This window comes from Variovorax boronicumulans NBRC 103145 (genome assembly GCF_001591345.1).
Classification (GTDB): Bacteria; Pseudomonadota; Gammaproteobacteria; order Burkholderiales; family Burkholderiaceae_C; genus Variovorax; species Variovorax boronicumulans.
The window spans coordinates 1-54,486 of sequence record NZ_BCUS01000034.1 but is presented as its reverse complement, the minus strand read 5'-3'; the positions used below and the strand labels follow the sequence as shown (position 1 = coordinate 54,486).

General features: G+C 69.2%; 56 protein-coding genes and 2 riboswitches (1 of these 58 only partly in view). Of the genes, 29 read left to right on the top strand and 27 right to left on the bottom strand.

Annotation, left to right across the window (positions count from 1 at the left end; translation table 11 throughout):
* Positions 1-173, top strand: the final stretch of a protein-coding gene (locus tag VBO01S_RS12500; protein WP_062474463.1) for an RNA methyltransferase. 871 nt of this gene lie to the left of the window's left edge; the window shows 173 of its 1,044 coding nt (coding positions 872-1,044); its start codon lies beyond the left edge, outside the window; its stop codon occupies positions 171-173.
* Here VBO01S_RS12500 and VBO01S_RS12495 read toward each other — a convergent pair.
* Positions 166-918: an alpha/beta fold hydrolase gene (locus VBO01S_RS12495; RefSeq protein WP_062474461.1), complete on the bottom strand. Its 753-nt coding sequence runs from the start codon at positions 916-918 to the stop codon at positions 166-168. The genes VBO01S_RS12500 and VBO01S_RS12495 overlap by 8 nt on opposite strands.
* 239 nt (positions 919-1,157) lie before the next feature.
* On the opposite strand from VBO01S_RS12495, the gene VBO01S_RS12490 reads away from it, so the two are divergent.
* Entirely contained in the window at positions 1,158-2,756 is a 1,599-nt protein-coding gene (locus tag VBO01S_RS12490) for an OpgD/OpgG family glucan biosynthesis protein (RefSeq protein WP_062474459.1), read from the top strand.
* 168 nt (positions 2,757-2,924) lie between these two features.
* Here VBO01S_RS12490 and VBO01S_RS32390 read toward each other — a convergent pair whose 3' ends face one another.
* The 3 genes from VBO01S_RS32390 to VBO01S_RS12480 form a co-directional block, all read right to left on the bottom strand.
* Positions 2,925-3,392 (bottom strand): hypothetical protein, encoded by a 468-nt coding sequence (locus VBO01S_RS32390; RefSeq protein WP_157627356.1) that lies wholly within the window; start codon positions 3,390-3,392, stop codon positions 2,925-2,927.
* A gap of 9 nt (positions 3,393-3,401) precedes the next feature.
* Positions 3,402-3,896: a pentapeptide repeat-containing protein gene (locus VBO01S_RS12485; RefSeq protein ID WP_062474457.1), complete on the bottom strand. Its 495-nt coding sequence runs from the start codon at positions 3,894-3,896 to the stop codon at positions 3,402-3,404.
* 285 nt (positions 3,897-4,181) lie between these two features.
* Positions 4,182-4,595, bottom strand: a complete 414-nt coding sequence (locus VBO01S_RS12480; protein WP_062474455.1) for an FKBP-type peptidyl-prolyl cis-trans isomerase — start codon at positions 4,593-4,595, stop codon at positions 4,182-4,184.
* Between the two features lie 136 nt (positions 4,596-4,731).
* Here VBO01S_RS12480 and eat point away from each other — a divergent pair, with 136 nt between their 5' ends.
* From eat to VBO01S_RS12460, 4 genes are read left to right on the top strand one after another with little or no spacing between them, the layout of a single operon-like run.
* Entirely contained in the window at positions 4,732-6,138 is a 1,407-nt protein-coding gene (gene eat, locus VBO01S_RS12475; protein WP_062474453.1) for an ethanolamine permease, read from the top strand.
* 8 nt (positions 6,139-6,146) lie between these two features.
* Positions 6,147-7,541 (top strand): ethanolamine ammonia-lyase subunit EutB, encoded by a 1,395-nt coding sequence (locus VBO01S_RS12470; protein ID WP_062474451.1) that lies wholly within the window; start codon positions 6,147-6,149, stop codon positions 7,539-7,541.
* The gene (eutC, locus tag VBO01S_RS12465) at positions 7,538-8,353 is read left to right on the top strand and encodes an ethanolamine ammonia-lyase subunit EutC (protein ID WP_062474449.1); all 816 of its coding nucleotides are present in this window, start codon (positions 7,538-7,540) and stop codon (positions 8,351-8,353) included. The genes VBO01S_RS12470 and eutC overlap by 4 nt, the downstream gene beginning before the upstream one ends.
* Positions 8,350-8,931 (top strand): peroxidase-related enzyme, encoded by a 582-nt coding sequence (locus VBO01S_RS12460; protein ID WP_062474448.1) that lies wholly within the window; start codon positions 8,350-8,352, stop codon positions 8,929-8,931. The genes eutC and VBO01S_RS12460 overlap by 4 nt, the downstream gene beginning before the upstream one ends.
* 22 nt (positions 8,932-8,953) lie before the next feature.
* On the opposite strand, the gene VBO01S_RS12455 is transcribed toward VBO01S_RS12460, so the two are convergent.
* From VBO01S_RS12455 to VBO01S_RS12445, 3 genes are read right to left on the bottom strand one after another with little or no spacing between them, the layout of a single operon-like run.
* Complete coding sequence (locus VBO01S_RS12455) at positions 8,954-10,717, bottom strand: phosphoethanolamine transferase (protein ID WP_062474446.1); 1,764 nt, start codon at positions 10,715-10,717, stop codon at positions 8,954-8,956.
* Between the two features lie 57 nt (positions 10,718-10,774).
* Entirely contained in the window at positions 10,775-11,350 is a 576-nt protein-coding gene (locus tag VBO01S_RS12450; RefSeq protein WP_062474441.1) for a phosphatase PAP2 family protein, read from the bottom strand.
* A complete protein-coding gene (locus tag VBO01S_RS12445) occupies positions 11,337-12,047 on the bottom strand; it encodes a phosphatase PAP2 family protein (protein WP_062474439.1) in 711 nt (236 codons plus the stop codon). Before VBO01S_RS12445 ends, VBO01S_RS12450 begins: the two co-directional genes overlap by 14 nt.
* A 138-nt stretch (positions 12,048-12,185) precedes the next feature.
* Between VBO01S_RS12445 and VBO01S_RS12440 the strand changes: the two genes are divergently transcribed.
* Positions 12,186-12,860 (top strand): response regulator, encoded by a 675-nt coding sequence (locus tag VBO01S_RS12440; RefSeq protein WP_062474437.1) that lies wholly within the window; start codon positions 12,186-12,188, stop codon positions 12,858-12,860.
* A complete protein-coding gene (locus VBO01S_RS12435; protein WP_062474435.1) occupies positions 12,857-14,215 on the top strand; it encodes a sensor histidine kinase in 1,359 nt (452 codons plus the stop codon). Before VBO01S_RS12440 ends, VBO01S_RS12435 begins: the two co-directional genes overlap by 4 nt.
* Before the next feature lie 29 nt (positions 14,216-14,244).
* On the opposite strand, the gene VBO01S_RS12430 is transcribed toward VBO01S_RS12435, so the two are convergent.
* From VBO01S_RS12430 to VBO01S_RS12420, 3 genes are all read right to left on the bottom strand, one after another.
* Positions 14,245-14,667: an acyl-CoA thioesterase gene (locus tag VBO01S_RS12430; RefSeq protein ID WP_062474433.1), complete on the bottom strand. Its 423-nt coding sequence runs from the start codon at positions 14,665-14,667 to the stop codon at positions 14,245-14,247.
* Positions 14,664-15,497, bottom strand: coding sequence for a DMT family transporter (locus VBO01S_RS12425; RefSeq protein WP_442267803.1), 834 nt, complete (start codon positions 15,495-15,497; stop codon positions 14,664-14,666). The genes VBO01S_RS12430 and VBO01S_RS12425 overlap by 4 nt, the downstream gene beginning before the upstream one ends.
* 77 nt (positions 15,498-15,574) lie before the next feature.
* On the bottom strand, positions 15,575-16,357 hold the full coding sequence (locus tag VBO01S_RS12420; protein ID WP_062474430.1) for an SDR family oxidoreductase: 783 nt from the start codon (positions 16,355-16,357) through the stop codon (positions 15,575-15,577).
* Between the two features lie 140 nt (positions 16,358-16,497).
* On the opposite strand from VBO01S_RS12420, the gene VBO01S_RS12415 reads away from it, so the two are divergent.
* Positions 16,498-18,201, top strand: coding sequence for an electron transfer flavoprotein-ubiquinone oxidoreductase (locus tag VBO01S_RS12415; RefSeq protein ID WP_062474428.1), 1,704 nt, complete (start codon positions 16,498-16,500; stop codon positions 18,199-18,201).
* Between the two features lie 55 nt (positions 18,202-18,256).
* Here VBO01S_RS12415 and VBO01S_RS12410 read toward each other — a convergent pair whose 3' ends face one another.
* Entirely contained in the window at positions 18,257-19,318 is a 1,062-nt protein-coding gene (locus VBO01S_RS12410; RefSeq protein ID WP_062474426.1) for a hypothetical protein, read from the bottom strand.
* A 65-nt stretch (positions 19,319-19,383) separates the two neighbouring features.
* Here VBO01S_RS12410 and denD point away from each other — a divergent pair, with 65 nt between their 5' ends.
* From denD to VBO01S_RS12390, 4 genes are all read left to right on the top strand, one after another.
* Entirely contained in the window at positions 19,384-20,400 is a 1,017-nt protein-coding gene (gene denD / locus VBO01S_RS12405) for a D-erythronate dehydrogenase (protein ID WP_062474424.1), read from the top strand.
* 54 nt (positions 20,401-20,454) lie between these two features.
* Entirely contained in the window at positions 20,455-21,429 is a 975-nt protein-coding gene (locus VBO01S_RS12400; RefSeq protein WP_062474422.1) for a TRAP transporter substrate-binding protein, read from the top strand.
* Between the two features lie 80 nt (positions 21,430-21,509).
* Positions 21,510-22,022 carry a TRAP transporter small permease gene (locus tag VBO01S_RS12395; RefSeq protein WP_062474469.1) on the top strand — a complete coding sequence of 171 codons (513 nt, stop codon included), beginning with the start codon at positions 21,510-21,512 and terminating at the stop codon, positions 22,020-22,022.
* A gap of 10 nt (positions 22,023-22,032) precedes the next feature.
* Positions 22,033-23,325, top strand: coding sequence for a TRAP transporter large permease (locus tag VBO01S_RS12390; RefSeq protein WP_062474420.1), 1,293 nt, complete (start codon positions 22,033-22,035; stop codon positions 23,323-23,325).
* 36 nt (positions 23,326-23,361) lie between these two features.
* On the opposite strand, the gene VBO01S_RS12385 is transcribed toward VBO01S_RS12390, so the two are convergent.
* Entirely contained in the window at positions 23,362-24,141 is a 780-nt protein-coding gene (locus tag VBO01S_RS12385) for an AraC family transcriptional regulator (RefSeq protein WP_062474418.1), read from the bottom strand.
* A gap of 108 nt (positions 24,142-24,249) precedes the next feature.
* Between VBO01S_RS12385 and VBO01S_RS12380 the strand changes: the two genes are divergently transcribed.
* The 6 genes from VBO01S_RS12380 (at position 24,250) to gcvP (ending at position 31,678) form a co-directional block, all read left to right on the top strand.
* A complete protein-coding gene (locus VBO01S_RS12380) occupies positions 24,250-25,440 on the top strand; it encodes an MFS transporter (RefSeq protein ID WP_062474416.1) in 1,191 nt (396 codons plus the stop codon).
* A gap of 243 nt (positions 25,441-25,683) precedes the next feature.
* Positions 25,684-26,166 (top strand): L,D-transpeptidase Cds6 family protein, encoded by a 483-nt coding sequence (locus VBO01S_RS12375; protein ID WP_062474414.1) that lies wholly within the window; start codon positions 25,684-25,686, stop codon positions 26,164-26,166.
* Between the two features lie 96 nt (positions 26,167-26,262).
* On the top strand, positions 26,263-26,799 hold the full coding sequence (locus VBO01S_RS12370) for a hypothetical protein (RefSeq protein WP_062474467.1): 537 nt from the start codon (positions 26,263-26,265) through the stop codon (positions 26,797-26,799).
* A 31-nt stretch (positions 26,800-26,830) separates the two neighbouring features.
* Positions 26,831-26,921: riboswitch (glycine riboswitch) on the top strand.
* 12 nt (positions 26,922-26,933) lie between these two features.
* Positions 26,934-27,038: riboswitch (glycine riboswitch) on the top strand.
* Positions 27,039-27,085: 47 nt separating this feature from the next.
* Positions 27,086-28,267 (top strand): glycine cleavage system aminomethyltransferase GcvT, encoded by a 1,182-nt coding sequence (gene gcvT, locus VBO01S_RS12365; protein ID WP_442267802.1) that lies wholly within the window; start codon positions 27,086-27,088, stop codon positions 28,265-28,267.
* A gap of 71 nt (positions 28,268-28,338) precedes the next feature.
* The gene (gene gcvH, locus VBO01S_RS12360; protein WP_062474411.1) at positions 28,339-28,710 is read left to right on the top strand and encodes a glycine cleavage system protein GcvH; all 372 of its coding nucleotides are present in this window, start codon (positions 28,339-28,341) and stop codon (positions 28,708-28,710) included.
* 58 nt (positions 28,711-28,768) lie between these two features.
* On the top strand, positions 28,769-31,678 hold the full coding sequence (gcvP, locus tag VBO01S_RS12355) for an aminomethyl-transferring glycine dehydrogenase (protein WP_062474409.1): 2,910 nt from the start codon (positions 28,769-28,771) through the stop codon (positions 31,676-31,678).
* 31 nt (positions 31,679-31,709) lie between these two features.
* On the opposite strand, the gene VBO01S_RS12350 is transcribed toward gcvP, so the two are convergent.
* The 3 genes from VBO01S_RS12350 to VBO01S_RS12340 form a co-directional block, all read right to left on the bottom strand.
* Positions 31,710-31,958 (bottom strand): hypothetical protein, encoded by a 249-nt coding sequence (locus VBO01S_RS12350; RefSeq protein ID WP_062474407.1) that lies wholly within the window; start codon positions 31,956-31,958, stop codon positions 31,710-31,712.
* A 108-nt stretch (positions 31,959-32,066) separates the two neighbouring features.
* Positions 32,067-32,978 carry a DUF3014 domain-containing protein gene (locus VBO01S_RS12345; protein ID WP_062474405.1) on the bottom strand — a complete coding sequence of 304 codons (912 nt, stop codon included), beginning with the start codon at positions 32,976-32,978 and terminating at the stop codon, positions 32,067-32,069.
* Between the two features lie 142 nt (positions 32,979-33,120).
* Positions 33,121-34,239 (bottom strand): DUF2855 family protein, encoded by a 1,119-nt coding sequence (locus VBO01S_RS12340; protein WP_062474404.1) that lies wholly within the window; start codon positions 34,237-34,239, stop codon positions 33,121-33,123.
* Positions 34,240-34,289: 50 nt separating this feature from the next.
* On the opposite strand from VBO01S_RS12340, the gene VBO01S_RS12335 reads away from it, so the two are divergent.
* Complete coding sequence (locus VBO01S_RS12335) at positions 34,290-34,907, top strand: TetR/AcrR family transcriptional regulator (RefSeq protein WP_174543655.1); 618 nt, start codon at positions 34,290-34,292, stop codon at positions 34,905-34,907.
* On the opposite strand, the gene VBO01S_RS12330 is transcribed toward VBO01S_RS12335, so the two are convergent.
* From VBO01S_RS12330 to VBO01S_RS12315, 4 genes are all read right to left on the bottom strand, one after another.
* Positions 34,882-35,559 (bottom strand): alpha/beta hydrolase, encoded by a 678-nt coding sequence (locus tag VBO01S_RS12330; RefSeq protein WP_062474402.1) that lies wholly within the window; start codon positions 35,557-35,559, stop codon positions 34,882-34,884. The two genes, VBO01S_RS12335 and VBO01S_RS12330, sit on opposite strands and share 26 nt — an antisense overlap.
* 40 nt (positions 35,560-35,599) lie before the next feature.
* Positions 35,600-36,640 carry an NAD(P)H-dependent flavin oxidoreductase gene (locus VBO01S_RS12325; protein WP_062474400.1) on the bottom strand — a complete coding sequence of 347 codons (1,041 nt, stop codon included), beginning with the start codon at positions 36,638-36,640 and terminating at the stop codon, positions 35,600-35,602.
* Between the two features lie 129 nt (positions 36,641-36,769).
* Positions 36,770-38,071, bottom strand: coding sequence for a UDP-N-acetylglucosamine 1-carboxyvinyltransferase (locus VBO01S_RS12320; protein WP_062474398.1), 1,302 nt, complete (start codon positions 38,069-38,071; stop codon positions 36,770-36,772).
* Positions 38,072-38,236: 165 nt separating this feature from the next.
* A complete protein-coding gene (locus VBO01S_RS12315; protein WP_062474396.1) occupies positions 38,237-39,154 on the bottom strand; it encodes a protein NO VEIN domain-containing protein in 918 nt (305 codons plus the stop codon).
* 111 nt (positions 39,155-39,265) lie between these two features.
* Between VBO01S_RS12315 and VBO01S_RS12310 the strand changes: the two genes are divergently transcribed.
* On the top strand, positions 39,266-39,985 hold the full coding sequence (locus VBO01S_RS12310; protein ID WP_062474394.1) for a hypothetical protein: 720 nt from the start codon (positions 39,266-39,268) through the stop codon (positions 39,983-39,985).
* Between the two features lie 19 nt (positions 39,986-40,004).
* On the opposite strand, the gene VBO01S_RS12305 is transcribed toward VBO01S_RS12310, so the two are convergent.
* Positions 40,005-40,322, bottom strand: coding sequence for a hypothetical protein (locus VBO01S_RS12305; protein WP_062474392.1), 318 nt, complete (start codon positions 40,320-40,322; stop codon positions 40,005-40,007).
* A 109-nt stretch (positions 40,323-40,431) separates the two neighbouring features.
* Here VBO01S_RS12305 and VBO01S_RS12300 point away from each other — a divergent pair, with 109 nt between their 5' ends.
* On the top strand, positions 40,432-40,653 hold the full coding sequence (locus VBO01S_RS12300) for a DUF7661 family protein (RefSeq protein WP_157627355.1): 222 nt from the start codon (positions 40,432-40,434) through the stop codon (positions 40,651-40,653).
* A gap of 11 nt (positions 40,654-40,664) precedes the next feature.
* Here VBO01S_RS12300 and VBO01S_RS12295 read toward each other — a convergent pair whose 3' ends face one another.
* Positions 40,665-40,934, bottom strand: coding sequence for a hypothetical protein (locus VBO01S_RS12295; protein WP_062474389.1), 270 nt, complete (start codon positions 40,932-40,934; stop codon positions 40,665-40,667).
* 107 nt (positions 40,935-41,041) lie between these two features.
* On the opposite strand from VBO01S_RS12295, the gene VBO01S_RS12290 reads away from it, so the two are divergent.
* The 3 genes from VBO01S_RS12290 (at position 41,042) to VBO01S_RS12280 (ending at position 45,148) form a co-directional block, all read left to right on the top strand.
* Positions 41,042-43,099 (top strand): S8 family serine peptidase, encoded by a 2,058-nt coding sequence (locus tag VBO01S_RS12290; protein WP_082818114.1) that lies wholly within the window; start codon positions 41,042-41,044, stop codon positions 43,097-43,099.
* A gap of 89 nt (positions 43,100-43,188) precedes the next feature.
* A complete protein-coding gene (locus tag VBO01S_RS12285) occupies positions 43,189-43,440 on the top strand; it encodes a cell division protein FtsQ/DivIB (protein WP_070095020.1) in 252 nt (83 codons plus the stop codon).
* A gap of 103 nt (positions 43,441-43,543) precedes the next feature.
* Positions 43,544-45,148 carry a phospholipase D-like domain-containing protein gene (locus VBO01S_RS12280; protein ID WP_062474385.1) on the top strand — a complete coding sequence of 535 codons (1,605 nt, stop codon included), beginning with the start codon at positions 43,544-43,546 and terminating at the stop codon, positions 45,146-45,148.
* Here VBO01S_RS12280 and VBO01S_RS33055 read toward each other — a convergent pair.
* Positions 45,139-46,110 (bottom strand): LysR family transcriptional regulator, encoded by a 972-nt coding sequence (locus tag VBO01S_RS33055; RefSeq protein ID WP_062474384.1) that lies wholly within the window; start codon positions 46,108-46,110, stop codon positions 45,139-45,141. The two genes, VBO01S_RS12280 and VBO01S_RS33055, sit on opposite strands and share 10 nt — an antisense overlap.
* Before the next feature lie 138 nt (positions 46,111-46,248).
* Here VBO01S_RS33055 and VBO01S_RS12270 point away from each other — a divergent pair, with 138 nt between their 5' ends.
* A complete protein-coding gene (locus VBO01S_RS12270) occupies positions 46,249-47,469 on the top strand; it encodes a M20 aminoacylase family protein (RefSeq protein ID WP_062474383.1) in 1,221 nt (406 codons plus the stop codon).
* A 42-nt stretch (positions 47,470-47,511) separates the two neighbouring features.
* Entirely contained in the window at positions 47,512-48,504 is a 993-nt protein-coding gene (locus VBO01S_RS12265) for a Bug family tripartite tricarboxylate transporter substrate binding protein (RefSeq protein WP_062474381.1), read from the top strand.
* A gap of 16 nt (positions 48,505-48,520) precedes the next feature.
* Here VBO01S_RS12265 and VBO01S_RS12260 read toward each other — a convergent pair whose 3' ends face one another.
* Complete coding sequence (locus VBO01S_RS12260; RefSeq protein ID WP_062474379.1) at positions 48,521-48,721, bottom strand: hypothetical protein; 201 nt, start codon at positions 48,719-48,721, stop codon at positions 48,521-48,523.
* A gap of 157 nt (positions 48,722-48,878) precedes the next feature.
* On the opposite strand from VBO01S_RS12260, the gene VBO01S_RS12255 reads away from it, so the two are divergent.
* The gene (locus VBO01S_RS12255; protein WP_062474377.1) at positions 48,879-49,169 is read left to right on the top strand and encodes a hypothetical protein; all 291 of its coding nucleotides are present in this window, start codon (positions 48,879-48,881) and stop codon (positions 49,167-49,169) included.
* Positions 49,170-49,283: 114 nt separating this feature from the next.
* The gene (locus tag VBO01S_RS12250; protein ID WP_062474375.1) at positions 49,284-50,171 is read left to right on the top strand and encodes an amidohydrolase family protein; all 888 of its coding nucleotides are present in this window, start codon (positions 49,284-49,286) and stop codon (positions 50,169-50,171) included.
* Between the two features lie 21 nt (positions 50,172-50,192).
* Here VBO01S_RS12250 and VBO01S_RS12245 read toward each other — a convergent pair whose 3' ends face one another.
* The 4 genes from VBO01S_RS12245 to VBO01S_RS12230 form a co-directional block, all read right to left on the bottom strand.
* Positions 50,193-50,948, bottom strand: a complete 756-nt coding sequence (locus tag VBO01S_RS12245; protein ID WP_062474373.1) for a tRNA-uridine aminocarboxypropyltransferase — start codon at positions 50,946-50,948, stop codon at positions 50,193-50,195.
* Positions 50,949-51,021: 73 nt separating this feature from the next.
* A complete protein-coding gene (locus tag VBO01S_RS12240; protein WP_062474371.1) occupies positions 51,022-52,383 on the bottom strand; it encodes an NHL repeat-containing protein in 1,362 nt (453 codons plus the stop codon).
* 240 nt (positions 52,384-52,623) lie between these two features.
* On the bottom strand, positions 52,624-53,847 hold the full coding sequence (locus VBO01S_RS12235) for a DUF1501 domain-containing protein (RefSeq protein ID WP_062474369.1): 1,224 nt from the start codon (positions 53,845-53,847) through the stop codon (positions 52,624-52,626).
* Between the two features lie 14 nt (positions 53,848-53,861).
* On the bottom strand, positions 53,862-54,486 hold a 625-nt coding region (locus VBO01S_RS12230), incomplete at its 5' end, for a DUF1800 family protein (protein WP_157627354.1).

Genomic DNA, 54,486 nt, shown 5'->3' with positions numbered 1-54,486 from the left:
CGCGCGAGCGCTGCGAGCAGATGGCCCGCACGCTGCACGAACGCGGCATCCTCACGAAGCTGCGCTATTCGGCCGGCCAGGACGTCGACGGCGGCTGCGGCCAGCTGCGGGCACGCGCGGCCGAGGTGCGGGTGACGGTGCCGATCCGCCGCGCCGACGACCGGCTCAGCTGAGCGAGGCCATCCAGTCCCACACCGCGCCGGGCGCCTCGACCATCACGTTGTGGCCATGCGGACCCAGGTCGCGGGCGTCGGGGTCGACGGAACGGGTCTGTTCGATCGTCACCAGCGCGTCGTGCCGGCCCTGGCCGAGATGAACCGGGCAGCGCGCCAGGCCGACCAGTTCGGACAGCGGCGGCTTGCCCACGGCATTGGCGCGCGGGTCCATCGCGAGGCGCCAACCCTCCTCATCTTTCGTCACGCCGCGCGCCACGACGGGCGCCGTCGCGTCGGCGATCGCGGCCAGGCCGGAGACCTTCAGGTAGCGGTCTCGCGCCTCCTCTTCCGTCGCGAAACGCTTGGCCGGCTGCGTTGCCAGCGTCTCCATGCGGCGGACCTCTTCATCGCTCCACGCGACCTTGATGCCCGCCGCGAACACCGCGTGCGGCACGACGCCGAACCACCCCGTCGCGAGCGCAAGGCCGATCACACCGCCCAGCGAGTGCCCGAGCACCACGAGCCGGCCTTCGGGCTGCAGATGCGGCAGCACCGCACGCGCCACGGTCGCCGCGTGCTGACCGATGGCGTAGGAAGCCTGCCGGTCCGATGCGCCGTGCCCGGGCAGGTCGAGCGCCAGCCAACGGCCGCGCCATCGCGCATCGGCCTGCGCACACAGCGGCGCCCACACCGCGCCTGTCGCGCCCATGCCGTGCAGCAGCAACAGCAGGTCCGCGCCTTCGCCGCCTTGTTCCGTGTACATGTCCTTTGTCTCCTGGCACTTTCGATGGCGCGAGAATACCCGGCGACGCCCCGAAAAGGGCCCGATCGGCACCCGCTGCCGCAAGACAGCGCGGGGCCTTGTCCGGCCCCGTTTGCGCGGAATGGCTGACGCGCCGTACCCTGTGGTCCGAGGCATGCTTGGCGTTGTTTTTCCCCCGTCTCCCCGACGCTTCTCTTTTCCCTTCTCCTCCAAAGGCTTTCGCCGCCCCTCAAGAACCCATGCTTGATCGCCGATCCTTCCTCGCCGCCGGCAGTGCCGCCGCCGCACTCGCCGCCCTGGGACTGCCCGAAGAGGCGCTGGCCGCCAACGGCCTGCAACTGAGCCAGCCGGCGCCCTTCTCCTTCGATGCGCTCGTCGCGCAGGCCAAGCGCCTCGCGGCCCGCCCCTACACCGCCGCCGCGCCGCTGGCGCCGCAGGTGCTGGAGCGCATCGACTACGACGCGCACGGCAAGATCCGCTTCGACCCCGCCAACGCCCTCTTCCGCGACGGGCCCGGCGCGTTTCCCGTCACGTTCTTCCACCTCGGCCGCTTCTTCCAGACGCCGGTGCGCATGCACGTGCTGGAGACCGCCGGCGGCGACAGCTTTGCGCGCGAGGTGCTCTACAGCCCGTCGTACTTCTCGATGCCCCCTGACAGCCCCGCGCGCGCACTGCCCGAAGGCGCCGGCTTCGCGGGCTTTCGCCTGCAGGAAAGCCGCCTGGGCGACCAGGGCAAGCTCGACTGGCAGAAGAACGACTGGGTCGCCTTTCTCGGCGCCTCGTACTTCCGCGCCATCGGCGAGCTCTACCAGTACGGCCTGTCGGCGCGCGGCATCGCGCTCGACGTCGCGGTGCCCGACAAGCCCGAGGAATTCCCGAACTTCACGCGCTTCTATTTCGAAACGCCGGCCGCGGGCAACACCACCTCGATGACCGTCTACGCGCTGCTCGAGGGGCCGAGCGTCACCGGCGTGTTCAAGTTCGTCATGCAGCGCGGCAAGGCCGTGATCATGGACATCGACGCGCGCGTGTTCCTGCGCCGCGACGTGTCGCGCCTGGGCCTGGTGCCGCTCACGTCGATGTACTGGTACTCGGAAACCATCAAGCCCACCGCCATCGACTGGCGCCCCGAGGTGCACGACTCCGACGGCCTCGCGATCTGGAACGGCGCGGGCGAACGCATCTGGCGACCACTCAACAACCCCACGCAGACCCGCGCCTCCGCGTTCGCCGACACCAAGCCGCGCGGCTTCGGCCTGCTGCAGCGCGACCGCAACTTCGACCACTACCAGGACGGCGTCAACTACGAGAAGCGCCCGAGCCTGTGGATCGAGCCGCTGGGCGACTGGGGCGAAGGCTCGGTGCAACTCATCGAGATTCCGACCGACGACGAGATCCACGACAACACCGTCGCCTTCTGGGTGCCCAAGGCCGATGCGAAAGCCGGCGCGAGCTACAGCCTGCAATACCGGCTGCACTGGACCGACCAGGAGCCCTTTCCGTCACCGCTCGCGCGCTGCGTCGCCACCCGCATCGGCCGCGGCGGCCAACCGGGCCAGCCGCGCCCGCAGGGCGTGCGCAAGTTCATGGTGGAGTTCATCGGGCAGCCGCTCACCACGGTGCCCTTCGGCGTCAAGCCCGAACTGGTGCTCACCGCGCCGCGCGGCAAGTTCTCCTACGTCTTCGCCGAAGCTGTGCCGAATGGCGTGCCGGGCCACTGGCGCGCGCAGTTCGACTTCACGCCCGAGGGCACGGAGCCTGTCGACATGCGGCTGTATCTGAAGAACGGGGATCAGACGTTGACGGAGACCTGGCTGTATCAGTATCAGCCGGGGTGAGTGGGAGCCCCGGACGGCAAGGCAGGCCGCGGGGCATCCGCAGCAGCCAAATTTCGAGATCTGACAAGGGTCGATGCTGTGGGCAGTGACCTGCCTCAGCCTCGGAAGCGAAGCCAGAGTTCGTTGATTCGCAGTGCTACGGATGCCCAATGGCGAGATCAGACACGCTTACATCCTCGGGCGATCCGATGCCCCGTCCAGACACTTCCACCGGATGTCTGCAACGACTACGCCAGCCAACATGGTCGACGGATGAGGAAATCGGTCTCCCTTGAGCACCCAGGCGGTTCGATTCCAAATGTTGAATGCGTCGGCCAGCGCATGGCTGTCGTCCACCCGCGCGACCCAAAGACCCGAATACGGACACGGTGAGCCTCCGTCAAACCACTTGTCGGCACTATCGATAGCTGATTGGCTCTCGACGGAAGACAGATGGGCCTTCTTGGCCCGTGCCGAAAAAATGAGACCACCGATGCATCCAACAATCAGGCCGGCGAGCGCGCCGACAGCCATATAGAAAATACCGAGAACGGCACCAATCGCGTCACCCGCACTGTGCGCACAATCTCCGCATATGGTGAGACCAACACATCCGCCAATGAACGCGCCGATGATCGAAAAAGGAAGCCACAACATATTGCAGCCTCAGTTGATTCGCGCGTTGGTCAGTTGCATGTCTTCGAACTGACTGCCTGTGAAGTCGACCTGCTCGCCCTGCAGGTTGGTCGCACTCACCTGCGTGCCTCGGCATTCGAGCAACTTCAAACGCGACCACTGGCTCGCATCGAAATTGAGTGCGGTCCAATTGCAACGGGTGAATGTGCAATCGCTAAGCGTGCTGGCCTTGAGCTGCAACGCGCTGAAAGTGCAGTCGACGAAGGTGCATCCGCTGATGGCGATCCGCTGCATGTCGCACTGACTGAAGGAACAGCCGCTGAACTGGCACATGCTCCAGACAGCGTGTTGAAAAGTGGTCGATGTGAAGCTGCTGCCGCTGAAAGCGCTCGACGAGAAAGTGACCAGATTCAGGTCGAGGCCAGCGTAGGCATTGCCGTCGCTCTGACCGGAAAGACCCGCCGGCGCACCGCCTGCGCCCTTTCGCCATTTGTCGTGGTCCTCGATGATTTGTTTAGCGCTCATGGTGCACCTCGAAAAATCCAACTGCACATGAGGGCACCACGCGGCCCAGAAACATCAGAGTGGCGGTGCCATTGCTATGAAGCGTGCGCGTTGGCGCAGCACGGAGTGCGGACATGTGTTCCTCCCAGAAGCCGCTCCTGTGGATCAGGAGTCAGGCCGCGGATTGTGGGAGGCCCATGCGCGCAAAAACAGGGGGAAAGAATCGGGCAACTATTGCGTGGCGAGCAGCGTGACAGACTGCACGCACCGCTCATTGCCCAGGCCGGTCCTGACCGGCCCCGGCCGCTATCGCTTCGTGACCGACACCAGCTCGACTTCGAAATTCAGCGTCGCATTCGGCGGAATCAGGCCGTTGCCCGCACCGCGCGCACCGTAAGCAATCGACGCCGGGCAGGTCAGCTTGGCCTTGCCGCCCGGCTTCATCTTCTGCACGCCTTCGGTCCAGCACGGGATCACGCCGTTGAGCGGGAACTCGGTGGGTTCGCCGCGCTTGTACGAGCTGTCGAACTCCTTGCCGCTGTCGGGGAAGGTGCCGCGGTAGTGGACCTTGACCACGTCGGTGGCGGCGGGCGATGCGCCGGTGCCTTCCTTGAGCGACTGGTAGATCAGGCCGCTGGGCGTGGTGACCGCCGCGGACTGCGCAAAGGCGGCGGGAATGGCAAGGACGGACACGAGCGCGGCACAGAAAAATGACTTCACGAAACACCTCGGTGGTTGAAAAGCTGCCGATTATGGACAGCCCTCGTGAAGCCCCCTGTACGCCGATGTATCCGATGGAACGGCCCTTGCTTTGGGACGGGTGCACTGTCACCATCCGCCCAGAGAGGAAGCCCCCATGCGCGCCAACGACGCTCCGCCGGCCCCCGTCGCCGGCACCGGTCATCTCAAGAAAGTCCTCGGTCCCGTCCAGTTGTGGGGCATCGCGGTCGGCCTCGTCATCTCGGGTGAGTACTTTGGTTGGAGCTACGGCTGGAACACGGCCGGCACGCTCGGCTTCCTGGTCGCCACGGTGCTGGTGGCGACGATGTACACGACCTTCATCTTCAGCTTCACCGAGCTCTCGACCGCCATCCCGCACGCGGGCGGCCCCTTCGCCTATGCGCGGCGCGCCTTCGGCCCGCGCGGCGGCTTCGTGGCCGGCTTCGCGACGCTGATCGAATTCGTCTTCGCACCGCCGGCCATCGCGCTGGCGATCGGCGCCTACCTCAACGTGCAGTTCCCGGGCATCAACCCGAAGTGGTTCGCGGTGGGGGCCTACGTGGTCTTCATCGGGCTGAACTGGATCGGCATCGGCATCGCGGCCGCGTTCGAGCTGTTCGTCACGGTGCTCGCGATCTTCGAGCTGTTGGTGTTCATGGGCGTGGTCGCGCCGGGCTGGTCGATGGCGAACTTCGTGGCCAACGGATGGGCCGGCGGCAATGTGCTGAACGGCGCGGCGGTGTCGGGCATCTTCGCGTCGATCCCGTTCGCGATCTGGTTCTTCCTGGCGATCGAAGGCGCGGCCATGGCGGCTGAAGAGGCGCGCGATCCGCACCGCACGATTCCGCTGGCCTACACCACCGGCATCGTCACGCTGGTGCTGCTGGCCTTCGGCGTGATGATCTTCGCGGGCGGCGTGGGCGACTGGCGCCAGCTCGCGAACATCAACGACCCGTTGCCGCAGGCCATGAAAGCGGTGGTGGGCGCCAACAGCGGCTGGCTGCACATGCTGGTGTGGATCGGCCTGTTCGGCCTGGTCGCCTCGTTCCACGGCATCCTCATGGGCTACTCGCGCCAGATCTTCGCGCTTGCCCGCGCCGGCTATCTGCCGAGCTACTTCGCCGGCCTGAGTCCGCGCTTCGACACGCCGCACCGCGCGCTGCTGGCCGGTGGCGTGGTCGGCATCGCCGCCATCTTCAGCGACGAGTGGGTGCAGTTCGGCGGACAGACGCTCACCGCCAACATCGTCACCATGGCCGTGCTCGGCGCGATCGTGATGTACCTGATCTCGATGGCCGCGCTGTTCAAGTTGCGGCGCACCGAGCCCGACCTGCTGCGCACCTACCGCGCGCCCTTCTACCCCGTGTTCCCCGCCGTCGCGCTCGGGCTCGGGCTGGTGTGCCTGGGCGCGATGGTCTGGTTCAACCCGATGCTCACGGTGCTGTTCCTGGTGCTGATGGCGGCGGCCTACGGCTACTTCCTGCTCACCTCGGCGCAGCGCGATGCCGCCGCGCCTGACGCGATGCTGTCTTCCACGCCCTGATAAAAAAGATGCGCTACCGCACCACCATTGCCGGCCAGGGCTTCGCCTTCGACGATCTGCGACAGGTGCTCGCCTGCGCCAGCCCCGCGCGCTCGGGCGACTACCTCGCGGGCCTCGGCGCGGCGACCGCCCAGCAGCGCATGGCGGCGCGCCATGTGCTGGCCGACACGCCGCTGAAGCAGTTCCTCACCGAGGCGCTGATTCCCTACGAGCAGGACAACATCACGCGGCTCATCATCGACACGCACGACGCGCAGGCCTTCGCGCCAGTCGCGCACCTCACGGTCGGCGACTTCCGCAACTGGCTGCTGTCGGAACAAGCCACCACAGAGGCCCTCGCCGCGCTGGCACCGGGCCTCACGCCCGAGATGGTGGCGGCCGTGTCCAAGCTCATGCGCAACCAGGACCTGGTCGCGGTCGCGAAGAAGTGCCACGTCGTCACGCGCTTTCGCGACACCATCGGCCTGCCCGGCCACCTGGCCGTGCGCCTGCAACCCAACCACCCCACCGACGACCTGCGCGGCGTGGCTGCCTCCACGCTCGATGGCCTGCTCTACGGTGCGGGTGACGCGGTGATCGGCATCAACCCCGTCTCCGACAGCCTGCCGGTGCTCGGGCGCCTGCTGCACATGCTGGACGAGGTGATCCAGCGCTTCGAGATCCCCACGCAAAGCTGCGTGCTCACGCACGTGACCAACACGCTGAAGCTCGCCGAGGCCGGCGCGCCGGTGGACCTCGTGTTCCAGTCGATCGCGGGCACCGAGAAAGCGAACCTCTCGTTCGGCGTGACGCCCGCGCTGCTCGACGAGGCCCACGCCGCGGCGCAGTCGCTTGCGCGCGGCACCGTCGGCAACAACCTCATGTACTTCGAGACCGGCCAGGGCAGCGCACTCTCGGCCAACGCCCACTTCGGCGTCGACCAGCAGACCTGCGAGGTGCGCGCCTATGCGCTCGCGCGGCGCTACCAGCCCTTGCTCATCAACACGGTCGTCGGCTTCATCGGCCCCGAGTACCTGTACGACGGCAAGCAGATCATCCGCGCCGGGCTCGAAGACCACTTCAGCGGCAAGCTGATGGGCCTGCCGATCGGCTGCGACATCTGCTACACCAACCACGCCGAAGCCGACCAGGACGACATGGACACGCTGCTCGTGCTGCTGGGCACGGCGGGCATCAACTTCATCATGGGCATCCCGGGCGCGGACGACGTGATGCTCAACTACCAGAGCACCTCGTTCCACGACGCCCTCTTCCTGCGCGAGACGCTGGGCCTGAAGCGCGCGCCCGAGTTCGAGGCCTGGCTGCAGCGCATGCAGATCACCGACACCGCCGGCCGGCTCGCACCGCCCACGGCCAACCGGCTGTTGAGCGACATGGGCGGGCTGTCCGCGCTGGCGCCATGAGCGATTCACCCGTCACCTCCAACCCCTGGGCCCAATGGCGCGCCGCCACGCCCGCGCGGCTTGCACTCGGCCGCGCCGGTGCCGGCATGCCCACCGACGAAACGCTGCGCTTCGGCTGGGCCCACGCGATGGCGCGCGACGCGATCCATGCAGCGCTCGATGTCGACGCACTCGATGCCGCACTGCGCGCGAACCAGTGGGACGTGAATCGCGTGCGCAGCCGCGCGCCCGACCGCACCACCTACCTGCGCCGCCCCGACCTGGGCCGCCAGCTCGATGCCGAAGACGCCGCGCGCCTGCGCGACGATCGGCCTGCAGGCGGCTGCGACGTCTGCCTTGTGATCGGCGACGGCCTCTCCTCGCTCGCCGTCGCTCGCCACGCCGTGCCGCTGCTCGCCGCACTGCGCCCGCAGCTGCCGCCCGGCACGCGCCTGTCGCCCGTCTTCATCGCCACGCAGGCGCGCGTGGCGCTGGCCGACGAACTGGGCGAAGCGGTGGGCGCGGCGCTGTCGGTCATGCTCATCGGCGAACGCCCGGGCCTGAGCTCGCCCGACAGCCTGGGCATCTACCTGACCCATTCGCCGCGCCGCGGCCGGCACGACGCCGAACGCAACTGCATCTCGAACGTGCGGCCCGAGGGGCTGTCGTACGCGCAGGCCGCCTTCAAGCTCGCGTGGCTGGTGCGCGAGTCGCTGCGCCGGGGGTTGAGCGGTGTGGGGCTCAAGGATGAGAGCGACCTGGCGGTGCTGGCTGCAGGCCCGGACGCCGTTGCCTATGATCCCGGGACCGATCCCCAGGAGACAAGCAGATGAACGCCCCCCGCTACCCCCTCGCCGAACTGAAAGACCTGCCCGACGACATCCGCACCGCGATCCTTGCCGTGCAGGAAAAGGCCGGCTTCGTGCCCAACGTGTTCCTCGGCCTTGCGCGCCGCCCCGCCGAGTGGCGGGCCTTCTTCGCGTACCACGACGCGCTGATGCTCAAGGAAGAAGGCTCGCTCACCAAGGGCGACCGCGAGATGATCGTCACCGCCACCAGCGCGGTCAACCAATGCCTGTACTGCGTGGTGGCGCACGGCGCGCTGCTGCGCATCTACGAGAAGAAGCCGCTGGTGGCCGACCAGGTGGCGGTGAACTACCGCAAGGCCGACATCACGCAGCGCCAGCGCGCGATGCTCGACTTCGCGATGAAGGTCTGCGAACGCTCGCACGAGATCGACGACCGCGACTTCGGGCCGCTGCACGCGCACGGCTTCGACGACGAGGACATCTGGGACATCGCGGCCATCACCGCCTTCTTCGGCCTGAGCAACCGCCTGGCCAGCTTCAGCGGCATGCAGCCGAACCCCGAGTTCTTCCTGATGGGCCGGCTGCCGCGCGAAAAGAAGTAAGAAGCCGAAGCTGCGGGCGCGCTCAGGCCTTGCCGCGGCACGAGGCCAGCGCATCGAGCGCGGGCTTGTAGGTGGGCGTGGCCACGTCCATGAGGCCCAGCACCGTGTGATAGAGGTTGTCGTGCGTGAGCGGCGCATCCAGGCCCGCTTCCATGCATGAACGCGAAAGCTTGCGGCGCTCGCTCATGCCGTCGCCGAACCAGGTGACCATGGGCACGTGCTTTTGCGCATCGGGCGCGAAGCTGTAGGGCACGCCGTGCAGGAACAGGCCGTACTCGCCCAGCGACTCGCCGTGATCGCTCATGTACAGCAGCGCCGTGTCGTACTGCTTCGATTGGGTCTGGAGCCAGTCGATGGTCTGGCCGAGGAAGTGGTCGGTCTGGGCGATCGAGTTGTCGTAGACGTTCATCAGCTCGGCATGCGCGCACTCGGCCAGCGCGTTGGTCTTGCACTCTGGCGTGAAGCGCTTCAGTTCGGGCGCCGAGCGCTTGTAGTAGGCCGGGCCGTGGCTGCCCATCTGGTGCATCACGAGCACGACGCCCTTGGCGCGGCGCTCGGCGGGCAGCGCGGCGATGCGTTCATCGAGGCCCGTGAGCATCACGTTGTCGAGGCATTCCTCGCCGTCGCACAGGGCCTTCTTGGTGGCCGCATCGAGCCCGTCGAAGGCCGAGGCGTTCGGGATGCGCGCGCACACGCCCTTGCAGCCGGCCTGGTTGTCGAGCCAGAACACGGCCAGGCCCGAGGCCTGCAGCACGTCCATGAGGTTCTCGTACTCGTCCTTGCGCGACTCGTAGCCGCTCTTGCCCAGGGGCGAGAACATGCAGGGCACCGAGGCCAGCGTGTTGGTGCCGCACGAGCGCACCTCGCGGTAGCTCAGCACATTGCGCTTGGCGAGCTCGGGCGTGGTGTCGCGGGCGTAGCCGTTGAGGCCGAAGTGATCGGAACGCGCGGTCTCGCCCACCACCACGACGAACAGCGGCGGGCGCTTCTGCGCCGCATAGCTCGCGCCCAGCGCCGTGCCTGCGGTGATCGGGATCAGCTTGCTGCTGCGCTTGAACATCGGCTTGAGCACCACGGCGCCGGCCGAGTACAGGCTGGCGATCGGGTTCATCATGTAGCGCAGGTGCACGTTGTTGCGCATCAGCGGCGCGAGCTGCCGGTTCATGGCCACGGCCGTGACCACCGCCACGACGGCGGCCAGCACCAGCAGCAGCGCGTTGCGCCAGACGTGCGACAGCAGCCCCATCGGCACGATGCGCACGCGCCAGATCGCCCAGGCCGCGGGCAGCACGACCACGAGCACGTTGAAGGCCATGCGCCCGCTCAGCAGGTCGCGCGCTTCGTTGGGGTCGGTCTGGAACGCGTTCGCGATCATGCTCGGGTCCATCACCACGCGGTACTGGAGCATGTAGTGCTGCGCCACCGCGGCGATCACGACCACGAGCAGCCACAACGGCTTCATCCAGCGCGACCAGGCCGTGAGCGACAGCATCGCCACGGTGCCGCAGAAGGTGAGCATGCCCAGCGCGGCGATGGTCGGCATGTAGGTGCTGGGCGCGCCGCCCAGGCGGGCCAGGTCGTTCAGCAGCGGCCAGTTGGCGGTGAGGCCGAGGTACAGGCTGAGCCAGACGATCACCTGCCGCGTCGAGCGGGGCTGCGAGATCCAGCGGTCGATGCGTTGCCAGAAAGTACCGGCGGCGCCCGCATCCGACAGCGGCGCGGGGCGGGATTCAGATCGGCTGGGAGCACGCGCCAGGAGCGCGGAGTCGAGACGCGAAACAGACATGCCGCCAATGTAGGCAGCGTGCCTGAAGAGAGCCTGAACAGTTCATTCAGAGCGCATTCAGGCTCGGCCGATGCGCGCGCGGCGCAGCAGACGCAGGCGCGGGCTGCGCGACACCGCGCGGCCGGCGGGGCGGCTGATGCCGCGCTCCACCACGATCGAGACCAGCGCCGCCAGGATCGCGGCGGCCGTCACGTCGGTCGGAAAATGCAGGCCCAGGTACAGCCGGCTCCAGGCCACCACCACCGCCGCCACCAGCGCCAGCCGCATGGGCGTGCGCCACGGCAGGCACCACAGCGAGAAGGCGGCGGCAAACGTGCCGGCCGCATGCAGGCTGGGGAAGCCCGGGCGCACACCCTGCGGCACCCACTGGATGCCCAGGCCGTAGAACGCGGGCCGCGGGAACGGCAGCACCGAGCGGAACACGTTCACCACCAGCCACACGACGAGCACGCTGACCAGTGCGGTGAAGAAGGCGTGGCGCCAGCGGCGGTCGAAGGCCGCGGCGGCCGCGATGGACAGCGCCAGCAGCGCCGGCAGCACGTCGGACGCGAACATCGCGAAGCGCAGGCTCCACGCCGGCGCGGAGGCCGAGGCGTTGATCCAGCTGAACAGGGCGAAATCAAGGGCTTGCATGCAGGGGCGCGGTGCGCTCGATGGGAGGGGACGTGCGGCGGCGCGTCGCCACCAGCTCGATGAGGAAGCCGACCGTCCAGCAGACCCAGGCGGTCCACAGCGTGTGGCTCATGTAGTGCGCGCCGCGCATCTGCTGCGCCACGCCGAGCACGAGGCCGGCGACCAGCGCCACGCACAGCCACACGACGGCCCCGCGCGGTGCCACGCGCCGCAGCACGAAGTACCCGCCTAGGTAGGCAAAGGCGGCCGAGGCATGGCCGGCCGGGAAGCAGCCGCCCGGCCCGCCGTCGTGCTGGCCCCAGGCCCAGTGCGACACATAGCGCGCCACGCCGCCGAACTCCTTCAGGTCCCAGGGGCAGCTGGTGTCGCTCGCGTGCTTGATCAGGCTCACGGCCAGCACCGAGGCCAGCACCGTCAGCGCCAGCTGCACGCGGGCGCCCGTGTCCAGGCGCCGCAGCACGCCCACGGGCCAGCGGATGGCGGCGAACAGGCCGATTACCAGCAGCCAGCTGAGGTTTCTCGCGCCCTCGTGCATCACGTGGACCAGGAAGGGGTTCTCGCGCCAGGGAAAGCCCATCGGCGTGCCGGCCAGGCGAGCCAGCGGCAGGTCGCCGCCAAGGGCGTCCCAGATCATCAGCAGGGCCAGGGCAAGCAAGGTCAGGGCTCCGAGACGGAGATGCGGGGTACGACGGGTCATGAAGAAAAACAGGCCTCGGAACAGACTGGCGCGAGCCTACGCACGCGGGATGAACCCAGTCTGAAGCGACCTGAACGATTCCTGACGCGATCGCCAGAGGGGCGGCGCTAGACTTCGAGTTTTTGTAAGGGCCACCGCGTGCGAATCTTGCTGGTCGAAGATGACAGTTCGTTGGCAGACGCGGTCTGCAGCTACCTCGTCGCCAAGGCGTTCGTCGTCGACGTGGCCCCCAGCTTGGCCGAAGCGCGCGGCGCCCTGCTCTCGGTGCAGTACGCGGCGGTGCTGCTCGACCTGCACCTGGGTGATGGCGACGGCCTCTCTTTGCTGCCGCAGGTGCGCGCGCTGCGCGAGCCGCCCATCGTCATCGTGCTCACGGCGCGCGACCAGGTCACCGACCGCATCCGCGGCCTCGACGCGGGCGCCGACGACTACCTCATCAAGCCCTACGACCCGGCCGAGCTGCTCGCGCGGCTGCGCGCCGTGGAACGCCGGCGCAGCGCCAACACCTCGCCGGTGCTGCAGCTGGGCACGCTGGAGATCGACCTGGCCCACGACCGCGTGCGCAAGGACGGCGTGCCCGTCGTGCTCACGCAGAAGGAATGGGCCCTGCTGCGCGTGATGGCCACGCGGCCCGAGCGCATCCACACGCGCGACAACCTGGCCGACGCGCTGTACGGCTTCGGCGACGAGGCCGACAGCAACACGCTCGAGGTGTTCATCAGCCGGCTGCGGCGCAAGCTCGGGCGCAGCCACATCCAGACGCTGCGCGGCCTGGGCTACCGGCTGTCGTTCTCTGCGGACGACGAGGAATGACCAGCGCCCTGCTGCGCGACCGCCGCGATTCGCTGGCCGGGCGCCTCACGCGCACGCTGATCCTGTGGGTCGGCGGCGTGTGGCTGCTGTGCGTGCTCGCCGTGGTCTGGTACGTGGACCGCGAGATCAACCACAACTTCGACAACGAGCTGGTGGAGGTGTCGCACCGCATGTTCGACATGGCGGTGCAGGAGCTCGAGAAGCTGCGCCTGCGCCATGAAAGCGGCAAGCAGGACACGCCGCTGATCGCACCCAAGCAGCTGTTCTCCGAAGACGCCGTGATGTACCAGGTGGTCGACGTGCACGAGCACGTGCTGCTGCGTTCGGCCGAAGCCCCCGACGACGCCTTCGACGTGCCGCTGGCCGCCGGCTTCGCCAACAACCAGACCTGGCGCATCTACACCGTGCGCCACCCCACGCTGGGCCTGTACTTCCAGGTGGCCGACCCGCTCGACGAACGCCGCCGCGCGCTGAACCGCACGCTGTTCGGCCTGATCATTCCGCTCGGCGCGGTGCTGCCGTTGCTGGCGCTCGTGCTGCGCCGGGTAGCGCGCACCGAGCTGCGCGTGCTGCAGCAGCTGGCCGCCGAGATCGAGAAGCGCAACGGCGCGGACCTGCGCCCCATCACCCTGCCCGGCCTGCCGCAGGAGCTGCGCGCGGTGGGCGACCATGTCAACCGGCTGCTGCAGCGGCTGTCGCAGTCGCTCGACGTGGAGCGCGCGCTGGCCGCCAATGCCGCGCACGAGCTGCGCACGCCGCTGGCCGCCGCGCGCCTGCGGTTGCAGACCGCGCTCGACCACGACCTGAAGCGCACCGACGTCGAAGGCGCGCTGCAGGCGCTGCAGATGCTCAGCCACCGCGCCGAAAAGCTGCTGCAGCTGTCGCGCGCCGAATCGGGCGCCTCGCTCGCGCGGGCACGGGTCGACCTGGTGCAGCTGGCGGGCACGGTGGCACAGGAGTTCTGGCAAGACCCGCAGACCAACGAGCGCCTGAAGCTCAAGGTGCCCGACAGTGCGGCGCCCGTGGCCTTCGGCGACGTCGACGCGCTGGCGATCGCGCTGCGCAACCTCGTGGAGAACGCGCTGCGCTACAGCGGCGACGGCCGCGTGACGATCGAGGTGGCGGCGCCGTGCGTGCTGGTGGTGCGCGATGCCGGCCCCGGTGTCAGCGCCGAGCAGCTGCAGTCGCTGCACCAGCGCCATGTGCGCCACGGCTCGGACCGCGCCGGCTACGGCCTGGGCATGTCGATCGTGAGCACCATCGTCGAGAAGCACAACGCGACGCTGGAACTGGCCTCACCGCCGCCCGGCATGGCGCGCGGCTTCGAGGCGCGCATCGTGCTGCGACCGGCCTGAGCTTTTTTCGCAGACGCGTCAGCGCGTCCTCAGTCGCTGACGATCTCGCGCAGCCAGTCGGGCAGCGCCAGCGCCTTCTGCTTCGGAAAGTCGACCCAGATGGTGGTGGCGCCGCCGGCCGCGCAGAGCACCTCGGGCGCGTCTTCGCGGACCATGGTAGCCCAGCTCTCGAAGGTGGTGCGCCCCGGGTCGCTCACGTACATCTTGATCCGCACGTTGCCCGGGTACTCGATCTGGCGGTAGAAGTTGCAGAAGGCGTTGACGATCACCATGCCCTCGCCGCCCGGCGTGGGCTCCACGCCGAGCGAGCGGATCCAGTCGATGCGCGCCGTCTCGAGGTAGCGGAAGTAGGTGCCGTTGTTCAGGTGGCCCATGGCGTCCATGTCGCCCCAGCGGATGGGGATCGACATCTCGTACACGAGCTTCTTCTTTTCGGGGATTTCGATTCTCATCGGTGGGCCTTGATGGATGCGAGGATGCCCAGGACGAACAGCGCCGCCGCCACCCACTCGGTGGCCTGCGGCCAGCGGCCGTCCCAGAGGAAGGAATAGAGCAAGGCGAATAGCGTCTCGCTCACGATGAGCTGGCCGCACAGGCTGGCCGAGAGGCGCTGGCTTGCGACGTTCCAGAGAATGGTCGCGAGCCACGACGAGCCGAAGCCGCTCGCCAGCGCGATCCAGATGAACAGCATGCCGTTGGGCTGCGACTGCAGCGTGGCGGCATCGCTGCCCGCCACCGCCCACAGCAACAAGGCCCCGAGGCCGGTGGCGATGCCCAGCCAGTTGGCCCAGTCGGCCGCATGCACCTCGCGGTGCCGTTGCAGCCAGGCGGCGTTGAGCAGGCCGTAGACCGTCCAGCTCACCATCGAACACAGCGCCAGCGCGATGCCCCAGCCGAAGCGCGCACCACCGCCACCACCCGCGCCGTGCTGAGCCGACCACGCGCCCCAGATCATCAGCGCGATGCCCGCGCCCGTGAGCAGCAGGCCGGGCAGCAAGGCCCGCATGTGCAGGCCCGCGGGCCGGCCCAGCAACATCATCCAGACGGGAATGGTGCCGATGATGAGGCTGGACACCTCGGTGCCCGCCGCCGCGATGCCGAAGGCCAGCAGCAGGTAGTAGCCGCTGAAGCCCAGCACGCTGAGGCCGAGCGCCGCCAGCGCCTGCCGGCCCGTGGGCCAGCGCACGGCCGCGGGCCGTGCGAACACCGCCAGCGCCGACACCGCGCCGAACACCGCGAAGCGCGCCGCCGTAATGTCGACCATGCCGAAGTGGCCGACCATGCGCGGCGCCACGAACACCAGGCCCCAGAGCGCGCCCGCACCCAGGCCGGCGGCAATGCCGATCCAGGCCCGCGGACTCAGAGGGCGAACCCGTCGTCGGCCGCGATGACCGCGCCGTTCACGAAATGGCTCTCGCCGCTGGCCAGCAGCACGATCAGGCCGTCGAGGTCTTCGGGCTTGCCCACGCGCTTGCGCGGCAGCATGCTGACCAGCTTGGCGCCGCCTTCGGTGCTCCAGTGTTCTTCGTTGAGCTCGGTCGTGATGTAGCCCGGGCACAGCGCGTTCACGTTGATGCCGAAGCGGCCCCATTCCAGCGCCATGGCCTTGGTCATCTGCACCACGGTGGCCTTGCTCATGCAGTAGGTGCCGATCTGCGGCATGACCTTCAGCGCCGCTGACGACGCGATGTTGATGATGCGTCCGCCGATGTAGGTGCCCGGCGCCTTGCCCTGGGCGCGCGCCAGCATGCGCTTGCCGACCTCCTGCGCGACGAAGAAGGAGCCCTTCACGTTGGTGTCGAAGATGTAGTCGTAGTCCTCGGGCGTGACGTCCTGCAGGCGCTGCGTAGCGCTCACGCCCGAGTTGTTGACCAGGATGTCGATGGGCCCGACCTCGGTCTCGGCGCGCGCGACGGCGGCCTTGATGCTGCCGATGTCGGTCACGTCGAGCTCGACCACGTGGGCGTCATGGCCCTCGCCTTCGATGCGCGCGCGCAGCTCCTTGAGCTTCTCGACGCGGCGGCTGGCCAGCACCACGGCGGCGCCGGCACGGGCCAGTGTCTTGGAAAACTGGGCGCCCAGTCCGCTGGAGGCGCCGGTGACGAAAGCCACGCGGCCGGAGAGATCGATGCTGTAAGCCATGAGCTGAATCCTGTGGAGTCGCGCAGGTGACGCAGGGTGCCTCGCCTCCGGGCGACAAGGCCACCGCCGGACGCCGCATAAAATGCCCGGCGAACCGGGACGCCCCCGCGCCTCTAAAAATCATTATCGACCCAACCCACATGACGCACGACGAAATCCTCGCCCAGTTCGGCCCTCGCGAAGCCATGGAATACGACGTGGTCGTGGTCGGCGGCGGCCCCGCCGGCCTCTCGACCGCGATCCGCCTCAAGCAGCTCGCCGCCCAGCAGGAGAAGGAAATCTCCGTCGTGGTGCTCGAGAAGGGTTCCGAGCCCGGCGCGCACATCCTGTCGGGCGCCATCATGGACCCGCGCGCGCTCAACGAGCTGCTGCCCGACTGGGAGGAACTCGGCGCCCCGCTGAACCAGCCCGTGACCGACGACGCCATGGTGTTCCTGAGCGAAAAGTCGGGCCTGCGCACGCCCAACGCCTTCCTGCCGGCCTGCTTCCAGAACCACGGCAACTACATCATCAGCCTGGGCGCCTTCACCAAGTGGCTGGCGCAGCAGGCCGAGAACCTGGGCGTGGAAATCTTCCCGGGCTTCCCGGCCGCCGAAGTGCTCTACAACGAGAACGGCTCGGTGCGCGGCGTGGCCACCGGCAACATGGGCGTCGGCAAGGACGGCGAACCCACCGAGAACTTCCAGCTCGGCATGGAACTGCTGGGCAAGTACACGGTGTTCGCCGAAGGCGCACGCGGCCACCTGGGCCGCCAGCTGATCGCCAAGTTCAAGCTCGACGAAGGCCGCGACCCGCAGACCTACGGCCTGGGCGTCAAGGAAGTCTGGGAAATCGATCCCAAGCGCCACCAGCCCGGCTTCGTGCTGCACACGGCCGGCTGGCCGATGGACAACAACACCTACGGCGGCGCCTTCCTCTATCACATGGAGGACAACAAGGTCACGATGGGCTTCATCACGGGCCTGGACTACAGCAACCCGTACCTGAGCCCGTTCGAGGAAATGCAGCGCTGGAAGCTGCACCCCAACATCCGCTGGTACCTCGAGGGCGACGAAGCCAAGGGCATCAAGCCCGCCAAGCGCATCGGCTACGGCGCGCGCGCCATCACGGCCGGCGGCCTGATGTCGCTGCCCAAGACGGTGTTCCCGGGCGGCGCGCTGGTCGGCTGCGAAGCCGGCTACCTGAACGTGAGCCGCATCAAGGGCAGCCACGCCGCCATCAAGACCGGCATGCTGTGCGCCGAAGCCGCGTTCGACGCGGTCATGGCCGGCCGCCAGCACGACGAACTCACGGCCTACCCGGCCGCGTTCGAGAAGAGCTGGCTCTACACCGAGCTGAACAAGGCGCGCAACTTCAAGGCCTGGTTCAAGAAGGGCCTGGGCATCGCCACGGTCATGAACGGTGTCGAGCAGTGGCTGCTCAAGGGCCACATCCCATGGACCCTGCGCCGCAACAAGCCCGACCACCAGTACCTGAAGCCGGCCGCCGAGTGCAAGCCCATCGTCTATCCGAAGCCGGACGGCAAGCTCACCTTCGACCGCCTGTCGAGCGTGTTCATCAGCAACACGAACCATGAAGAGCAGCAACCCGCCCACCTGACGCTGAAGGACGCGTCGGTGCCGGTCAACGTCAACCTCGCCAAGTTTGCCGGCCCCGAAAGCCGCTACTGCCCGGCCGGCGTGTACGAGTTCGTGCCCGACGAAGCCAGCGCCGGCAAGGAGCGCCTGCAGATCAACGCGCAGAACTGCGTGCACTGCAAGACCTGCGACATCAAGGACCCGACGCAGAACATCGTCTGGGTCACGCCCGAAGGCGGCGGCGGTCCGAACTACGTGGGCATGTAAGCCCCGCAGCATCGATGCATGAAAGCCCTCTTCGGAGGGCTTTTTTCATGGCGCTTCAGGCGAGGTACGCGGCAACCTCGTCGGGCGTGAGGAAGTGCACCAGCGACACCTGCGGGTTCTGCTCGGCGTGCAGCACGTGGGTGAACCCGGTCCAGCCGCGCGCGGGCTTGTCGTCCGTCTCCAGCGCGACGAGCACCAGCCGCCCCTGCCGGCGCGCGTTCTCGCGCAGCGTGCCTTCGCCCCAGGACCACGCCATGCGATCCACCAGCTCGCACTGGGCGAAGGCTGTCGCCTGCAGCCAGAGGAAGGCGGCGGCATCGCTGTCCTCGTCGCGGCGTGTGCGCGGCGGCTGCCGGATGCCCAGCGTCTGGGCGTGCGTTTCCATCAGGTCCTGCAGCAGCGAGAAGGCGTGGAAGTTGTTGTTGATGCCCTGTGCGCGAACGACCATGCCCGCGCGCGACGCCGGCAGCAGGACCACCAGCTCGTCCTCGTACGACAGCTGGGCCGCGGCGCGCAGGAAGTGCAGGGCCTCGAAGGGCAGCGAGTCGTTGGCGTACATCGCCTCGATGTGCGCGAGCAGGCCTGCGTCCGCCACCAGCGACTGGTGATTGCGCACATCGCGCACCACCATGGTCATGAGCGGCAGCACCAGCAGGTCGACCGCGCGCTGCAGCGCATCGACCTCGAAACGCGCCGGCGGCGACAGCGCAGCGAGCGCCGCTTCGGCGGCCTGCCAGGCGGCGAGTTCTGCCTCGTCCTGCGGTTCTTCGTCGTCCTCATCGGGTTCGTACGGCTGCGCCGCGCAGTAAGGCGCCAGCGACGCCAGCAGGCGCCCCGCCAGCTGCCGCACGGCGTCGAACATGAGCTGCGGATCGGCGCCATTCTCGACCAGCGCGCCGCAGAACACCGCCAGCAACGCGGCCCGGTGCGGATGCAGCTCGCCGAGCTGCGCGACGGCGGCCCGCAGCACCTCGTCCTTCGCCGAGCCCTCCACCACCTCGAAGTAGAGCCCACGGACCTCCGGCCGCTTGAAGAAGGAGGCCTGGGTGTCGAGGTCGGCGTCCTGGAGCACAGGCAAACGCAGGGTGGCGAGGAGATCGGGAGGCAGCATGGGCATGCGCAAATTGTGCGATACCACCGACGCTATCCTCGCGACACAAGGACACAAGGAGACAGGACCCCATGCACATCGTCATCACCGGCGGCGCCGGCTTTCTCGGCGCACGCCTGGCGCGCACCCTCCTGGCGCTGGGCCAGCTCTCGCTCGCCGGCGCGCCCGCCCGCGACATCGCCCGCATCACGCTGGTCGACCGCGCTCCGCCGCCGCCCGACCTCGCGGCCAACCCGCGCATCGCGGCCGCCACCGGCGACCTCAACGCCCAGCTGGCCGACGACGCAGCCACCTTCTGGCGCGAGGCCGACGCAGTGTTCCACCTCGCGGCCGCCGTCAGCGGCGAATGCGAGGCCGACTTCGACCTGGGCATGCGCAGCAACTTCGCCGCCACGCACGGCCTGCTCGAGAAGCTGCGCGCGCTCGGCACGCGGCCGGTGCTGGTGTTCTCGAGCTCGCTCGCCGTGTTCGGCGATTCGCCCGAGCAACCGCTGCCCGCGCTCATCGACGACCACACGCTGCCCACGCCGCAGACCAGCTACGGCATCCAGAAATTCATCGGCGAGCAATTGGTGGCCGACTACACACGCAAGGGCTTCGTGCAGGGGCGCAGCGTGCGCCTCATGACGGTGAGCGTGCGCCCCGGCCAACCGAACGGCGCGGCCTCGGGCTTCTTCAGCGGCATGATCCGCGAGCCGCTCGCCGGCCTGCGCGCGGCCTGCCCGGTGCCCGACGAGACGCCCGTGGCCATCGCCTCGCCGGCCCGGACCATCGAAGGCATCGTGCGCGCCGCCGAAGCCAGCGACGCCGACTGGGGCCCGCGCACCGCGCTCAACCTGCCCTCGCTGGCCACCACCGTGGGCGAAATGGCCGCCGCGCTCGAACGCGTGGCCGGCCGCGCCGCCACCGACCTGCTCGACCGCACACCCGACGCCGCCATCCGCCGCATCGTGAAAACCTGGCCCGGGCGCTTCGACACGCCGCGCGCGCGGGCCCTCGGTCTCACGGCCGACGAGAGCTTCGACGCAGTGATCCGCGCCTACGTCCGTGAAAGTCCCGACGCGGTCAAACTGGTTATTGGTGCATAGTCATTTCCTGACCTGCGCCTGACGCGCTTTCGACCCCCACCCCCCGGAGACACCATGAAATTCGGCCACATCGCCGCCGCCTGCCTTTCGCTCGCCCTGGGCACCGCCGCCTTCGCGCAGCAACCCACCGTTCTCAAGATCGGCTATGCGACGTCCAAGGAATCGCATTACGGCGTGGGCTCCACCGTGTTCTGCGAAGAGGTCGAAAAGAACACCCAGAACCGCTTCAAGTGCCAGCACTTCGCCAATTCGGCGCTGGGCGGCGAGCGCGAGCAGATCGAAGCGATCCAGCTCGGCACGCAAGACCTGCTGAACACCTCGACCGGCCCCGTGGGCAACTTCGTGCCCGAGGTCAAGATCGTCGACATCCCCTTCCTGTTCCGCGACTACGACCATGCCCGCAAGGTCATGGACGGCCCCATCGGCCAGGACATCCTGACCAAGTTCCCGAGCAAGGGCATCATCGCTCTGGCCTGGACCGAAAACGGCTTCCGCCACATGACGAACAGCAAGCGCGATATCGTCAAGCCCACCGACGCGGCCGGCCTGAAGATGCGCACCATGGAAAACAAGGTGCACATGGACGGCTACCGCACCTTCGGCATCCTGCCCACGCCGATGGCCTTCCCGGAACTGTTCGGCGCGCTGCAGCAAGGCACGGTCGACGGCCAGGAAAACCCGATTCCGGTGATCCTGTCCTCGAAGTTCTCGCAGGTGCAAAAGCACCTGTCGCTCACCGGCCACGTCTACTCGCCGGCGCTGCTGCTGCTGTCGCCCAAGGTGTGGAACAAGCTGTCGGACGCCGACAAGAAGGTGTTCACCGAAGCGGCGAAGAAGGCCTCGATCGCACAGCGCAAGAAGGTCAACGACGACGAGAACAACGGCATCGCCCAGCTTGAGAAAGACGGCATGAAGGTCACGCGCACCGTCGACGGCGCGGCCTTCCGCGAAGCCCTGAAGCCGGCCTACGTGGGCTACGCCAAGGAATTCGGCGCCGACAACATCAAGAAGATCACGGACGTCAAGTAAGACCGCTCCGCCCCGACCGCGCCCGGCCCGCCTCAGTGTGCCGGGCGCTTCGCATTTCCGACACCACAGAGAACCACAACGTGCAAGCCTTCGAGCGCTACTTTCTCGCCGCCAACCGGTGGGCGCTGATCCTCCTGCTGGCGGCCATGTCCGTCATCATCTTCACCAACGTCGTGCTGCGCTACACCACGAACCAGTCGATCGAATGGGCCGAAGAGGTGTCGCGCCACATGATGATCTGGCTCACCTTCCTGGGCGCCGGGCCCGTGCTGCGCTACGGCGGCCACATCGCCGTCGAGAACCTGCAGGACGCCCTGCCCCGGCCCGCGGCCGTGGCGGTGCGCATCGTGGTGGCCGGGCTGCTGTTCGCCTTCTTCGGCTTCATGGTCTGGTACGGCTGGCTCTACATGGAACGCACGATGTTCCAGCTCACCGCCGTGACGCAGATTCCCTTCGCCTACATCTACAGCGCGATGCTGATCGGCGGCGTGCTGCTGATCGTGCACTGGCTGCTGGTGGTGCGCGGCTACGTGCTGAACCGCGAGTTCGCGTCCGACGCGCATTTCGACGCCAACGCGTCGGCCTCGCTGTAAGGAGAAGACCATGGATGCCAGCATTGTCCTGATCGTCTCCGCCTGCGTGTTCCTGGCCATCGGCGTGCCCGTGGCCTTCGCGCTCGGCCTGGCCACGGCCGCCACCCTGATCCTCGCGGAAAGCTATCCGCTGATGGTGCTGTTGAAGGAAACCTTCACCGGCATCGACAGCTTTCCGCTGATGGCCGTGCCCTTCTTCATCCTGGCCGCCGAGCTCATGAGCGGCGGCTCGCTCACCGAGGTGCTGCTGCGCTTCGCGGGCCAGTTCGTCGGCCACCGGCGCGGCGGGCTGGGCTACACCAATGTGGTGTCGCTGACCTTCTTCTCGGGCATCTCGGGCTCGGCGCTGGCCGACGCGGCCGGCCCCGGCTCGATGCTCATCAAGATGATGGACAAGGCCGGCTACGACCGCTCGTACGCGGCGGCGCTGACGGCCTCCACGGCCATCGTGGGGCCGATCATTCCGCCCTCGATCATCATGATCATCTACGCGCTGCAGGACGAGACCGTGTCGGTCGGCCAGCTGTTCGTGGCCGGCATCGTGCCGGGCATCCTGATCGCGGTGGCGATGTGCGTGGTGAACTTCTACGTCTCGAAGAAGCGCAACTACAAGGGCGACGGCCAGACGCCGCCGCTGCGCGAGATTCTCATCACGACCTGGAAGGCGATTCCTGCGATCCTGCTGCCGGTGGTGATCCTGGGCGGCATGCGCGCCGGCTGGTTCACGCCCACCGAGGCGTCAGTGGTGGCGGTGTTCTACGCGCTGGTGTGCGGCAAGTTCATCTACCGCACGCTCGAGTGGAAGATGCTGCCCGACATCCTGTCGCGCTCGGCCCTGCTGTCGGCGTCGGTGCTGATCATCATCGGGCTGTCGGCCTCGTTCGCGTGGGTGCTGACCATCGAGGGCATTCCGCAGCAGATGGCCGAATGGCTCATCAGCATGAACCTCTCGCCGTGGATGTTCCTGATCATCGTCAACGTGTTCCTGCTCTTGTTCGGCATCTTCATCGAGCCGCTGCCGGGCGTGATGGTGCTGGCGCCGATCCTTGCGCCGGTGGCGATCAAGCTGGGTGTCGACCCGGTGCACTTCGCGATGATCGTGATCTTCAACCTCACGCTGGGCATGATCACGCCGCCGGTGGGCGGGCTGCTGTTCGTGACCTGCAACGTGTCGAAGGTGCCGATGTCGGCGCTGGTGAAGGAGCTGGTGCCCTTCCTGTGGGCGCACGGCGCGGTGCTGATGCTGCTGACCTTCGTGCCGATGCTCAGCACCTGGCTGCCGCGCGCGCTCGGATTCAAGTAGCGGCGCAGGCCGCTCCCGCCCACGCCTTCACTCGCCTCAGGCCGGCGGGTGCAGGTACTGGCTCGGCGGCACGCCGAGCGTGCGGCGGAACATCGCGGTGAAGGCGCTCGGGCTCTCGTAGCCATGCGCCAGTGCCACCTCCAGGATCGACGCGCCCGCGGCCAGCCGCGGCAGGCTCAGCAGCAGCCGCGCCTGCCGGCACCACGCACCGAAGGTCATGCCGGTCTCGCGCTCGAACAGCCTCGCCAGCGTGCGCGCGTTCATGTGCAGCCGCGCGGCCCAGCCGTCGAGCGTGGCGGGCTGCGCGGGGTCGCGGATCAGCGCCTCGCACAGCGCGGCCAGGCGTGCGTGGCGCGGCATCGGCACATGCAGCGACAGCGCAGGCGCGGCCTCGATCTCGTCGAGGATCAGCTCCATCACGCGCTCGTCGCGCCCGCCCGGCGGGTAGTCCAGCGGCAGCGACACGGCCGCCACGATCAGCTCACGCAGCAACGCACCCACGTGGATCACGCGGCACTCGGCGCCCAGGTCGGCGCGCGTGCCGGGCTCGACGAAGACGGTGCGCATCTTCACCTCGCCCGCCATGCGGATCTGGTGCGTCATGCCCGGCGGCACCCAGACGCCGCGCCCCGGCGGCACCACCCAGCTGCCGGCCGCCGCGCCGACCATCATCACGCCCGAGATCGCGTGGATGAGCTGCCCGCGCCGGTGCGCATGCGGCGGAATGAAGGCGTCGCCCGCCGGATCAGTGGCCAGCACGGCCACGGCGCGCGGGGTCGATTCGCCCTCGTCGGGGCGCAGATTCAGTTTGTCCATTTCACGACGATGTTTGCACATTCGTAGCGAGAACATCTTTCCGTGTCTTCCTACGATGGCTTTTCCTCCCTTTTTCTCAAACCGGACATCGAAGAAAGAAGCCATCGCATGAACACGCGCCGACTCGGGCTGCTCACCGGCACCCATGCCGTCAACGACCTCTACCAGGGCCTCGTGCCCGCGCTGCTGCCCTTCATGGTGCTGGAGCGCGGCTACAGCTACACGGCCGTGAGCGGCCTGATGCTGGCGGCCACCGGGCTGTCGAGCGTGGTGCAGCCGCTGTTCGGCCTGTACGCCGACCGCCACCCGCGCGCCTGGCTGGTGCCCGTGGGCTTCCTGGTGGCGGCGCTGGGCGTGGTGCTGGCGGGCCTGAGCCAGAGCTACCTGCTGACCTGGATCGCGGTCGCGCTGTGCGGGCTGGGCATCGCGGCCTACCACCCGCCCGCCACCGTGGCCGCGCGCGCGGCCGGCGGCGCCTCGCAGAAGGCGATGAGCGTGTTCTCGGTGGGCGGCACCATCGGCGCCTCGTTCGCGCCCGTGCTGGCGGCCACGGTGGTCGGCGGCGGCAGCCTGTCGCGCAGCTACCTGCTGGGCATTCCCGCAGTGGCGATGGGCGTGGTGTGGGTCGCGGCGAATGCACGGCGCAGCGCGGCCGCCCACCACGCGGCCACCGCGGCGCGGGCCGCGCAGGCCCGCGCCGCGGTGCTCAAGCCGCACAACGACTGGCGCGCCTTCAGCCTGCTGGTGGCGACCATCGTGGGCTGGTCGATCCCGTACGTCACGGTGCTGTCGATGCTCTCGCTGCGCATCACGCGCGACCTGCACGGCAGCACCTTCCAGGGCGCCGCGGCGCTCACCGCCTTCACCGCCGCAGGGGCCGTGGGCACGCTGGCCGGCGGCTGGCTCGGCGACCGCATCGGGCGCATGGGCACGATCCGCTGCGGCTACCTGCTCGCGCTGCCGGCCATGGCGGGCCTCGTGCTCGCCTCCACGCCCGGCGCGGCGCTGGCCTGCACCGCGTGGCTCGGCATGAGCATGTTCCTGCCCTTCGCCGCGCAGGTGACGCTCGCGCAGGACTACCTGCCGCGCAACCCGGCCACCGCCAGCGGCATCACGCTCGGTCTCGCGCTCTCGGTCGGCGGGCTGGTGTCGCCGCTGTTCGGCCTGCTGTCGGATGCGCGCGGACTCGGCGTGACGCTCACGGTGGTGTTGTGCGTGCTGTGCGTCGCAACCGTGCTGGCCTTGCGGCTTCGCAATCGGACGGTGCAGGTGATGGCGGGCGAGGCTGCGGCGGCCTGAGTTCAACCCCGCACCTCTCGTGCGCAGGGCACCGGGTGCTTCCCGCAGCGAAATCAAGGAGGAGCCGAAGGCGGGGGACATTCGCGGAGGGAAGTACCCGGTGGCCTGTGCACACGCCCCGAACCACGGACCACCGAAATCCGTGGGCGATTCAACGCCGCACGCGCTCTCTTTCACTGCCAGAATCGACGCAAGCTTCGACGTCGAGCCTGACAGACAAGAAGAAGGAAAGAGAAGGACGCCATGCACCGAATCGTCGCCCAGGGCAGCAGCCTTGTCGCTGCCGGCTTGCTGGCCACCGCCGGTATCGCGGCCACGCCGGCCGCCGCGCCCGTTGCAGCCGTTGCACCAGCAGCCGCCCCCGCCAATCCCACCAATCCCGTCACCCACCTCGCCGAAGTGGAAACCGCCGTGCGCGCCTGGGCCGCCGCCTGGTCCGCGCGCGACGTGGAGCGCTACCTCGCCGCCTACGCGGCCGACTTCACCCCCGCGCGCGGCCAGACCCGCGAGCGCTGGGAGGCCGACCGGCGCGCCCGCATCACCGGCAAGTCGCGCATCAGCGTGGGCATCGAGGGGCTGGTGATCAGCGTCCAGGGCACCTCGGCCAGCGCGCAGTTCCGGCAGGTCTACCGCGCCGACGCGCTCACCGAGACCGACCGCAAGACGCTCGAACTGCAGCGCGTGGGCCCGCGCTGGCTGATCCGCAAGGAGAGCGCGGGCAACTGACGCGCACCGCCTTGTCCCTGTAAGGCAAATGGTTCACGAAGATGTCACCACTTGCAACGATGCTGCAGCCTTCGACCTCCGAAAGCTGTGGCCGCCATGTTCCCCACCAAGACCGAGAAGGCACGCGACGAACTCCAGGCCGGGCAGCGCACGCTCAGCCAGCGTGAGCGCGCCCTGCTGCTCATGGCCGACGGCCGGCGCTCGCTGACCGACTTCAGCCCGCTGTTCCCCAGCCGCGTCGAGGCCGAGCAGGCGATCCAGGGGCTGATGCAGCGCGGCTACCTGCAGGTCGCGCGCCCGGTCGCGCCGCCTCCCGCACCGGCCCCCACGCCCGTCCCCGCCGCCGAGCCGATCCAGGTCGCCACCTCGGCCGACAGCTTCGACGGCAAGCGCTCGCTGGCCACCACGCGCATGTTCCTGTTCGACATCTGCGAGCGCATGTTCGTGCGCCGCGACCCGCGCTTCGCCAACCAGATGCGCGACGCCCTGCGCGAGGCCCGCGACCGCGAGGCCATGCTGACCATCGCCGCGCTGATGCTCTCCGAGATCGAGAAAGCCGCCGGCCCCGAGCGCGCCGACTCGCTGCGCGAGCGCATCGACAAGCTGCTGCCGCCGGCAGAAACCGTGCACTGAGCCGCCGGCCCCGGCCCCGCGATCCACTACACTCGCCGGGTCAGGAGAGAGCCCCGCGCGACGGGGCCGCCGAAGGCGCAGGGGTTCCCCGAACGCTCAGGCAAAAGGACTGACAAGACGCCGGCAACCACCGGCGTTTCCTTGCTGGAGAGAGGCCGTGGCATTGCACGCGGCCCACCGAAGGAGCAAACCCCGATCGTGGGGCGAATCTCTCAGGTAAAGCGGACAGCAGGGGTGGCCCATGGCGTTGCAGCCATGGATTTCGACTGCCCCTTTGGAGTGCCCCGTGGCCGCTTCTTCCGCTTCCGCTTCTTCGGATACTCAACTTCTCAAGACCCCGCTGTACGACCTCCACGTGGAGCTCGGCGCCCGCATGGTGCCCTTCGCCGGCTACTCCATGCCCGTGCAGTACCCCGCCGGCCTCATGGCCGAGCACAAGCACACGCGCGACGCGGCCGGCCTGTTCGACATCTCGCACATGGGCCAGCTGCGCCTGGTCGGCCCCGACGCCGCCGCTGCATTCGAAACCCTGATGCCCGTCGACGTGGTCGACCTGCCCGCCGGCAAGCAGCGCTACGGCCTGCTGCTGAACGACGAGGGCGGCATCCTCGACGACCTGATGTTCTTCAACGAAGGCAATGGCTCGCTCTTCGTGATCGTGAACGGCGCCTGCAAAGTGGCCGACATCGCCCACATCCAGGACAAGATCGGCGCGCGCTGCCAGGTACAGCCCCTGCCCGACCACGCCCTGCTCGCACTGCAGGGCCCACAGGCCGCCGCCACGCTGGCGCGCCTGTCGCCGGGCATCGAGCGCTTCGTGTTCATGACCGGCGGCGCGGTGCAGATCGGCGGCATTGCCGCCTTCGTCACCCGCAGTGGCTACACCGGCGAAGACGGCTTCGAGATCTCGGTGGCCGCGAAAGACGCCGACGCCCTCGCCCGCCTGCTGCTCGCGCAGTCCGAAGTGAAGCCCGTCGGCCTGGGCGCGCGCAACTCGCTGCGGCTCGAAGCCGGCCTGTGCCTGTACGGCAACGACATCGACACCACCACCACCCCGGTCGAAGCCTCGCTCAACTGGGCGATCCAGAAGGTGCGCCGCGCCGGCGGCGCGCGCGAAGGCGGCTTCCCGGGCGCGGCCAAGGTGCTGGCCCAGCTGGCCGCCGTCGCCTCGGGCGCGGCCGGCCACACCGACCACAAGACGCTCACGCGCAAGCGCGTCGGCCTCGTGGCACTCGAACGCATCCCGGTGCGCGACGGCACGCTGCTGCAGTCGCTCGAAGGCCACGACATCGGCGCCGTCACCAGCGGCCTGCTCGGCCCCACGGCCGACCGCTGCGTGGCCATGGGCTACGTGGCCGCCGCCTTCGCCGAGCCCGGCACGCGCGTGCAGGCCATCGTGCGCGGCAAGCCCGTGCCGATGGAAGTCTCGACGATGCCTTTCGTGCCGACGCGCTACTACCGCGGCTGACCGACACTGAACACCGCAGACCCGGCTAGGCTCTGCACCCCGATTCCATTTTTTCCACGAGGAGTTTTTTCATGAGCATCAAATACACCAAGGACCACGAATGGGTGGCGGCCGAAGGCGGCGCCGCCACCGTCGGCATCACCGTGCATGCGCAGGACGCGCTAGGCGACGTGGTGTTCGTCGACCTGCCTGAAGTGGGCAAGACCTTCGCGCAGGGCGAGGTCGCCGGTGTGGTCGAGTCGGTGAAGGCCGCCGCCGATGTGTTCATGCCCGTGTCGGGCGAGATCACCGAAGTCAACGAAGCGCTGCGCGCCGACCCGTCGCTGGCCAACAGCGACCCGCTGGCCGCCGGCTGGTTCTTCAAGGTCAAGCTGAGCGAGCCCGCGCAGCTCGACGCCCTGCTCGACGCCGCCAGCTACGACAAGTTCGCCGCCGAATCCTGATCCGCTGAACCGCAGCTTCCTCGCACCTTCGTTCCTTCTCCCCCGAGCCTTCACCGCCATGCCGATTCCCGCCCTTCCCTCTTTGCAAGAACTAGAGAACGCCGAAGAATTCCTCGCCCGCCACATCGGCATCGATGCGGCGGACGAGGCGCACATGCTGCCGGTGATCGGCTCGGAAACGCGCGCGGAGCTCATCGACGGCATCGTGCCCGCGGCCATCCGCCGCGCCCGGCCGATGCGCCTGCCCGCGCCGGTCACCGAGGCCGACGCGCTGGCCGAGCTGAAGGCGCTGGCGTCGAAGAACAAGGTGTTCAGGAGCTTCATCGGCCAGGGCTACTACGGCACGCACACGCCGGGCGTGATCCTGCGCAACATCCTGGAGAACCCCGCCTGGTACACCGCCTACACGCCCTACCAGGCCGAGATCTCGCAGGGCCGCATGGAAGCCCTGCTCAACTTCCAGACGATGGTGTGCGACCTCACGGGCATGGCCATCGCCAACGCCTCGATGCTCGACGAGGCCACGGCCGCCGCCGAGGCCATGACGCTCGCCAAGCGCAGCGTGAAGAGCAAGAGCAACGTGTTCCTCGTGTCGGGGGACTGCCACCCGCAGACCATCGAAGTCATCAAGACCCGCGCCGCGCCGCTGGGCATCGAGGTCAAGGTGAGCACGGTGTCGGAAACGCTGCCGCACCTGATGGTGAGCGGCGAGTTCTTCGGTGTGCTCGCGCAGTACCCGGCCACCACCGGCCACGTGCACGACCTGCGCCCGCTCGCAGGGCACGCGCACCAGTGCGACGCCGCCTTCATCGTCGCGGCCGACCTGCTGGCGCTGACGCTGCTGGTCGCCCCCGGCGAGTTCGATGCCGACATCGTCTGCGGCACCACGCAGCGTTTCGGCATGCCGCTGTGCAACGGCGGCCCGCACGCCGCCTACCTGGCCTGCCGCGATTCGTTCAAGCGCTCGCTGCCCGGCCGCCTCGTCGGCGTGAGCGTCGACACGCACGGCCAGCCGGCCTACCGCCTTGCGCTGCAGACGCGCGAGCAGCACATCCGCCGCGAAAAGGCCACCTCGAACATCTGCACCGCGCAGGTGCTGCCGGCCGTGGTCGCCAGCATGTACGCCGTGTACCACGGCCCCGACGGCCTCACGCGCATCGCACAGCGCGTGGCCGTGCTCACCGCCATCCTCGCCAAGGGCCTGTCGCAGATGGGCCGCGAGCCGGTGAACACCACCGCCTTCGATTCGCTGACGATCCGCACCGGCGACGACACGGCCGCGATCATCGAACGCGCGCAGGCCGGCGGCGTCAACCTGCGCCAGCGCCTGCAGCAGCACCTGGGCATCTCGCTGGACGAAACCACCACGCGCGCCGACATCGAAACCCTGTGGGCCCTGTTCGTGCCCGCCGGCACCGCGATGCCGCGCTTCGACGAGCTGGCCGCCAGCACCACGCCGCTGATTCCCGAGGACCTGCGCCGCACCAGCGCCTTCCTCACGCACCCGGTGTTCAACACCCACAAGAGCGAAACGGCGATGCTGCGCTACATCCGCAGCCTGTCGGACAAGGACCTCGCGCTCGACCGCAGCATGATCCCGCTGGGCAGCTGCACCATGAAGCTCAACGCGACCAGCGAGATGATCCCCATCACCTGGCCCGAGTTCGCGAACATCCACCCCTTTGCGCCCGCCGACCAGCTGCAGGGCTACGCCCAGCTCGACGCGCAGCTGCGCGCCTGGCTGTGCGAGGCCACCGGCTACGCGGGCATCAGCCTGCAGCCCAACGCGGGCTCGCAGGGCGAGTACGCGGGCCTGCTGGCCATCAAGTCCTTCCATGAAGCCAAGGGCCAGGGCCACCGCAACATCTGCCTGATTCCCTCGTCGGCGCACGGCACCAACCCGGCCAGCGCCCAGATGGTGGGCCTGCAGGTGGTGGTGACGGCCTGCGACGCGCAAGGCAACGTCGACATGGACGACCTCAAGCGCGCCTGCGAGAAGCACAGCGCCCACCTGGCCGCCGTGATGATCACCTACCCCAGCACGCACGGCGTGTTCGAAACCCGCGTGAAGGAACTGTGCGAACTCGTGCATGAACATGGCGGCCGCGTGTACGTCGACGGCGCCAACATGAACGCGCTGGTCGGCGTGGCCGCGCCGGGCGAGTTCGGCGGCGACGTGAGCCACCTGAACCTGCACAAGACCTTCTGCATCCCGCACGGCGGTGGCGGCCCGGGCGTCGGTCCGGTCTGCGTGGTCGAAGACCTCGTGCCCTACCTGCCGGGCCATGCCACGGCCGGCGTGCCCTCGAACGGCGTGGGCGCCGTGTCGGCCGCGCCGCTGGGCAACGCGGCCGTGCTGCCGATCAGCTGGATGTACTGCCGCATGATGGGCGCCAAGGGCCTGCAGGCCGCGACCGAGACGGCCATCCTCAGCGCCAACTACATCAGCGCCCGCCTGAAGGACCACTACCCCACGCTGTACGCGAGCCCCAACGGCCACGTCGCGCACGAGTGCATCCTGGACCTGCGCCCGCTCAAGGACACCAGCGGCGTCACCGCCGAAGACGTGGCCAAGCGCCTGATCGACTACGGCTTCCACGCGCCCACGCTGAGCTTCCCCGTGCCCGGCACGCTGATGGTGGAGCCCACCGAAAGCGAACCGCTGGCCGAGCTCGACCGTTTCGTCGACGCGATGATCGCCATCCGCGGCGAGATCCGCCGCGTGGAAGAAGGCGTCTGGTCGAAGGACGACAACCCGCTCAAGCACGCGCCGCACACCGCCGCCAGCCTGCTCGGCACGGAGTGGAGCCACCCGTACTCGCGCGAACTCGGCGCGTTCCCGCTGGCCGAACTCAAGCAGGCCAAGTACTGGCCGCCGATCGGGCGCGTCGACAACGTCTACGGCGACCGCAACCTGTTCTGCAGCTGCGTGCCGGTGGGCGAGTACCAGGAAACCGAAGAGGCCTGACGAAGGCGCGGCGGCGCAGGCCGCCCGCCGCTCAGCCTTCGCGGCGGTACATCGCCCACTTCACGGTGAGCAGGTCCGCGGCGATCTTCGCGGCGTTCACGCCCGCGTAGGTTTCGGACGGATCGAACGCGAAGGCCGCCTGGTAGCGCTTGATGTGCGCGTAGTCCCGATCGAAGGTCATCGGGCCCATGAGTTCGGTCGGGTCGGTGCCGGCGGGAAGCGCCAGGAATTTCCCGGGGTCGGTGGTGCTCTGGTAAAGATCGACGCTCATCAGGTTCATGGCTTGCCCTCGAAGTCGTAGGCGCAAATCATCTCGACCCTTCGCGCGGCATGCAATCGGCCCGCGCCTACAGGGCGTGCAGGCGGGGCGCTGTCAGTGCATCGCGCCTCAGGGCTGCTTCTTCTTCGCGATCTCGCCGGTGGCGATCTGCGCGCGCAGCCCGCGCAGGCTGGCCTTCATCTTGCGCTCGTTCTCGGGCCCCATGCGCACCAGGATCTTCTGGCCGGCCGAGAGCGATTCGAGCTTCGGATCGGCGTACTCGTAGCGCACCCAGGGCCGCTGCGAGGGAATGTCGCCCTTCACCTCGACCAGCTTCACCTGCACCGGCCCCGTGGGTTCGGGGGCTTGCAGCAGGTGGTCGATCACGGCGATGAAGCGGTCGTTGAAATAGCGGCCCGGATAGCCCAGCTCTTCATATGCCTGCTGGAACAGCGGGTACAGCCGCGCATACACCGCCGCAGCCTTGGCCGGATCGACAGCCCCGGCCAGCATCACGATGCCGTTGTAGCGCGCGGCGTTGTTCACCGCGATGGTCTGCACGCCGCCCTGCTGCGGCCCCTCGGTGATGAAGCGCTGCGGCGCGGGCTGCACCGGCCACTTGCTGGCGGGTGCCTGCTCGCGCGGCAGGTTGTCGACCGTGGCGACGAAGCGCCGCACCACGCCGTCGGGCTGCAGGTAGGCCGCGACGGCCTTGCCGCCCAGCAATTCGGTGAGCGCCTTCATCACGCGCGCATCGGAACTGGCCAGTGCGGGCAGCGCGGCATCGGGCGGGGCCAGCGCCTCGACCGGGTTCTGCGGGCCCTTCGGCTCTTCGGCCTTGGGCGGCTCGGGGGGCGCGTCGGTCGGGGCGACGGCCACGGGCGCGGTCGGCAGCGGCGCCAGTTGCTGCTGCTGGTACCAGCGCCAGCCGAAATAAGCCGCCACCAGCACGACCAGCGCCAGGCCGACGATGGTGCCCATCGGCGCTTCCTTGCGGGGGCGGAATTCGGGGGTGTCGCGGGGGGAGTCGGCGTCGGACATGGGCGGTTTCCTTTTGCGGGATGGCAGTGGGGAGACGAAAGGCAATGGTGCACCAGGATGGCCTGCACGGCCCGCGCGATCGCCACGTTCTCGTAACCCCCTGTGACGCCCCACCCGCGCCGAAGTTCAGTCGCTCACGCTGTCACTCGCCGCCGATGCGCACCACGTGCGCCTCGCGCGGATCGACGCGGCCTGCGTGCAGGTCGGCGATCACGGCCTGCGCATGCGCGAAGCCGCGGCCCTGCGCCAGCGTCATCCAGCGGTTGCCCGGGCGGCTCAGCTCGGCGATGAAGCGGCCCTGCGCGTCGTTGAAGCGGCGGTTGACCTCCTGCGGGCCCCAGTCGACATTGCGCTTGCGGATCTGCACGGGCGCGAAGTAGAGCTTCGGCGTGGGGCCGGGCAGCGCGCTGGTGTCGCCGAGGAATTCAGTCTTCTGCGCCGAGCCCGCATAGCAGTCGTACACCAGCGATTCGCCGAAGTGGTGGTGCACGGTGGCGCGCAGCGCGTCGTGGCCCGCGAAGTCGACGTACAGCGTGGGCACGTCGGCCGCGAGCGTGGCGATCTCGCCGTAGGCCACCGTGCGGTCGTAGCAGCCCAGCGCCTCGACGAAGGCGCGGTTGCCTTCCGACGTGGCGGCGATCAGCTGCAGGCCCTCGCGGCGGCCGAGGCAGAAGGCCGTGCCGAACGCCGTCTTGCTCGAGGCGCTCGACACCACCACCTGCGTCGCGCCGAAGAAGCCGTTGTCTTCGAGGAAGTCGGCCAGCATGAACGAGGTGATGAACAGCGGACGCACCAGCATCTGGTAGTCCTCCAGCGCGGCGACGTAGCCCGCGTCGTGGCTGCAGCGCATGTACTGGTTGTAGGCCGACACCAGTTCGCTGCGGTGCGCCGCGCCGTCGTAGAAGCCGCGCGGCGTCACGCGCACCGGCTGCATGCGCAGGTGGCTCGCAATGGGAAAGTAGCCGTAGAAGCGCTCGCCCACCGCCACGCCTTCGACATTCGACGCCACCACGTCGGCAAAGCCCCAGGCCGGCATGTGGCCCCAGTCGGCGTCGCCGGTGGGAAAGAACTGCCAGTACTTCATCACCGCATCGCCGAAGGCCGCGTAGGTGATGTTGTTGGTGGTGAGCGAGAAGCGCTCGATCTGCATCAGCACCTGGCCCGGCTGCAAACTGCCGGCGTCTTCCGAAGTGACGATGCGGGTGGTCCCGAGTGCGTTCTTGCGCGTTTCGAGGCGGGTTAAAGTGAATGCGTTGTTCATTCGCAAACTGTAGGACGGCCCGCTTCGCCGCGGGTTCGGAAACCCGGTCCATGCCCGCCGCACCCCGCTCCAAGCCCCTGAAACGCCCCACGCAGGCGCGCGGCAAGTTCACCGTGCAGGCCATCTACGACGCCTTTGTTCGGATTTGGCGCACGCAGGGCTGGGAGGGCGTGACCACGCGCGCCGTGGCGCTCGAAACCGGCATCGCCGTCGGCACCTTCTACGACTACTTTCCCGACAAGGAAGCCCTGCTCTCGGGCTACGTGCGCCACTGCGTCGAGGCGCTGCTGGCGCGGCTCGACGAAGAGGTGATTACGCCACCGGACATCGACTGGCGCGAACGCACGCAGCGCCTCGTGCGCCTCACCTGCGACACGCGCATCGACGGCTTGCCCGCCTTCGACCACGAGATGCTGATGCTCGAGCACCGTGTGGCCGAGCCCAAGCACCACCGGCGCGTGTACGACGAGCTGCTCGCGCGCTGGACGCAGGCCTTCGCCGCCTGCCGCGACCTGCAGCCGGCGCCCTCGCCCGCCACCGTGCAGGCACTGCTGACCGCCGCCTGGGGCGGGCGCCGCTACCGGCTGCTGGTGCAGCCCGACACCATCGACGACGCGTGGGTCGACGAGATGGAAGCGATGGTCAGGGCGCGGCTGTTGGCGCGCTGAGCGCCTGCAGCCACGCCAACGTGCCCTGCAGCTCGGCCGGGCGGATCTCGTGCGCGCCCGGGAAGTCCGAGCCCGACAGCGCCAGCGGCAGCCCGCGCGCCAGCTCGCGCGTGGCCTGCGCGGCGCTCGGCGGAATCACGTTGTCGGCGCTGCCATGGCTCACCCACAGCGCCTTGCCCGCGAAGGCCTCGGGCGGCGCGATGTGCGGTACCACCTCGGGCAACAACCGGCTGTGCCACACCAGCGCGGCGCGCAGCTTCTCGGGCTGCGTGAGCAGCAGCGACAGCGACATGATCCCGCCCTGGCTGAAGCCGCCGACCACCACGCGCTCGGGCGGAATGCCCAGCTGCTGCGACGCCGACGCGACCATCTCGCCGATGAGGAAGCGGCTTTCGCGCTCCTGTTCCTCGTCGATGCGGCGCCCGCCGTCGGCCAGCACCTGGAACTCGAACCACGCGTAGGAACCGGGCGACAGCACATACGGCGCGCGCAGGCTCAGCACGTGGAACTGCGGCGGCATCATGCGCGCCAGGCCGAACAGGTCCTGCTCGTTGCTGCCCACGCCGTGCATCAGCACGAGCAGCCAGGGTTCAGGGCCGCCCGAGGGTGCGGGATGGTGCAGGAACTGCAGGGGCAGATGGAGCGATGTCATGGGTCGGAAGTGCCTTGAAAAAAATGACGGACGCCGCGATTCAGCGAAAGCCCTTGGCCAGCGCCCGCGTGACCTCGGCCGAGGACACCTCGCGGCAGCCGGTGGCGTTCTGCCCCGACCACAGCGGAGAAAAGTCGCCGCTGCCCTGCGCCTCGGCCTTGGCGCGCAGCGGCGCGATGCCCGAGGTGGCGAGCGGAAATTCCGGCGCCGGGCCGATGGGCCCCAGCTCGCGCATCACGCGGTTGACGATGCCGCGCGCCGGTCGGCCGGTGAACAGGTTGGTGAGCGCCGTGTGGCGCGCGGCCTCGCTCTTCAGCGCCGCGCGGTGCAGCGCGCTGGTCATGGCCTCGGGCGTCAGCAGGTAGGCCGTGCCGACCTGCACGCCGGCCGCGCCCAGCGCCATGGCCGCGGCCACGCCGTCGGCATCCGCGATGCCGCCCGCCGCGATCACCGGCACCTTCAATGCGCGCACCAGCTGCGGCAGCAACGCGAAGGTGCCGAGCTGCTTCGTCAGGTCGTGCGACAGGAAATGGCCGCGGTGCCCGCCGGCCTCCAGCCCCTGCGCGATGACCGCGTCGACGCCCTTCGCCTCGAGCCACAGCGCCTCGTCGACGGTGGTGGCCGAAACCAGCACCTTCGCGCCCCAGCCGCGCACCTTGGCCAGCAGCGACTCGGGCGGCAGCCCGAAATGGAAGCTCACCACCGGCGGCTTGAACTCGGCCAGCAGGTCGGCCACCTCGGCGCTGAAGGGGTTGCGCCCGGGGCCGGTCGGGATGCCCGCGGGGTCGATGCCGAACTCGGCGTAGTACGGCGCGAGCGCGGCGCGCCAGGCGGCCTCGCGTGCCTCGTCCGGCGTGGGCGGGGTGTGGGCGAAGAAATTGACGTTGAAGGGCTTGTCGGTGCCGGCGCGGATCGCCGCGAGTTCGCTGCGCATCGCATCGGGGCCGAGCATCGCGCACGGCAGCGACCCCAGCGCGCCTTCGTTGCACACCGCGATCGCCATCGCGCTGGCCTGCGCGCCGGCCATCGGCGCCTGGATCAATGGAAGTTCGGTGCCGAGGATCTGTTGCAACGTCGTCATTCGGGGTGCGCTCCTGTGTCCGTGTGTCGAATGCACGGCATTGTCCGGCCAAGCCGTTGAGCGCGGCGCCCGCGGGGTCATCGGGCAGCGGGACAGGTCAGCAGCAGCGGCACGCAGCCCGCCGCAGGCTCACTCCTCGCTGGTCCACTCCACCTGCACGCCCAGGCTGCGCAGGTTTTCCACGAAGCGCGGATGGGCGCGCCGGATCGGCGTCGCGTTGCGGATCTCGGACTTGCCCTCGATGCTCGCGGCCACCATGAACAGCGCGATCGCCACGCGGATGATGTAGGGACTCTCGACCACCGCCGGCGTGAGCGCGTGGCCGCCGAAGGTGATGAGCCGGTGCGGGTCGGACGAGAAGACGTGCGCGCCGAACTTGGACAGTTCGCCGGTCCAGCCCAGCGCGCCGTCGTACACCTTGTTCCAGAACATCGCATTGCCCTGAGCGCGCACGCCCAGCGCAATGAAGATCGGCAGCAGGTCGACCGGGAAGTACGGCCACGGCGCGGCCTCCACCTTGGTGAGCACGTTGCTGGTGAACGGCGTCTGCACCTTCAGCGGGCCGCTGCGGATGGCGCGCGACCAGCCGTCGGCATGCTCGATCTGCACGCCGAACTTGGCAAACGTGCGGTCGATGAGCGGAAAGTTGCCCGGCGCGCTGTTGCGCACCACGACGTCGCCGCCGGTGATCGCGCCCAGCGCCAGGAAGGTGGTGATCTCGTGGAAGTCTTCGTCGAAGCGGAACTCGCCGCCGCCCAGCGCGCCGCCGCCATGCACCGTGAGCCGCGAGGTGCCCATGCCCTCGATGCGCACGCCGATCATGGCCATGAAGCGGCAGAACTCCTGCACGTGCGGCTCCGAGGCCGCGTTGGTGAGCGTCGAGGTGCCGCCCGCGGCGGCCGCGCACAGCACGAAGTTCTCGGTGGTCGTCACCGAGGCGTAGTCGAGCCAGTGGTCGGTGGGCGTGAGCCGGCCGGGGGCATACACCAGCAGCGAGCCCTCGGTGCGCTCCACCTGGCCGCCGAAGCGCTGGAACACCTCCACGTGCGGATCGATCTCGCGCACGCCAAGCGTGCAGCCCTTGACGTTGTCCTCCAGCCGCGCCACGCCGAAGCGCGCCAGCAGCGGCGGCACCAGCATGATCGACGAGCGCATTTCCTCGGGCAGGCGGTGGAGCGCCGCATCGAAGGTGGTGGCGCGGTGGTGCAGTTCGAGCGTGCCGCTCTCGTGGTCCATGCGGACCTCGCTGCCCAGCGTGCGGAAGATGTCGAGGATCTTGCGCACGTCGGTGATGTCGGGCACCCCGTGCAGCCGCAGCGGCTCGCCGGTGAGCAAGGTGGCGCACAGCACCGGCAGCACCGCGTTCTTGTTGGCGGAGGGAATGATGCGGCCGCGAAGGGGCGTACCGCCGTGCACGATGAGGTTGGACATGAAAGGGGGCGAACAGAGGGGCGAAGGCACGAACTGTTCGCGCCGGACGGCGGAACTTTACCGTTGGAAACGACGGGTTTCCGGGGGCTCAGTTGTAAGAATTTGGAAACGCCCGCGGCGCACTGGTGCAGCCGCGGCGTGGCCTGCGAGGCCCCGGGAGGCCCGTCAGGCCTTGCGCTGGAAGCCCGGCGCCTGGTCGACTTCGGTCGGCTTGTAGATCTTGTGCGCCGCCGTCGCGCTGCCCGCGTCGGCCACCACCAGCAGGCGCCACAGCGGCTCGCGCACGGCGCACATGCTTTCGTCGGGCGTGAGCGCGAAGGTCGGCAGCGCCGGGGCGGTGCCCTTCACGACCACCTTGAGCAGCATCGCGCCCTTGGCGTTCGACACCTCGATATCGTAGCCCAGCGCCTTGCTGGTGACGTCTTCCGCGTTGTAGCCATAGCCCTTGAAATGGCCCATGACATAGGCCATGGCGGCGGCCTGAACGGCGTCCGTCGTGGTCGGGCCGGCCGGGGCCGCGTCGGCGTCATCGGCCGCCGGCACGCCGCTACGGGCCTTGGCGGCCGTGATGTCGGCCTCTGTCGGCACCCAGCCGCGCGCACCGCGCACCAGCACGGCGAGCTGTTGTTCAGGTTCCCAGCTCGCAACGTGCCATTCGGCGTCGTCGCGCACGCGGGTCGAGACCTTGGCGCTCTTGTTGCTCTCGAGCTCGGCGATGGCGACGCGGTTGGTCTGCAGCACGGCGCGGAAGCCCTGGCCGGCGTCGAAGGTGCGCTTGAGCAGTGCCAGGCGGTCCTTGGCGCGCTGCGCCTGCTGGGCGCTGCGCACGCCGCCGCCGGGGCGGCGCTGGGCGTCGAGCGATTCCAGGTAGAACCAGCGGCCACCGGCCGCCACGCTCACGTACTCGCCCCAGATGGTGGCGATGACGTTGTCGCCCGTGGCGAGCCAGGCGTGCTCGAACGGCTTGTCGCGTGCGTCGAACACCCCCATCTTGGCGACGATTTCGACCGGCGTGAGGCGCGGTCCGGAGAGCCGCATCTCATCGATGGCGGCGAGCACGGAGGGGTCGACTTCCTTGTCCATTCAGCGGAATTCTGGCGAGTTGGGAGGGGGTGGGAGTATGCCGCATCGGCCGTCGCTCCCCGGTGCCCGGCGCCGCAGCGCGTGTACCCTCCGTGCCTTGAAAGCCCCCGCATGCACGACCTGCTGACCTCCTACTTCTGGCACGGCGACACGCTGCGCAGCCGCAGCGTGAGCGGCATCGTGCATGCGGCCCTGCTCGACGTGCCCGAGCCCCCGGCCCGCCTCGTGGCCGACTGGCAGCGGGAGATCGCCACGAACGTGCCGCTCGAACCCGGTGATGTCGAGCCCATGCCGCTGGCCCGCGCACGCACGCGCTGGCCCGACTACGCGCGGTGCGTGCAGGCGATGTCCGGCTGGCTGGGCACGCTGGGCCTGCCCGCGTCGCTGCTGCCCGCCAGCGACGTCGCCCTGATGGCCTGCCGCGGCGCCCGCTACCACCACGACGGCGCGCAGTACGGCGGCGCGGCGTTCTGCAACCTGTTCCTCAGCGAGGACAAGGGCCTGGACGTGCACTTTCCCGTCACGGGCCAGCGCATTGCGCTCACGCGGGGCACGGCCCTGCTGTTCGACACGGGCCAGCCCCACGCCGTCGTGCCGCGCGGCAGCGACCACGGTTTCGATGCGGCCGACTTCCCGTCTTCGATCGATCGCACGCAGTTGTTCCTGACCTGGGAGCTGTCGATCGAAGACGCGCAGGTGGCGCGCCTGCTCGGCGTCGGCTTCGATGTCGATCCGGTCACTGCGTCACGGCTCGATGAAGAACAGGTCCGGGTGAACGGCGAGCAGGCCGAGGTCTGCGCGAACTCCGGCCGCTGGCTCAGTGGCAAGTAGCGAACGAACGATCAATCGATCAATCGCCCTGGCGGTAGTGAGTCCCCGGCCGCGCCGCCGAATCGATGATGTCCCGCCACGACTTTCCCGCGCTGCGCAGTTGCTCGATCGATGGGCCCAGCGTGTTGCCGTAACGGCTGCGCGACCTGGCTTCGAGGGCCTGCAGCTCGTGCGAGGGCGTCAGCGCGCGGTAATGCAGCTTGAGATCGTCCCGCTGCGCGAAGATCCAGCGCGCCACCTGTTCTTCACTCACACCGTCGGCCAGCATCCGCGCAGCGGCAGGCCCCAGCTCGGCCACGGCCGCTTCGTAGGTCTTGCGTACGTTGAGGTCTGGCATGCGGACTCTGGAGTGGATGTGACGGGCGATTCGGCCCATTGTGCATACGACGAGGGCGCTACAGTGGCTGTCCCCTCATCTCTTTTCGTGCATGCCCGGAGCCCAGACGATGCGCCACATCTTCAACGTGTTCGGCCGCACCCTGCGCGTCGAAATGACCGACGCCCGCTGGCGCAGCCACTGGGTCGGCGCCGACGGAAAACTGGGCCTCGCCCAGCTCGCGATTCCGCCGGACGTGGCGCCAGCCGACCTCGCGCAATACCTCTACGACATCAACCACGAGAACGCGACGCCGACGAACGGCGATGTCTTCGAGATCGGGGCGAAGTGAGCCCAGCGCGGCTATCGCTGCGCGGCCTTCGATGACGACCGAAACGCCAGCCAGGCCACGCCGCCAAACGCCAGCACGAACACCAGCAACGGCCCCACCTCCCGGGCCCTGAAGCCCTGGCTCGCCAAGTTGGCAAGCAAGGTCCACGGCACCAGCGGAAACGCAAGCAGCACCACCACCGCAGGCACATGCGCGTGCAGCGGAAACAGAACCAGCGCAAGGCCGGTCGACAGCAGGCTCGCCACCAGGTACGCGAACAGAAGCTTGAACACCACTTTCATGCGGCCATTCTGACCGCCCTCCTTGCCCGCCCGGGGTGACAGATGACACGGCAATCTGCTACACCTCGCGGTACCCACCCGTGCCCCTGCGCAAGGAGATCCGACCGATGGCCCCAGCCAAGAAGCGCGTCGCCGCGAAGAAGCCCTCGCCCGCAGATACGAAAGTCCCCAGGATGCCGCACGGGGTGCTGACGCCGGCGCTGTCGTCGGGCAGCGTGCGGCTCCACGTGACAGGGCAGATCAAGCTGCTCAACAGCTGGGTCGACCTTCCGCCCGAGATGGCCGCCGCGGGCCACCTGCCGGGCGAAGCCTCCCCCGCCCTCACCGCCGCGCTCGCGGGCACGGCCGACGCGCTGTGCACGCGGCTCTCGCCGGTGTCGACCTTCGGGCTCGCACAGCTGCAGCGCCTGCCGATGGACGTGGAGACCTCGATGGACCCGCGCCTGCAGCTGGCGGTGATGAACCGCCGCGCGGGCAAGCAGAGCATGCCCATCTCGTCCGCCGACGGCGACTCGGTGCCGGTAGTGGCGCGCGTCACCAGCCATGCCGAGTGGGCCGACATTCCCGACGTCGATGCGGGCTCCGACATCGGCACCGCCGACGACGGCACGGTGCTCGTCACGGGCCGCATTCCGCTGGGCAAGGCCGAGGCGATCCGCCAGCATCCGGCCGTGCTCAGCATGAAGGCCTCGCAGCCCGTGCTGCCGGCGCTGAACAACACCATCGCGTCGATGGGCGTGCAGGCCGACAACCCCGCGCTCGCCGGCACGGCCGGCGGTGCCGGCGTGGTGATCGGCGTGGTCGATTCGGGTGGCGACTTCGCGCACCAGAACTTCGTCAAGGCCAACGGCAAGACGCGCCTGCTGGCGCTGTGGCAGCAGGGCGCGCCGGCCAAGGCGAACAGCCCCTACGGCTACGGCCGGCTCTTCGAGGCGGCGGACATCGACAAGGCGCTGAAGAAGTCCGACCCGTACAAGGCGCTGGGCTACGACCCCGGCGCGGGCATGCCGGGCAGCCCTGGTTCGCACGGCACGCACGTCATGGACATTGCCGGCGGCAACGGCCGGGGGTCGCTGCAACCCGGCGTGGCACCCAAGGCCGACCTGATCTTCGTCGAGATGTCGGCCCGCGACATCGCGTGGACCGGGCACAACGCCGTGTTCAGCTCCTTCGGCGATTCGGTGCAGATGCTCGAAGCGGTGAAGTTCATCTTCGACCGCGCGGGCGACAGGCCCTGCGTCGTCAACCTGAGCCTGGGCACCAACGGCGGCCCGCACGACGGCACCTCGCTGGTCGAGCAGGGCTTCGACGCGCTCGTGTCGCAAAAGCCCAACCGCGCGATCGTGCTGGCGGCCGGCAATTCGCAGGAAGACAACACGCACACGGCGGGCACGGTGACCGGCAACGGGCACCTCGACGTGTCGTGGACCCTGGTCAACGGCAAGGGCGGCGAGTTCGAGCTCTGGTACGGCGGCAGCCAACGACTGCGCGCCGAGCTGCTGGGCCCCGACGGCGAGGTGCTCGCGAGCGTGGCGCCGGGCGAAAACTTTCCGCTCGGCGCGGGCAACGGCGAGATCGCCGCGTTCCTCAGCAGCCGCATCACCGACCCGAACAACAAGGACAACGTGATCGGCATCTGGCTCGCACCCAACTGGCCCGACGGCGAGTTCAAGGTGCGGCTGCACGCCCTGGCCGCCGACGACGTGCCGTTCCACGCCTGGCTCGAGCGCCTGGACAGCGGCCAGTCGTACTTCGGCCAGCCGGTGAAGTCGCACCTGCTGGGCTCGCTGTCGACGGGAAAACTGTCGATCGTGGTCGGCGCCTACGACGCCCGCAAGACGGGCGAGCCCGCCGCCAGCTTCTCGAGCGCGGGCCCGACGCGCGACGGCCGGCCCAAGCCCGAGCTCAGCGCCCCCGGCGTGCAGGTGAAGGCCGCGCAGTCGCGCACGAAGGACGGCATGGTGAAGAAGTCGGGCACCAGCATGGCGGCACCAGCGGTGACGGGGCTGGTCGCGCTGATGCTGGCCAAGGCCCACAAAGCGGGCAAGAAGCTGACCATCGCCGACATCCGCGCTAGGCTGAAGGCGGGCGTCAAGCCCGGCGCCGGTCCGGCCGGCTGGGACCCGCAGCGCGGCGACGGCCGGGCCGGCAGCGGCGCGATCTGACGATCCAGCCATGACCCCCACGCCCGGTGCGGTTGTGCCGAACCCGAGCGGGGGGTGTAATCTGTGTTCCCGCCCCCATCTGCCCTCTCATGCCTATCGATTTGCGCTCGCTCAAGAAGCTCGACTTTTCGGCCGCCCCCGCGCCGGTGTCGGGCGAGCGCGTCGTCGTGCTGGTCAAGCTGTGCGAGGGCGCCGAGCGCCCGGACTACATCGCCGCGCGCGCCGACATCTCGCCGGGCCTGTTCTCGGCCGAGATTCCACTCGACAAGCTCCAGCAGCTCGAAGCCGACCCGGCCGTCGAGTCGGTCGAGCTGTCACGCCGGCTGCCCAACATCTCCTGATTCCCCTGACACGCGACCCACCCGGGTCGCTGCCTTCGCGCATGCCATGCCGGCAGGCGCCCGCACACGCGTGCCCCACAACAACCCACCCCAAGGAACACCCATGAAAGTGCTCGACGATGCCGCGCGCGCGGCGGTCCGGTCGGTGATCGCCACCCACCAGGCGCAGCTGGCCGCCCTGCCCGGCTACGTGGCGGCGGAGCCGGGCTTTCCGCTGGTCGACGGCCGGTTCCTGCGCGAGCCCGCCGTGATCGTGCTGGTCGACCGCAAGCGGCCCTTGTCGGAGGTGCCCGTGGCCGAGCGCGCGCCCCGGCAGCTCGGCCCCTACCGCGTCTGCGTGATGCAGGCCGACCCCGCGCGACAGCTGGCCGCCAGCGCGGACTTCGATGACACGGTGAACGCGCTCGCCGAAGCGGCCGTCGGCCTCGTCTACAAGCCGCCTGCAGGCCAGCCCATCGACAAGGTCTACAACGTGAAGCAGCCCTTCCTGTGCCACGTCGGCCCCGATGCGGGGTGGCCGGTGCTGCGGCCCTTTCTCGAAGGCACCACGCGTTCGCTGTCGGTGGCGATGTACGACTTCAACGCCGACCACATCGCCCAGGTCTTCATCGACCTCGTGCGCAACGGCGGCATCGCGGCGGCGCTGAGCTGGGACGACGGCATGACGAAAGAAGAACAGGTCATCCGCAAAAAGCTGCGCAAGCTGCAGCAGGAGGCCGACTTCAGGGCCTGGCTCGTGCAGTGCGGCAAGGGTCGCCGCTTCGCCAGCGCGTACCACGAGAAAGTGGCGGTGCGCGACGGCAAGGCCTTCTGGCTGTCGAGCGGCAACTGGAGCAAGCGCAGCCAGCCCGACATCGACCCCGTGGCCACGCCCGCGCAGGCCAAGGGCATGTTCAGCAAGGGCAACCGCGAGTGGCACGTGATCTGCAACGACGCCGTGCTCTCGAAGGTGTTCGAGAAGTACATCCTGCACGACCTCAAGGCCTCCGAGAAGGAAGAAGCCGACGGCGCGGCCGACGCGGCGCTGGACGTGGCGCCCAAGCTCACGCTGCCCGACGTGTTCGTGCCGCTGGACCACCTGCTGGAACAGGCCGTGGCCTTCGCGGGGCCCGTCGTGCCGGTCGAACCCGCGCGGCTGCCGGCGGTGAAGACCACGGTGAAAGTGCAGCCCGTGCTCACGCCGGACAACTACCTGCCGCACATCAATGCGCTCATCGACAGCGCGCAGACCTCGCTGTACCTGCAGTTCGCCTACATCACCTGGAGCGATGCCGACAAGGACGCGGACTTTCGCGCGCTGCTGCGCAAGCTGGCGCAGCGCAGCACCGAGCCGGACCTCGACCTGCGCATCATCCTGGGCAGCACCAGCGCGGCCGACAACATCCGCAAGCTGGTCGAGGCGGGCTGCAACCAGGACGTGTTCCGCGTCCAGGGCAGCATCCACAACAAGGGCATCATCGTGGACGGCCAGGCGGTGCTCGTGAGCAGCACCAACTGGTCGGGCGATGGCGTGCTGCGCAACCGCGACGCCGGACTGATCATCCACAACGAAGACGTGGCGCAGTACTACCAGCAGGTCTTTCTCGACGACTGGGATTCGCGCGCCAAAAGCCGCGTGGACGACGACCCGCCGGTGACGCTGGCCTCAGCCGGCGCGCCCACGCCGCCGGGCATGGTGCGCATGTCGTGGAGCGACTATCACGGGTGAGGCAACGCCTCGATGAAATCCACCGAGTGCAGCACCCGCCGCAGCTCCGGATCGTCCGAGGCCTGCCACGCCGGCAGCTGCGCCAGGAAGTGCGCAATGAAACGCGCCGCCGCGTGCGACGGCGCCTCCTGTGCGCGGCGCACGATGCCCACGACGTTGCTGTGGAAGCGCTCGCGCAGCTGCAAGGTCACGAGCGCATGGCGCAGGCTCTCGGTTTCCACCAGCGGCCAGGGGCAGAAGGTGAGCATGTCGGTCTTGCGCACGAGGCCCAGCATCATCGACGGCGAATGCGCCAGCTGGATGCGCTGCACGGGCGCGGCCAGGCCGTGCTGGCGGAACAGGTTGTCCAGAAAGCTCGCGCCCTCGCCCGGCGTGAAGTTGAGCACCCAGTCGTCCTGCAGCAGCTCGGCCATCGACTGCGCGCCGGCCCGCGGATGGCCGCGGCGCGCCACCACCGTCATGTCGTAGCGGAACAGCGGCTGCGCCTGCAGCCCCTGCATGGCCTCGTCGGGGCCGATGCGGCCGATCAGCAGGTCCAGGCTGCCTTCGCGCAGCCGCGGGTAGCTGAGCGCCGACAGGCCGTCGAACATCTCGAGCTGCACGTGCGGCAGCTCTTCGCGGAACAGCGACACCACGCGCGGCAGCAGGGTCTGCGTGATCCAGGGCGTGATGGCCACGGTCAGGCGCTGCTGCGCGCCGGTGTCGCGGTGGCGTGAGAGCGTGTCTTCGGCCTGGCGCAGCTGGGCCAGCACGCGCTGCGCATGCTCCAGCAGCTCCAGCCCGGCCGGTGTGAAGGCGATGCCGCCGCCGTGGCGCGTGAACAGCGCCACCTGCGCATGCGCCTCCAGTTCGCGCAGGCCCTGCGTGACCGTGGCCTGGGTGACGCCCAGGGCCCGCGCGGCGGCGCGGATGCTGCCTTCGGAGGCGACGGCGGCGAGATAGCGGAGCTGGTGCAGCTTCATGGCGGCCCATTATCCGCAGCCGTCCGCAGCCGTCCGCAGCGACAGGCGGCGCCCGCCCCCGCATGGCAGCGCCTGTCTGCCCCCGCAGGCAGCGAATTCCTAGACTCGCCGCAAGACAGCAAGGAGACAGATTCCCCCATGACGACCTACACCGTCGACAACGCCGCCGCCCTCGAGAGCGTGCTGCCCGCCGTGCGCGAGGTCGCGCCCGAGATGGTCGGCCTGCGCCACCGCATCCACGCGCACCCCGAGCTGGCCTACGAAGAACATGTCACCAGCGAGCTGGTGGCCACGCGCCTGGCCGAGTGGGGCTACGAAGTGCACCGCGGCCTGGCCGGCACCGGCGTGGTGGGCACGCTGACATGCGGCACGGGCACGCGGCGCCTGGGCCTGCGCGCCGACATGGACGCGCTGCCGATCCAGGAAGCCACCGGCCTGCCCTATGCCAGCCAGGTGCCCGGCAAGATGCACGCCTGCGGCCACGACGGCCACACCAGCATCCTGCTGGCCGCCGCGCGCGTCATCGCGCAGGAGCGCAGCTTCGACGGCACGCTGCACCTGATCTTCCAGCCGGCCGAGGAAGGCCTGGGCGGCGGGCGCCGCATGGTGGAAGAAGGCCTGTTCGAGCGCTTTCCCTGCGACGCCATCTTCGCGCTGCACAACATGCCCGGCTTTCCGGCGGGCAAGTTCGGCTTCAAGGAAGGCTCGTTCATGGCCTCGTCCGACTCGGTCACGATCACGGTGACGGGGCGCGGCGGACACGGCTCGGCGCCGCACCTGTCGGCCGACCCGGTGGTGGCGGCGGCGCACATCGTCGTGGCGCTGCAGACCATCGTGTCGCGCAACGTCGACCCGCGCGAGATGGCGGTGGTGTCGGTGGGCGCGATCCACGGCGGCGACGCGCCCAACGTGATTGCCGACAGCGTGCAGATGCGCCTCACGGTGCGCGCCTACCGGCCCGAGATCCGCGCCATGCTGCGCGAGCGCATCACCGAGCTGGCGCAGGCGCAGGCCGTCACGCTCGGCGTGAAGGCCGAGGTGGACTACCACTGGCGCTACCCCGCGCTCGTCAACGACGAGGAGTCCACCCGCTTCGCACGGCAGGTCGCACGCGACTGGCTGGGCGACGACGGTCTGCTGCCGCCGCTGGCGCCGCTCACGGGCAGCGAAGACTTCTCCTTCATGCTGGAGCGCCGCCCCGGCAGCTACCTGATCGTGGGCAACGGCGAAGGCGAGCACCACCGCACCGGCGGCTGCATGGTCCACAACCCCGGCTACGACTTCAACGACGCGATCCTGCCGATCGCGGCCAGCTACTGGGTGCAGCTGGTGCGGCGCTTCCTGGGCGCGCAGGCCTGAGCGGGCCTCTTCCTTTTCCCACTTCCCCGTACCGGAACCGCGATGACCCGTCTTGCTTCTTCTTCCGTTTCGCGCCGCGTGGCACTGAGCGCGCTCGGCGCCGCCTTCTGTGCCGCAGCCCCCACGTTCGCGCAGGGTACCTACCCCGCCAAGCCCATCAAGCTGCTGGTCGGCTACGCGCCGGGCGGTTCGGTCGACATGGCCGCGCGCGTGGCGGCGGACATCCTGTCGGCCAAGCTCGGCGCGACGGTGGTGGTCGAGAACGTGACCGGCGCCGCGGGCGTGGTCGCGGCGCAGCGCGCGGTGAGCAGCCCGGCCGACGGCTACACGCTGCTGGCCGGCTCCAGCAACGAAATGGCAGCCACGGTGCTGGTGAACCCCGCGCAGCGCTACGACCCGGTGAAAGACCTGACCCCCGTCAGCCTGCTCGCCTTCGCGCCCGTGCTGCTGGTGGCGAGTCCGAAGGTGGGCGTGAAGAACCTCGACGAGTTCATCGCCCTGGCCAAGCGCAACCCCGGCAAGTACAGCTACGGCAGCTCGGGCGTGGGCTCGACGCTGCACTTCGTGGGCGAGCAGATCAAGCAGCGCGCGGGCCTGTTCCTCACGCACATTCCCTACCGCGGCACCGCGCCGCTCACGAGCGACCTGGTCGGCGGCACGCTCGACTTCGCGATCGTGTCGCCCACCGCCGCGGCGCCCTTCCTGCAGGGCGGGCGGATCGTGCCGCTGGGTGTCTCGTCGGCCAAGCGCTTTCCCGGCCTGCCGCAGGTGCCGGCGCTCGGCGAGCATCCGCAGCTGAAGGGCTATGAGCTGAGCGGCTGGTTCGCGCTCGCGGGCCCGAAGGACCTGCCCGCGCCCGTCGTGCAGAGTCTGCGCGCGGCGCTGCAGGCCGGCCTGGCCGACCCGGCGATCCGCCGGCGGCTGGAAGAAGGCGGTTCCATTCCCGCCACGGGCAAGGAAGACCTCGGGCAGATCATGCGCGAGGACACGGCCAAGTACGCGACGCTGGTGAAGTTCGCGAACATGCGCGACTGAGGCCCGCCGGCCCGTCTCAGCGCGGGGCGTCGCCGCCCTGGCGCTCCTCCACCCACCACTTCGCCTGCGCGGCATTCATCGCGCGCGCGTTGACAATCATTTCCTCGATCTGCGCACGCGTGGCCGGTGAATCGACCATCCACGCGGTCTGCACGGCATGCGCGGGCCCGCCTTCGGCGAGCCGGTATTCCAGACAAAAACGAACCTCATTGCTCATCGGTGATCGAACCCTCTCTCTTCGCCACCGATTCTGTCTGACTCAAGTGAAACAGAACGCTTCTTCGATGCGCCGCAGCCACAGGAACCGATGGCGTTTTGAGGCCATTCGTTCACAATGATTGCACCGTTGTTGCAGCGGAAAGGAGTGTGAAATCATGTTCGACTTCTTGTTTCGGCCCACCCACACGGCCTATTTGAAACGTGCCTCGGCACTGCTCGAGGAGGCCCAGATGGCGCGTATCGAACACCAGGCTGCCGCAGAGCATCACAGCGCCCTCGCCCGCATGTACGCGGAACGTGCCCGGCGGCTCGAGAACGAGTTGTACCGGCAACCTCGCGCCGCGGAGCACGGCACCGAGGCAGTGGCGGTCGCGGTGGAAGACCGCCCGCAGCTGTACTCGCTGGATGGCAGCCGCAAGGCGACGACGCACCCGGCCGGCAGCTGACGCCGGCCCGCGCGATCGCCTCGAGGTCGCGCCCGGCGACAAGGGCGCGGCTGCGCCGATGCGGTGATCTGTGGTGATGTAATCCGGCTCCCCGGCCCTCACCGCGAGAACCCCATGCGCTTCATTGCCTGCATCGCCGCCTGCGCGGCCTTGGCCCTGCCCCAAGCCCACGGGCAAACAGCCGCGCCGTACGACGGCCCGCTGTTCGACACCCACCTGCACTACAACCAGGAAGCTTGGGACGGCACCACCGGCCCCTTCCCGCCCACCGAGGCGCTCGCGCGCATGCAGCGCAACCAGGTGAAGGCCATCGTCGCGAACTCGCGGCCCAACGCCGGCACGCAGACCCTGGCCGCCGCGCGCGAGACCCGCGCCGCCGGCGTCACCGTGGTGCCCTTCGTGCGCCTGTACCGCAACCGCGACGACTACAACAACTGGTTCCGCGACGAGACCATCCACGAGATGGTGCTGGCCGAACTGGCGCGCGGCACGGCCAGCGGCCCCTACCGCGGGCTCGGCGAATTCCACCTGTACGAGAGTGCCAACGCCAACGGCCCGGTGGCGAAGAAGCTCATCGCACTGGCCGAAGAGAAAAAGCTCGCGGTGCTCGCGCACGTGGACGATGTGGCCGTCGACCTGCTGATGGCGAACGCGCCGTCGAAGGGCCGTGCGCTGCGCCTCATCTGGGCCCACACCGGCATCGGCGGCACGCCGGTCGAGCGCGTGCAGGCGATGCTGGAGCGCTACCCGCTGCTGATGGGCGAACTCTCGTACCGCCCGGGCCTGACCTGCGAGGGCGGACGCCTGTGCCCCGAGTGGCGCGCGCTGATCCTCAAGCACCCCGACCGCTTCATGGTCGGCTCCGACACCTGGGTCAACCAGCGCTGGAGCGCCTACGACGAGATCATGCGCGGCTACCGCACCTGGCTGGGCGACCTGCCGCCCGCCGTGGCGCAGCGCATCGCCTGGGGCAACGCGGCGGCGCTGTTCGACCTGCGCTGAGGCCCACCCGCGCAGACGGTCTCAGGCGACCTGATCGCGCCGCGCGGCCACCTCGCGCAACCGCTGGTGCGCGGCGCCGTCCCACGCCACCGGCTGCTGGTTCTTCGCGCACAGGTAGTGGTGCGTGAACACGCCCAGGTAAGCGTCCAGCGTCTGCTGCGCGGCCTGCTCGCCGGCCAGGTCCATGCACATCGCCGCCACCTCGCTGGTGCAGAAGTGGTCGTCGCGGCCGGAGTTGCGCAGCTTGTACTGCGTGATCTGCTCAGGCTGCAGGCTCAGCACCGGCAGCCGGTCGAGGTAAGGGCTGCGGCGAAACATCTTGCGGGCCTCGGCCCAGGTCGCATCGAACAGGATGAAGAGCGGGCGCTTCGCGCTGCCGCCACCGGCCGCATCAGGCGACGAAGGAACGCCCAGCACCACGCGCTCGGGCGCCGCGTACTGCCCCGGGAACACCACGTAGGGCTGCCATTGCGGGTCGCTCAGCAGCGCCATCAGCGCGGGATCGGTCTCGGTGCGGGCCCAGCCGAAGGCGAAGGTGTCTGCCACCACGTCGGCCACCAGCCACCCGGTGTTGGTGGGCTTGAGCGGTTCGATGTCCGCCATGAGCAGGCACACCCCCGCGCGCGTGGCCACCGGGGGGCGCACGGCGCACATGCAATGGCTGGGCACCAGGCGGCAGCCCGCACAGCGCTCGCGCTTGAAACCGCCACGGGCAAGAAAAGGCTTGGCGCTGCGCGCTAGGCGCGCGGCGCGAAGGAGGGAGACGGCGTGAGGCATGCACCGATTCTCGGTGGCGTGGCCGTCGCATGGCGGCCCCTGCCCTCACCGACGCTGCCGCGATGCCTCGGGATCAGGGCGTGCGAGCCGGCGTGACCTTGCGGATCAGGTTGTTGAAGGTGTCGGCCACGTACAGATTGCCAGCGGCATCCACCGTCACCCCATAAGGCTGCTTGAACGTGGCTGCCGTGCCGATGCCGTTCTGCGCGCCCAGCACACCAGGCTGGCCGGCGATCGTGGAGACCACGCCCGCCGGCGTGATCTTGCGCAGCAGGCTGTTGCCCGTGTCGGCCACGTAGATGATGCCGTCGCTGTCCACCGCCAGGCCGCCCGGCTGGTGGAAAGATGCCGAGCTGCCGGCCCCGTCGGCCGCCCCGGCCTGGCCCGAGCCCGCCAGCGTCGTGACCACGCCGCCGGGCGTGATCTTGCGGATGCGGTTGTTGCTGCTGTCAGCCACGTAGATGTTCCCGGCCGCGTCGGTCGCGATGCCGTAGGCCTGCCCGAAGGATGCCGCAGTCCCCGTGCCGTCAGCAAAGCCCGCGGTGCCCGAACCGGCCAGCGTGGTGACGTCGCCGGCCGGCGTGATCTTGCGGACAACGGCGCCGATGAATTCGAGCACGTAGATGTTGCCGGCGGCGTCCGTGGCCACCGATGAAGGGGTCTTGAACGTGGCAGAGGTGCCGTGGCCATCGAGCGACCCGATGGCGCCACTGCCCGCGAGCGTGGTCACGTCGGCCGCCGGCGTGATCTTGCGGATGCGGTTGCCGCCGAATTCCGCAGCATAGGCATTGCCCGTGGCGTCCAGCGCAAGACCGGACAGGCCCGAGAACGAGGCTGCCGCGCCGTTGCCGTCTTGCGAAGTGCCGTTGTTGCCACCGCCCGCAAAGGTCGTGACATCGCCAGCGGGCGAGATCTTTCGCACCAGGTTCGTTGCCGTGTCCGACACGAGCAGGCTGCCGCTCTTGTCGAGGACCACGCTGTACGGGAGATAGAACGACGCCGCGCTGCCGTTGCCATTGACCGAGCCGATCGTGCCGGAGCCGGCGAACGTGGACACCTGCGCCTGCACCGTCGAGCACGCGACCGCCACGTCACCGACGTCGGCCGCCGCCTTGCCGCTGCCCTTGCTGACGGTGCAGAACTGCCACAGCGGCTGGGTGCGTACGCTGACCTCGTAGGCCGCACCTTCGACGAGCGCGGTGGTAAAGGTGAACTTGCCATCGGCCGTGAGCTTCAGGTCGTCGCCCGCATTGTTCTGGAGCACCAGGCTGCCGGTGAGGCCAGTGACGGTGCCGCCGACCGTGTGGGTCACGACCACGGGAGGCGCCGGCTCGGGCTGCGGCTGTGCCGGCGCGACGATCGGCAGGAACCCCGCGCCACCGCCGCCTCCCCCACCACCGCCACAGGCCGCCAGCAGCACGATCACACCGGCCATGGCGCTGCAGCGCCCGTAAGAACTCACTCGCTTGGAAAGCATCCGACGCCTTTTTGGAGAAACCCGCTCTCCGGCTGGAGCGCCCAATTGTTTCTGAATGTCTATTTTTGTAATTGCCGTGCGCCGGGACCATCCCCGAAAACAAGTAAATGCGGCGACGCTTGTCCCTGCGGCCGCGCGGTAGCGGGAACGAACGACGCGTCCGGAAAAGATCGGGAATGAGGGCTGCCCTCGGGGCCGTCAGACCAGCCGCAGGTCCTTCACCGCCGCACCGCCGAACACCCGCGCCACCTGCGCACTCGACAGCCCGTACATCCGCTGGAACAACCCGCCCAGCACCGCCCGGTACTCGTTGAGCACCGCGTGGTCGCGGTTCTGGAACAGCGTGGCCTGCGTCAGCGGCTGCTGCTCGCCCACGACGCGCCCGCCCGCCTGCGCGGCCAGGCCGCCGCCGAGCACCCAGTACACGGTGCCGTGCCCGTGGTCGGTGCCACGGTTGCCGTTTTCGCGGAAGGTGCGGCCGAACTCGCTGACGACGACCACCACGGTCTGGCGCCAGGCGGGCTCGCCCATCTCCTGCGCGAAGCCGGCCACGCCGCGGCCCAGTTCTTCGAAACGGTTGGCCAGGTAGCCCTTGGCTGCGCCCTGCCCCACGTGGGTGTCCCAGCCGCCGACGTCGACAAAGCCGATGTCGTAGCGCTCGCGCATCAAGAGCGCCATGCGCCGCGCGACCTGCTCGAAGCCCTTGGGGCTCATGGCGTTGCGGCTGGCGGCGTCCATCTCGGCCTGCATGGCGCGCACCACCTCGTCGCGCACCTGGAAGCCCTCGGCCACGGGCTGCGCGAGCGCGGTGTTGCGGTACATCGACGCAATGATCTGGCTCTGCCGCGCATCGAGGGCCTGCCGCGCCACGCCCGCGAGCGCCATGTTGGCGGCCTTGGCGTCGTCGCCGCGCAGCACGATGGGCAACTGGTCGGTGAAGGCGATGGGCGACACGTCGGCCAGCGGCCCGGCGCCGAGCACGCCGGCCAGCCGGTTGAGAAAGCCCGAGCGGTAGTCGCGCCGCGCGTTGTCGGGGGCCACGCCGAGCTCGATGGCGTCCTGGGTCTCGAAGTGGCTGCGCGTGAGGTCGTCGGTGCCGGCGAAGGCGATGAAGGCCGCCTGCTTGCGCTGATACAGCGGCAGCACGCTCTGCGCGAGCGCGGGGTGCAGGCCCCAGTCGCCGCCGTCCAGCGGCAACGCGCCGTCGGGCGTGCCGGGCCGGGGGATGGCGATGTTGGGCCGCGAGGCGTAATAGAAGTCGCTGTTCGCGGTGGGCACCAGCAAGCTGGTGCTGTCGTAGGCGCCGCGCAGGAACACGACGAGCAGCTTGGTGCCCTCGGCCGCGGGCGCGGCGACCACGCGCGCGGCGGCGCCGGCCAGCGGCGTGGCGGCGATGAGTTGCAGCAGGTGTCGGCGTTGCATGGCGGTCCCTCTTTTCAACGCCGCATCAGCTCGGGCGATGCGAGCAGGAAGGTGTTCCACTCCGGCGGGTTCTTCGCCTGCGCGAGCGCCTGTTGCGTGTCGGCGCTCAGGCCGGGCTGCAGCGCATGCACGGCGCGTGACTCGGCCAGCGGCGGAAACGGCGGCTTCTCGAGGGGGGCCTTGTCGTCGGTGCGGAACAGCACGGCGCCGCCCGTGCCGATGGCGCGCGCAATCTCGAAGCGGGTGTTCATCTGGCCCGCGCTGGCCCAGGCGGCTTCGTTGAGCGGGTAGCCGTCGGGCGTCTCGTGGGCGTACAGGGTCTCGCCCATGCGGTTGATCCAGCCGATCATCGGCGTGGTGTTGAGCACCACGCGCTCGTCGTAGGCCAGCCGCACGCCCGCCACCACGTAGTGCACGGGGTCGCGGAACTTGCGGCCCAGCGAGGCCGCGAACTCGCGCGATTCGAACAGCGTCTGCAAGGTGGCCGCAATGTCGCCGTCGCTGCGCGTGAAGGTGGCGGCCATGCGATCGACCAGCGCGGGCGGCGGCTCGTCGGCCACGAAGTACACGGCGAGCTTGCGCGAGATGAAGCGCGCGGTGGCCGGCGCGCGCGCCAGGCGGTCGAGCGCCTCGTCGGTC

Coding starts and splice junctions, on each gene's coding strand:
- VBO01S_RS12495 (WP_062474461.1), bottom strand. CDS start 918: ATGTACACGGAACAAGGCGGCGAAGGCGCGGACCTGCTGTTGCTGCTG.
- VBO01S_RS12490 (WP_062474459.1), top strand. CDS start 1,158: ATGCTTGATCGCCGATCCTTCCTCGCCGCCGGCAGTGCCGCCGCCGCA.
- VBO01S_RS32390 (WP_157627356.1), bottom strand. CDS start 3,392: ATGTTGTGGCTTCCTTTTTCGATCATCGGCGCGTTCATTGGCGGATGT.
- VBO01S_RS12485 (WP_062474457.1), bottom strand. CDS start 3,896: ATGAGCGCTAAACAAATCATCGAGGACCACGACAAATGGCGAAAGGGC.
- eat (WP_062474453.1), top strand. CDS start 4,732: ATGCGCGCCAACGACGCTCCGCCGGCCCCCGTCGCCGGCACCGGTCAT.
- VBO01S_RS12470 (WP_062474451.1), top strand. CDS start 6,147: ATGCGCTACCGCACCACCATTGCCGGCCAGGGCTTCGCCTTCGACGAT.
- eutC (WP_062474449.1), top strand. CDS start 7,538: ATGAGCGATTCACCCGTCACCTCCAACCCCTGGGCCCAATGGCGCGCC.
- VBO01S_RS12460 (WP_062474448.1), top strand. CDS start 8,350: ATGAACGCCCCCCGCTACCCCCTCGCCGAACTGAAAGACCTGCCCGAC.
- VBO01S_RS12455 (WP_062474446.1), bottom strand. CDS start 10,717: ATGTCTGTTTCGCGTCTCGACTCCGCGCTCCTGGCGCGTGCTCCCAGC.
- VBO01S_RS12450 (WP_062474441.1), bottom strand. CDS start 11,350: ATGCAAGCCCTTGATTTCGCCCTGTTCAGCTGGATCAACGCCTCGGCC.
- VBO01S_RS12445 (WP_062474439.1), bottom strand. CDS start 12,047: ATGACCCGTCGTACCCCGCATCTCCGTCTCGGAGCCCTGACCTTGCTT.
- VBO01S_RS12435 (WP_062474435.1), top strand. CDS start 12,857: ATGACCAGCGCCCTGCTGCGCGACCGCCGCGATTCGCTGGCCGGGCGC.
- VBO01S_RS12430 (WP_062474433.1), bottom strand. CDS start 14,667: ATGAGAATCGAAATCCCCGAAAAGAAGAAGCTCGTGTACGAGATGTCG.
- VBO01S_RS12425 (WP_442267803.1), bottom strand. CDS start 15,497: ATGGTCGGCCACTTCGGCATGGTCGACATTACGGCGGCGCGCTTCGCG.
- VBO01S_RS12420 (WP_062474430.1), bottom strand. CDS start 16,357: ATGGCTTACAGCATCGATCTCTCCGGCCGCGTGGCTTTCGTCACCGGC.
- VBO01S_RS12415 (WP_062474428.1), top strand. CDS start 16,498: ATGACGCACGACGAAATCCTCGCCCAGTTCGGCCCTCGCGAAGCCATG.
- VBO01S_RS12410 (WP_062474426.1), bottom strand. CDS start 19,318: ATGCCCATGCTGCCTCCCGATCTCCTCGCCACCCTGCGTTTGCCTGTG.
- denD (WP_062474424.1), top strand. CDS start 19,384: ATGCACATCGTCATCACCGGCGGCGCCGGCTTTCTCGGCGCACGCCTG.
- VBO01S_RS12400 (WP_062474422.1), top strand. CDS start 20,455: ATGAAATTCGGCCACATCGCCGCCGCCTGCCTTTCGCTCGCCCTGGGC.
- VBO01S_RS12390 (WP_062474420.1), top strand. CDS start 22,033: ATGGATGCCAGCATTGTCCTGATCGTCTCCGCCTGCGTGTTCCTGGCC.
- VBO01S_RS12385 (WP_062474418.1), bottom strand. CDS start 24,141: ATGGACAAACTGAATCTGCGCCCCGACGAGGGCGAATCGACCCCGCGC.
- VBO01S_RS12380 (WP_062474416.1), top strand. CDS start 24,250: ATGAACACGCGCCGACTCGGGCTGCTCACCGGCACCCATGCCGTCAAC.
- VBO01S_RS12375 (WP_062474414.1), top strand. CDS start 25,684: ATGCACCGAATCGTCGCCCAGGGCAGCAGCCTTGTCGCTGCCGGCTTG.
- VBO01S_RS12370 (WP_062474467.1), top strand. CDS start 26,263: ATGTTCCCCACCAAGACCGAGAAGGCACGCGACGAACTCCAGGCCGGG.
- gcvH (WP_062474411.1), top strand. CDS start 28,339: ATGAGCATCAAATACACCAAGGACCACGAATGGGTGGCGGCCGAAGGC.
- gcvP (WP_062474409.1), top strand. CDS start 28,769: ATGCCGATTCCCGCCCTTCCCTCTTTGCAAGAACTAGAGAACGCCGAA.
- VBO01S_RS12350 (WP_062474407.1), bottom strand. CDS start 31,958: ATGAACCTGATGAGCGTCGATCTTTACCAGAGCACCACCGACCCCGGG.
- VBO01S_RS12345 (WP_062474405.1), bottom strand. CDS start 32,978: ATGTCCGACGCCGACTCCCCCCGCGACACCCCCGAATTCCGCCCCCGC.
- VBO01S_RS12340 (WP_062474404.1), bottom strand. CDS start 34,239: ATGAACAACGCATTCACTTTAACCCGCCTCGAAACGCGCAAGAACGCA.
- VBO01S_RS12335 (WP_174543655.1), top strand. CDS start 34,290: ATGCCCGCCGCACCCCGCTCCAAGCCCCTGAAACGCCCCACGCAGGCG.
- VBO01S_RS12330 (WP_062474402.1), bottom strand. CDS start 35,559: ATGACATCGCTCCATCTGCCCCTGCAGTTCCTGCACCATCCCGCACCC.
- VBO01S_RS12325 (WP_062474400.1), bottom strand. CDS start 36,640: ATGACGACGTTGCAACAGATCCTCGGCACCGAACTTCCATTGATCCAG.
- VBO01S_RS12320 (WP_062474398.1), bottom strand. CDS start 38,071: ATGTCCAACCTCATCGTGCACGGCGGTACGCCCCTTCGCGGCCGCATC.
- VBO01S_RS12315 (WP_062474396.1), bottom strand. CDS start 39,154: ATGGACAAGGAAGTCGACCCCTCCGTGCTCGCCGCCATCGATGAGATG.
- VBO01S_RS12310 (WP_062474394.1), top strand. CDS start 39,266: ATGCACGACCTGCTGACCTCCTACTTCTGGCACGGCGACACGCTGCGC.
- VBO01S_RS12305 (WP_062474392.1), bottom strand. CDS start 40,322: ATGCCAGACCTCAACGTACGCAAGACCTACGAAGCGGCCGTGGCCGAG.
- VBO01S_RS12300 (WP_157627355.1), top strand. CDS start 40,432: ATGCGCCACATCTTCAACGTGTTCGGCCGCACCCTGCGCGTCGAAATG.
- VBO01S_RS12295 (WP_062474389.1), bottom strand. CDS start 40,934: ATGAAAGTGGTGTTCAAGCTTCTGTTCGCGTACCTGGTGGCGAGCCTG.
- VBO01S_RS12290 (WP_082818114.1), top strand. CDS start 41,042: ATGGCCCCAGCCAAGAAGCGCGTCGCCGCGAAGAAGCCCTCGCCCGCA.
- VBO01S_RS12285 (WP_070095020.1), top strand. CDS start 43,189: ATGCCTATCGATTTGCGCTCGCTCAAGAAGCTCGACTTTTCGGCCGCC.
- VBO01S_RS12280 (WP_062474385.1), top strand. CDS start 43,544: ATGAAAGTGCTCGACGATGCCGCGCGCGCGGCGGTCCGGTCGGTGATC.
- VBO01S_RS33055 (WP_062474384.1), bottom strand. CDS start 46,110: ATGAAGCTGCACCAGCTCCGCTATCTCGCCGCCGTCGCCTCCGAAGGC.
- VBO01S_RS12270 (WP_062474383.1), top strand. CDS start 46,249: ATGACGACCTACACCGTCGACAACGCCGCCGCCCTCGAGAGCGTGCTG.
- VBO01S_RS12265 (WP_062474381.1), top strand. CDS start 47,512: ATGACCCGTCTTGCTTCTTCTTCCGTTTCGCGCCGCGTGGCACTGAGC.
- VBO01S_RS12260 (WP_062474379.1), bottom strand. CDS start 48,721: ATGAGCAATGAGGTTCGTTTTTGTCTGGAATACCGGCTCGCCGAAGGC.
- VBO01S_RS12255 (WP_062474377.1), top strand. CDS start 48,879: ATGTTCGACTTCTTGTTTCGGCCCACCCACACGGCCTATTTGAAACGT.
- VBO01S_RS12250 (WP_062474375.1), top strand. CDS start 49,284: ATGCGCTTCATTGCCTGCATCGCCGCCTGCGCGGCCTTGGCCCTGCCC.
- VBO01S_RS12245 (WP_062474373.1), bottom strand. CDS start 50,948: ATGCCTCACGCCGTCTCCCTCCTTCGCGCCGCGCGCCTAGCGCGCAGC.
- VBO01S_RS12240 (WP_062474371.1), bottom strand. CDS start 52,383: ATGGCCGGTGTGATCGTGCTGCTGGCGGCCTGTGGCGGTGGTGGGGGA.
- VBO01S_RS12235 (WP_062474369.1), bottom strand. CDS start 53,847: ATGCAACGCCGACACCTGCTGCAACTCATCGCCGCCACGCCGCTGGCC.